Here is a 57671-nt window from a genome sequence, read left to right on the forward strand (position 1 = left end):
AAATGCTGATGGGAAAAAAGATCTAATTTTAACCGGCGACTGGATGGCGCCTAAAATTCTTCAAAACAACGGAAATTCTTTTAACCCGGCAGATAATAATCTGAACGAATTTTCCGGAGCCTGGACAGGTTTATCGGTTTCAGATATAAATGGGGATGAAAATCCAGATTTTATTTTAGGAAATCGCGGTACCAACTCGTTTTATCAAACTTCAGCCGAAAATCCGGTTAAAGTTTATATCAACGATTTTGATAATAATGGTACTATAGAACAAATTTTTACCAGAAATATTGATGGCAGAGATATCCCAATTCATTTAAGAAGAGAACTGGCAGGGCAAATTTCAGCAATAAAAAAGCAGAATCTTAAATTTTCAGAATATGCTACGAAGTCAATTCAGGAACTTTTTTCAGAAAAAATTGTTGAAAATTCTATTGTAAAAGAGATAACCACTTTTAAAAGTTTTCTTGCTTTAAATAATGCTGAAGGTAATTATGAGTTTAAAGAACTTCCTACCGAAGCACAGTTATCAAGTATTCACGCTATTGAACATCTAACTACCAAAAATGGAAATAGTTATTTTTTACTCGCCGGAAACGATTTCAACTTAAAACCCCAATTTGGGCGTTTGGATGCAAGTAAAGGGCTTCTCCTAAAGGTGAGTGGGAATGGTGATATGGAGATTATATCTTCAGAGAAATCAGGATTTTTAGTTGAAGGTGAAGTGAAACACATAAGGAAAATATCAAATAAAAATGCAGAAATTCTTATTCTGGTAGCCATAAATAATCAGGAACCAAAAATTTTTAAGTTTGATGAGAAAGCTCTTTAGCCTGGTATTTTTATTCATCTTTCTCACTTCCTGTGAAAAAGAAAAAACTTCGGAAGATTTTCTTTTTGAAAACCTACCGGCAGAAACCACAGGCCTAAATTTTAGCAACGATCTTACTGAAACAAATGCGCTAAATATTTTAGATTATTTGTATTTCTATAATGGCGGCGGCGTTGCTGTGGGCGATATAAATAAGGATGGTTTACCAGATATTTACCTAACCGGAAATCAGGTAAAAAATAAACTTTTTCTTAATAAAGGAAACTTGCAGTTTGAAGATATTACCGAAAAGGCAGGAGTTTCAGGCACGTCCAATTGGAATACAGGAGTAGTTATGGCCGATGTTAACGGTAATGGGTTGTTAGATATCTATGTTTGCGCAGTATCTGGAATAAACGGTTTAAACGGGAAAAACGAATTATTCATCAATAATGGTAACGGCACATTTTCTGAAAAAGCTGAAGAATTCGGGCTCGATTTTCAGAATTATTCTTCTACTGCTGCTTTTTTTGATTTTGATAATGATGGCGATCTGGATATGTACCTACTTAATCACGCTGTTCACACGGTGAATACTTACGGCCCTGCAGATATTAGAAATAAACGTATTGCTGAAAGCGGTGATAAACTTTTAAGAAATGATAACGGAAAATTTGTGGACGTTAGCGAAGAAGCCGGGATTTATGGTGGCGCAAACGGTTACGGACTCGGAATCGCAACTGCCGATTTTAATAACGATGGTTTCACAGATATCTACGTGAGTAACGATTTTCACGAAGATGATTATTATTATTTGAATAATGGAGACGGTACTTTTACCGAAACGCTAAAATCTAAATTTGGGCATGTGAGTCGGTTTTCTATGGGAAATGACGCCGCTGATGTGAATAATGATGGATTTATAGATATTCTTACCCTGGATATGCTTCCCCAGGATGAAAAGGTTGTAAAAGCCTCTGTAGGAGACGACCCACGCGATTTAGATAAATTAAAGACCGAAGAATTAGGCTATCATTACCAGTACACCCGAAATATGCTGCAAATAAATCAGCAGGGGGATTACTTTCAGGAAACCGGTCTTTTAAGCGGTTTAGCTGCTACAGATTGGAGTTGGGCTCCCCTATTTGCCGATTTTAACCAGGATGGCTTTCAGGATCTTTATATAGCTACAGGGATACCCAAACGTCCCAATGATTTAGATTATATAAAATACGTTTCCAGCAACCAGATACAGAAAAAAATAAATAATACACGTTTAGTAGATAATGAAGCTTTAGAAATGATGCCTTCGGGAAAGGTGCATAATTACGTTTTTAAAGGTTCTAACAGCCTAAATTTTAAAGACCAATCGGGGAAATGGATGGCTCGAGATTCGGTTATTTCTACGGGTCTCGCCTATGCCGATCTGGACAATGACGGGGATTTAGATATTGTAAGCAATAATATTAATGCAAATGCGAGCATTTATGAAAATCGGGCAGACTCAACCTCTACCTATTTAAAATTATCTTTTAAGCTAGATACTCAAAATACCTTTGGCATTGGCACCAAAGCCATTGCCTGGCAGGAAGGAAAAATGCAAACGCGCCAGCTTTATAATTCCAGGGGATTTCAGTCTTCTTCAGAACCCATTATTCATTTTGGTTTTCCGAAGAAAGAAAAGTTAGATTCGTTATTGATTATCTGGCCAGACAATACTTACCAAAAAAAGGAAAAACTGGATTTAAATCAGCATTTGGTAATAAGTCCGAACCAAAAGCGCGATGCTATTGATTATAAAAAACTTTTCCTTGCGCCAAAGCAATGGTTTGAAAAGGTAGATTCTCTACCGGGAATTACTTTTAACCACAGAGAAAACAGGTATACCGATTTTGACAGGCAAAAATTGATTCCTTATCAAATTTCTGACCGTGGGCCCGCGGTGGCCGTTGGCGATTTAAATGGGAACGGGCTGGATGATATCTTCTTCGGAAATTCTAAATTTGAACCTGCAGAAATTTATTTTCAGCAGGAAAACATTTTTAAAAAGCAGGATTTTAAATTGTTGAAAAATGATGAAAAAACCGAAAATACATCAGCCATTATCGCAGATCTCAACCGGGATGATAAGAATGAACTTTTTGTCACTTCAGGTGGTGGAGAATTTTACGGGGAAGCAGATGCCCTTTTAGATAAATTATATTGGTTTGAAAACGGTGAATTAAAAGCTAAAAAATTACCGCAATTTTTTGAAAACACTTCAGTTGCGAAATTAGGCGATATTGACGGCGATGGCCACCTGGATATTTTTGTGGGTGGTGCAGCAGTTTCCAACGATTTTGGCAAGATCCCTTCCTCCTACCTGCTCATTAATGAAAATGGTAATTTCAGAATCCAGGAAAATTCAGAGCTGGAAAAAATAGGAATGGTTACCGATGCGATTTGGACAGATTTTGACCAGGATGGCCAGGAAGATCTAATTGTTATTGGAGAATGGATGTCACCTCAATTCTTCAAAAATAATAATGGAAGTTTAGAAAATATTTCAGGAAAAATACTGGAAGAAAAGCTAAATGGGCTTTGGCAGCGTATTATTCCTTTTGATATAAATAACGACGGAAAAATGGATTATTTACTCGGAAACTGGGGCCTGAATACTAAATTCCCAGCTTCGGCAGAATTTCCGCTAAAAATGTTTTATTCAGATTTTGACAAAAATGGAAGTACAGAAACAATTATAGCTTATGCCAAAAATCAAAAATATTATCCCGCAAACGGGCTCGATGAACTGGTAGGCCAGCTTTCCTATTTACGAAAGAAGTTCCCGCAGTATAAAGATTTTGCCGGGAAAACTATTGAAGAAGTTTTTGAAAAAGAAACCCTTGCAGAAGCTAAATTACTGAAAGTGCATACAATGGCGTCGGGATATTTGCTAAATCAGGAAGGAAAGTATATTTTTAAGCCTTTTGAAAGTGCATTACAGGTAGCGCCTATTTTAGCATTTTTAAAAGCCGATTTTAATAAAGATAATCAGGAAGAAGTACTGGTTGCCGGCAATTATTTTGGAATAACGCCCTACCACGGAAGATTTGATGCGTTAGCGGGAAATTTAATCACGCAAAATGGTGAGGTTTTAGAAGGAGTTGAACTGGGATTAAATCTTACTCAAAAGAGTGTAAGAAGCCTTGATTTAATTAATTTTAAGGGAAAAGATTATCTTATGCTAAGCCTGAACAATGGTAAACCACAATTTTATAAATTGAACAATTAAATGAAAAAATATCTTTATTTTTTTATAAGCACATTAATTTTAACTTCCTGTTCCCAGGAAGAAAAACCTATTGTAGTTACAGCCGAGAATTATCACCAAACGGTAGATAAAATTACCGATATTATGGTGCACGATATTTTTTCACCACCGGTAGCCAGCAGAATTTATGCGTACTCCAACCTGGCTGCTTATCAGATTATGCGGCAGGAAAATAAAGATTTAATAGATCTCACTTCAAAATTTGAAGAGCTGGAACCTATCCCTAGTGTCGATTCTACTGCAAATATCAATTATAAACTCGCCGCGCTTGTGGCAAAAATAGAAATTGGAAAAAAATTAATTTTTTCTGAAGATTTACTTACCACTTACCGTGACAGTCTCTACACAGAATGGGAAAAAACGAATAAAGATGAGTTTAACTCATCAAAAGATTATGGCCTGGCGGTTGCTCAGCATCTTTCCTCCTGGATAGATAAAGATAATTATAAAGAAACCCGCACTATGCCCAAATACTCGGTGTATAGTGACGATCCCAGCCGTTGGCAGCCTACCCCTCCATCTTATATGGATGGTATTGAGCCTCACTGGCCAAAAATTAGACCTTTTACATTAGATTCTGCCTCCCAATTTAAACCTTTACCTCATCCCGAGTTTTCATTAAAAAAAGGAACCGCCTTTTACGATGAGCTCGTTGAAGTCTACGAGATTAAAAACGAAATGGAGAAAAAAGGAGACGAAGCCGAAGAAATGAAAATTGCTCAATTTTGGGATTGCAATCCTTATGTGTCTACCCAACGCGGTCATCTTATGTTTGCGACTAAGAAAATCACTCCTGGCGGGCACTGGATGGGAATTTGCAAAATTGCTTCTAAAAAGGCAGAGTTAGACTTCGCACAAAGTTCATATGCTTATACCACAACTGCTATCGCTTTGGCCGACGGGTTTATAAGCTGTTGGGACGAAAAATACAGAAGTAACCTGGTAAGGCCTGAAACATTAATTAATAAGCATATAGACGAGAATTGGAAACCTGTACTGCAAACTCCGCCCTTTCCTGAATATTCTAGTGGGCATTCTGTAGTTTCGGGGGCGGCTTCTATTGTTCTTACCCGTATTTTTGGTGAAGAATTCAGTTTTGAAGATGATACCGAGGTAAAATATGGTTTACCGGTAAGATCGTTTACTTCTTTTTCCCAGGCTGCCAACGAAGCGGCAATAAGTAGATTATATGGCGGAATTCATTACCGCTCTGCTGTAGAAAATGGCATTGTACAGGGAAGAAATCTTGGCAACCACGTAGTAGAAAACCTCAACATACAACCCCTCACCTACTAATTTAATGTCCAAAAAATTCTGGCTACTGTTTCTTACTGGTTTACCTGTGCTTTTTCTGCTATGGTATTTCGTAATTAAAAATGACGATTATACTATTAAGTTCGAGGCGAAAGCGCTTCCCGGCGAAATAGTTTACAGGGTAGATTCACCTATTTTTGATAAAATGAAGGTGGAAAATTCTGAAATTAAATCTGATTTATCACAGGTAATTCAGGAAACAGAATTGAATTCAGAAAGCTATGAACTCAATTGGATTATCAAACCAAAGAACGATTCCATCACCCAGGTAAAAGTAGAAATTAACAATAAAAATAATTCTTTTGAACACCGTTTCTTATTGCTGACAGGCCAAAATAATTTTCAAAAAGAAATGAAAGCTGAAATTGCCTATTTTAAAAAAGCTCTATCTACCAATAGAGCGTTATATAACGTACAAATTGAAGGAAAAAGTGTTACTCCTCAGAACACCTGTGCCTGTATTACAACCAACAGTAAAGTAGATCAAAAAGCTTTTGAAATGATGAAGACTATAGATATACTTTCTAATTATATCCTAGAGAATGATTTAGAAACCCTGGGCAGACCTAGAATTCTAATTAATTCCTGGAATAAACAGACTAAAAATATCAACTTCAGTTTTTGCTTCCCTATCGCAAAAATGCAAACCTATCCTAAAGATTTATTAATTGATATTCAAAAAATTACTTCAGAAAAAGCTTTAAAAGCGAGTTTTCTCGGGAATTATATGTTTTCGCATAATGCCTGGTTTCATTTACTTGATTATGCCGAAAAGAATAATATTGAGGTTAAAAGTGAAAATATCCTGGAAATCTTTAAAGATAATCCGCAAATGGGTGGAGATGAATCTTTATGGGAAGCTGAAATATATTTACCAATAGTAGAATAGAATACTATCTCTTATCCTCTCAGTGGTTTTAAGATTCTAATAAATAAATAAAGCCTGAAAAATTCTGAAATTTGTCATCCTGAACTTGTTTCAGGATCTAAGATAATTGATAATCAAACCACGTTAGAAGCTAAAACAATCCCAAAGATTCGGGGTAGCTTAACGAAAATAATACTTTTTAGACTTTCTTTTAATACGGTAAAAACCTGAATTAAACTGCGCGGCTGGCAGTTGTGGGAAAACATAGTGTGTCTTCAAAACAAGTCTGGATGCATTTAATACTAAAAAAACCTCACAGGTTTTTAAAACCTGTGAGGTTTGATATTTATTCCATGTACTTCTTAAAACTTAAAGCGACATAGCTTTGCCCCCGCCCAGTTCATCTACGGGACCACAAGCAATATACTCTCCTGGAATTGGATCGTACCACATTACTTCTTCCCCAATTTTTTCACTGGTCTTATAGGCCCAAATTCCCATACTTCTTACTTCTTCCAAATAAGCTAAAGCACCGGCATCTGCATCTAAAGTTATTTTTTGATCTTTATCCTGCGGATCCTGGGTTTCGGTATTTCGTTTAGCTATTTCATCTCTTTCTGCCGGAGTTGCTCTAAGATATTTTGCTACAATTTGCTCATATTCTTCAGCATTACCTTCTCCTGCATCTTTATCAAATTCGTTTTTAAACGCCCTGGAAAAAGCATCAGCAGATTGTTTGAATTTGTCCTGCCTGTCCTGGTGAGCAACCTCTTCCATATAAGAATCTATGAATTCGGCTATATTTAAATCATTAGCACCAGGAGTATCAGTTTTTGGAATAATAACTTCTAAAACCTGTTTTAACGCGAAACCGTTAGCAGCGCTTAAAAAAGTTGGCTCCCAGTTATAAGAAGGATCATTTTTACAGCTTTGCAAAAGGTTTAAAGTAGTGGGACCTACAATAATAGCTCCCGCGCCAAGTCCTATATTTCTTAATGCTTGTCTTCTATTCATAATCCTAATAATTAAGCGTTAGATGATTTTTTAAAGTTTTTAGAAGCGTGATCTGCTGCTCTGGCAGTCATAGCCATATAAGTTAAAGAAGGGTTTTGGCAACCTGCAGAGGTCATAAAAGAACCATCGGTAACATATACATTAGGAACAGCGTGCACCTGGTTGTTTCCGTTTAAAACCGAAGTTTTAGGATCTCTACCCATTCTGGCAGTTCCCATTTCGTGTATTCCAAGTCCCGGTGCGCCAATATCATCGTAGCCCTGCACATCTTTAAATCCGCCTTTTTCCAGCATCTCTACTGCCTGGGCTACCATATCTTCTCTCATTTTGAGTTCATTTTCCTTGAACTCGGCATCAAAAGTTACTGTTGGTAAACCCCATTCATCGGTTTTATCATAATCCAGCGTCATTTTGTTTTCATGGTAAGGTAAGGTTTCCCCAAAGCCCATTAAGCCCATAGTCCAGCCACCTGGTTTAACGATAGCTTCTTTTAATTCTTTTCCATAGGAAGCTTCAGCAATACCTTCACTCCAGTCTCCACGACTCGCACCACCCTGATAACCATAACCACGGGTAAAGCCTAAATTATCGCTTCCGTTAATATTTCTAAAACGAGGTAAATAGATTCCGTTAGGCTTTCTTCCTTTATAATATTGATCTTCAAAACCATCATATTTACCAGATGCTCCAGCTTTAAAATGGTGATCCATTACATTATGTCCCAGTTCTCCACTATCGTTCCCCAAACCATTCTCAAATCTATCAGATTTTGATTGCATTAGGATGCTTGTAGAAGCAATGGCAGAAGCACAAAGGAAGATAACATTAGCTTTAAATTCTATTTCTTCTTTAGTTTCGGTATCTATAACTTTTACCCCTGTAGCAAGTTTAGTTTCAGGATCGTAAATTACTTGATTTACTACAGAATTAGGTCTTAAAGTCATATTGCCAGTTCGTTCTGCCGCCGGTAATGTAGAAGAGTTACTACTAAAGTAAGCGCCGTAAGGACAACCTCTAATACAACGGTTTCTAAATTGGCAACTAGACCTACCTTCAAATTCTTTATCACCAGTAATATGCGCAACCCTACCTGCGGTTAGCACACGGCCGTCACTAAAATTGTCGGCCATACTTTTTTTAAGGTGATCTTCAACGCAGTTTAGCGGCATTTGCGGCAGAAATTTCCCATCGGGTAATTGGCTTAACCCAAGGTTTTCACCACTCACGCCAATATATGATTCAACATAATCATACCAGGGTGCAATATCTTTATAGCGAATTGGCCAGTCTACACCGTGGCCATCTTCTTTATTGGCGGTAAAATCTAAATCACTCAAGCGGTAGCTGTGACGTCCCCACATAATAGATCTTCCTCCCACGTGATACCCACGCATCCAGTCAAATCTTTTTACTTCATTATAAGGGTGTTTAATATCGTCTACAAACCAATGTGCGCTGGCTTTATTAGTAGTATAACCGGTACGTGCTTGTTTTTGCTGACGTTTTTCTTCTTCTCGTGTTAATTGTCCTTTAAACTTATAATCCCAGGGATCATCGTTCATTGTTGGATAATCTTCAATATGTTTTACCATACGTCCACGTTCAAGCACAAGGGTTTTAAATCCTTTTTCACTAAGCTCTTTGGCGGCCCAACCACCGCTAATTCCTGTACCTACGACTATTGCATCATAAGTGTCTTTTTCATAATAATTGCTCACTGTCTTGTAGTTAATTAATAATTTAGTTAATCGAATGCCTTCAAATATATAAATTTATGGTTATAATTTTGCTTCTTTAAAAAAAAGTATACTTTTAAGATTTTAAACTATCAGTAAAATCACATTCTAATAACCCTTAAACCTATTTTATGAACCTAAGACCAACCAAACTTTCTTATTATTTATTATTCCTTTTTATCTCCTTCGGAATTTTTTCCTGTAAAGATCAAAAAGCTGAAAAAGACAACGCAGCAACCGCTGAAGTTAAAACCGAAGAAAATGCTGAACCATTTTTTAAACTTTCTCTTGCTCAATGGTCTCTTAATAAGCCAATTTTTGCCGGGGAATTAGATCCAATAGATTTTGCTGAAAAAGCGAACGAAATGGGATTTGAAGGCATTGAATATGTTAGCAGCTTTTACGGCCAGCGCATTAGTGAAGCCAGTAATCCTGAAGAAGCAATGCAAAAAGTGCTGGATACTTTAAAGGCAAAGAGCGAAGAATTTGATGTAGAGAACGTTCTAATTATGGTAGACGGTGAAGGCGAATTAGCCAGCCCCAACCAGGCAGAACGTGAAAAAGCCGTAGAAAATCATAAAAAATGGGTTGATGCCGCTAATTTTTTAGGCGCCCATTCTATAAGAGTTAATCTTTTTGGTAGTGAAGAACCGGAAGAATGGAAAGCTTCAGCCGCCAAAGGCTTAAAAGCGCTTAGCGAATATGCAGCTGGAAAAAATGTGAATGTTTTAGTAGAAAATCACGGATATCTTTCTTCTAACGCGGCACTTCTTGTTGAAGTTATTGAAGATGTAAATATGGAAAACTGCGGTACCCTTCCAGATTTTGGTAATTTTTGCCTTAAAAGACAGGGTGGTGAACGTTGGGAAGCAAAATGTGTAGAGGAATATCCAAAGTACCAGGGAATAGAAGAAATGATGCCTCATGCAAAAGCTGTGAGCGCAAAATCTTACGATTTTAATGACGAAGGGGAAGAAACGAGCCTTGATTATGAGAGAATCTTAAAAATTGTTCAGGATGCAGGATACACCGGTTTCATTGGGGTAGAATATGAAGGAGGAAATTTATCTCCTGAAGAAGGTATAAAAGCCACTAAAAAACTTTTAATAGAAGTTGGGAGCAAATTAAACAGCAACAATAACTAAGAGAAGCTACAAAAGATAATGAAAAGTTTAACCAGATTCCAGCTATCAACCATGATGTTCCTCGAATTCTTTATTTGGGGAGGGTGGTTTGTAACTTTAGGTACTTTTTTACCACAAAATTTAGAAGCCACAGGTGCACAAACGGCTATGGCTTTTTCTACTCAATCCTGGGGAGCAATTGTAGCTCCCTTTATTATTGGGCTAATTGCCGACCGTTTTTTTAATGCCGAACGCATCCTTGGGGTACTTCATCTTATTGGTGCCTTATTGCTTTATATGATGTTTCAGGCAGAAGATTTTAGCAATTTTTATCCTTATGTTTTAGGGTATATGATTATTTATATGCCTACCCTGGCTTTAGTAAATTCCATTTCTTTTTATCAAATGTCAGATCCTTCTAAACAATTTTCAAGTATTCGAGTATTTGGAACCATAGGATGGATTATTTCAGGATTAATAATAAGTCTAGTTTTTGCATGGGATTCTGCCGAGGGCCGTGCAGAAGGAATGCTTCGATATACCTTTTTAATGGCTGCTATAGCTTCTGCTATGTTAGGTTTATTCAGTTTTAGTCTACCTAAAACTCCACCGAGTAGCAAAGGAGAAAAAGTTTCAATTTCCGATATTTTAGGACTGGAAGCAATTGGCTTACTTAAAGGCAAAAACTTTCTTATTTTCTTTATTTCCTCTATTCTAATTTCTATTCCACTGGCTTTTTATTACCAAAATGCCAACCCTTTTCTTTCTGAAATTGGAATGGAAGATCCTACAGCAAAAATGTCTATAGGCCAGGTTTCAGAAGCTTTGTTTCTTTTACTTATTCCTTATTTCTTCAAAAAATTCGGTTTTAAGATTACCATCCTGGCAGGAATGTTAGCCTGGACGGTTAGATATTTGCTGTTTGCCTATGGAGATACCGGGGAACTTGCTTTTATGTTAATAATAGGAATTGCACTTCACGGAATTTGCTATGACTTTTTCTTTGTTTCGGGACAAATATATACCGACTCCAAAGCGGGGCCAAAAATTAAAAGTGCCGCTCAGGGCTTAATTACTTTAGCCACCTATGGTGTGGGGATGCTTATTGGTTTCTGGGTAGCCGGGCAGGTTAGCGACATGTATTTGAACGCCGATGGCAGCCATAATTGGGAACAAATTTGGATCTTCCCCGCAGCATTTGCTTTTGTAGTTCTTATATTATTTGCTATTTTCTTTAAAGATGAAAAAATAGCCAAAAAAGATATTGAAATATAACCAATCAAAAAATTACTGAAATATGGGTAAAAAAATAAAATTAGGAGTTTTAGGCGGCGGAGGAGATTCCCTTATAGGAGTTTTACACCGGGTAGCTTCTTCTATGTACGATAAATTTGAATTTGTTGGCGGGGTTTTTAATCCAGCATTAAAAGAAAGTCAGGAGTTTGCTAGAGAACTTGGCATTGGTACCGATAGAGTTTATAAAGATCTGGACCATTTAATTGTAGAGGAAGCCAAACTGCCTGAAGAAGAGCGCATAAAGGCTGTTTCTATTCTTACCCCCAACTTTTTACATTTTCCAATGGCAAAACAGCTGCTGGAAAACGGTTTTCATGTGATCTGTGAAAAGCCAATGACCACCACTTACGAAGAAGCAAAAATACTTGAAGAGACACTTACCAAATCTAAAACGGTTTTTGCGGTAACCTATACCTATACCGGTTACCCAATGATTAGGCAAATGAAAGAAATGATTGCTGCCGGAGAGATTGGAGAAGTTCAAAAAATTGACGTGCAATATTATCAGGGTTGGATTAATTCAATTATACACGATAAAGAAGAAAGAAACAGTATTTGGCGACTTGATCCCGAAAAAGGTGGAATAAGTTGTTGTATTGGTGATATTGGAACCCACGCTTTTGATATGATTGAATATGTAACAGGCCTGGAAGTAAAAGAGCTTTTAGCCGACCTGAACTACGTATATTCCGATAATAAGATGGATGTGGACGGCACTGTGCTTCTTCGTTTTTCAGAATTTGTAAAAGGAGTGCTTAGATCAAGCCAGATCGCTACCGGGGAAGAAAATAACTTTGCGGTAAAGATTTATGGAAAAAAAGCCGGTTTAAAATGGGAACAGGAAAACCCAAATTACCTTTACAAATTAGAAGAAGGGCAACCTATGAAGGTTTTAAAACCGGGGCACGAGTACAATTCTGCCCTATCTTTAGACGGCACCAAACTCCCTCCGGGACATCCAGAAGGTATTTTTGATTCTATGGGGAATATTTATAAAGGAGTTGCTCGCGCCATTAATGGCGAAAAATATCACCCTGCTGAATTTCCTACAATGAAAGACGGCATACGTGGAATGAACTTTATAGAAAAAGTAGTAGAGTCTCACGCTAAAGGAAATGTTTGGATAAAAATAGACGCATAAAAAATTAATGAGATGAAAACAGTAAAAGGACCTGCGGTTTATTTAGCCCAATTTATGGATACAGAAAAGCCTTTCAATAGTTTGGATGGTTTATGCGAATGGGCAGCAGATTTAGGATATAAAGGAATACAAATCCCAACTTGGGAATCAGCTTTGATAGATTTAACCAAAGCGGGGAAAAGCAAAGATTATTGCGACGAGATTAAAGGAAAAGTAGAATCTTACGGACTGGAAATCACAGAGCTTTGTACCCATTTACAGGGACAGCTCGTGGCAGTCCATTCTGCGTACGATACTATGTTTGATAATTTTGCTCCAAAAGAAGTTAAAGGCAATCCAAAGGCCAGAACCGAATGGGCCGTAGAACAAATGAAAAGTGCAGCCCGCGCAAGCCGTAATTTTGGTCTTGATGTGCACGGTACATTTAGCGGGTCTTTGCTTTGGCATACCGCTCATCCCTGGCCGCAAAGACCGGAAGGTTTGGTAGAAATGGGATTCAAGGAACTTGCAAAACGCTGGCTACCTATTTTAAATGAATTTGATGAACAAAACGTAGATGTTTGTTATGAAGTTCACCCGGGAGAAGACCTTCACGACGGAGTTACTTTTGAACGCTTTCTTGAAGCAACCAATAATCACAAGCGGGTTAATTTATTGTATGATCCTAGCCATTTTGTGCTGCAGCAATTAGATTATATTTCATACATAGATCATTACCACGAATTTATTAAAATGTTCCACGTAAAAGATGCTGAATTCAACCCTACCGGGAAAAAAGGTTCTTTTGGTGGTTACGGTGATTGGATAGATAGAGCGGGAAGATATAGACATCCCGGAGATGGCCAGGTAGATTTTAAAACTATTTTTTCTAAATTAACCGAATATGGTTGTGATGTTTGGGCAGTTCTTGAATGGGAATGCTGCATTAAATCGCCAGACCAGGGCGCTCGTGAGGGAGCTCCTTTTATTCAAAGTCATATTATTGAAGCTACTCAAAAGAAATTTGATGATTTTGCAGGAAGTGAAATTGACGAGAAGAAATTAAAACGAATCTTAGGAATCAACTAATTATATAAAATGAAAAAAATAAGTTTAATTCTAGTAACGGCTACAATTATGGCCACCGCCTGTAAATCTGATAATAAATCAGACAGAGAAAACCAGGAAGCAAAAGAAGCCTATGAATCTGATGCAGCGAACGATACTACGGCAATGGCTAATAATGAGGAAAATTACACCAACTTGTTCAACGGGCAAAACCTTGAGGGCTGGAAAGCCTTTAACGCCGATTCCATTTCAAACCAGTGGCAGGTAAAAGATGGCGTGCTTGCTTTTACCCCTGCTGAAGGAGAACGTGAAGGTACTGAGAATCTTATTTCAGAAAAAACCTATACTAATTTTGAACTTTCTCTTGAATGGAAAATTTCAGAAGGAGGAAATAGCGGAATTATGTGGGGCGTTCAGGAAAGTGAAGAATTTTCTGAACCATATTTAACAGGTCCCGAAATTCAGTTATTGGATAATAAACTGCATCCAGATGCAAAAAATGGTGAGGTTAGACAAGCCGGTGCCCTTTACGATATGATGCCGCCAAGTGAAGATAAAACCAAAAATGCGGGAGAATGGAACAAAACCGTAATTAGAATTAACCATAAAACCAATAAAGGTTCGGTACGTTTAAATGGAACTTTAATAAACGAGTTCCCGGTACATGGGGAAGAATGGAGCAAATTGGTAGAAAACTCAAAGTTTAAAGACTGGGAAGATTTCGGTAAAAATCGGGAAGGCCACATTGCTTTACAAGATCATAGCGATAAAGTTTGGTTTAGAAATATTAAAATAAGGGAACTGGAATAAGCAGAAACCTTCTTGTTATTAAAAGCTGATTGAAATTCAAAAAATCCATTTTTTTGATAATTCAATCAGCTTTTTTGTTTTAGCCATTGCAAACAATTTGTACCTTGAATAAAAACTTATAGATGAAAACGGAAAAAGTAAACTTTAAGAATAAAAATAGAGACGATTTATCTGGATATTTAGAGCTTCCATTTAACCAGGATCCTCATAATTTTGTGCTCTTCGCCCATTGTTTTACCTGTAATAAGAACTTTTTTGCTGCTAAAAATATCAGTAGAACGTTGGCCCAAAACGGCTATGGAGTATTACGTTTCGATTTTACAGGACTGGGAGAAAGCGAAGGAGAATTTTCAGAAAGTAATTTTTCAGGAAATATTCAGGATCTTCTGGCTGCTGCAACTTATTTAGAGGAAGAATTTACAGCACCCAGCCTTTTAATTGGACATTCGTTAGGTGGTGCAGCAGTTTTATTCGCTGCAAAAGAATTAAAATCGGTTAAAGCGGTAACCACTATAGCAGCGCCTTCAACTACTGCTCATGTTCAGCATTTAATACAAAATAATGTTGAGGAAATTGAGAAAAACGGTGAGGCACAGGTAAATATTGGCGGTAGACCTTTTAAAATAAAGAAGCAATTTCTTGAAGATATTGATAAACACGAATTAAAATCTTACCTGGGTGAGCTTAAAAAGTCACTGTTAATAATGCACTCGCCACAGGACAAAATTGTAAGTATTAAAAATGCCGAAGAACTTTATATTGCTGCCCGGCATCCTAAAAGTTTTATTTCCCTGGACGGTTCGCAACATTTGCTTGCCAATAAAGAAGATGCCTCTTATGCCGGAAATGTTATTGCTTCCTGGGCTTCAAGATATTTAGACATTCCTAAGAAAGAAGTACCAGAATCGGAAGCTGATGTGGTAGCAGGCTTAGAAGCAGAAGATGGGTTTACCACCCAAATGAAGGCCGGGAACCATACTTTCCTGGCAGACGAACCTATAAAAGCCGGCGGTAAAGATTACGGCCCTACTCCATATCAGTTCTTATCTTCTGGCCTGGCTTCCTGTACTTCTATGACGCTTCAAATGTATGCTAAACGAAAAGACTGGCCTTTAGAAGACGTTGAAACCCACGTTCATTATTCCCGCGAACATAGTACAGATTGCAAAAACTGCGAAGAGAAAACTTCAAAAATAGATACTTTTAGAAGGGAAATTAAGCTCGTTGGGGATTTAGATGAAAAGCAAAAACAAAGACTTTTGGAAATTGCCGATCGTTGTCCGGTACACAGAAGTTTAACTTCTGAAACAAATATTACTACCAAACTAATTTAGAATGCTGAAAAACTGAGTTTGTTAACCTATCCTTAAATCTTTGGTCAGGCCTTGGGATAGGCTTAATTTAGTAATGTTTAATCTAAAAACCAATCAATAGATTATGAAAAGAATAAGTTTATCATTAGTATTTTGCGCCTCTTTATTTATAATTGGCTGTAAAAACGACAAAAAAGACAATGACGCTGAAAACGCTGCCGAAACAGAAATGAATTCTGAAATGGAAGCACAGCAAGACGAGGAAGAAGTTAAAGAAATAACTGTACCTCTAGAGCCTAAAAGCGGAAGCAACTTAGGTGGTGAAGTAACTTTTACCCAGGAAAATGGAGAAGTTACTATGGAAGCTACCATCACAGGTTTAGCCGAGGGTCAACACGCGATCCATATTCACCAGAAAGCAGACTGCTCTGCTGAAGATGGAACTTCTGCCGGGGGCCACTGGAACCCAACCAACGAAAAACATGGTAAGTGGGGTGATGCTGAAGGCTACCACAAAGGCGATATAGGCAACTTTGAAGTTGATGCCAATGGAGAAGGTACTGTGAGCATGACTACAGATGAATGGTGTATAGATTGTGACGATGAAAACAAGAATATTGTTGGAAAAGCAATAATAGTTCACGACGGAGTTGATGATTTCACCTCTCAACCTTCTGGAGACGCAGGCACCAGAGTTGGATGTGGAGTAATAAAAATGTAAATCTTTTCACATAAGAATTAATAAAAAGCGGCAATTTGCCGCTTTTTATTTTTTTACACGGGAGTTTATCATATTTTTACCCGGCAAGTCATTATATATTTATGCAACAAGACGCTTTAATTTTAGAACTTCAAAAGGGTAACGAACGTGCCTTTGAGCGTATTTACCATTTATATTCTGAAAGTACTTATGGAATTATTTTTACCATAATTAGAGACGAAAAAGTTGCTGAAGAAGTATTGCAGGATGTGTTTTTAAAAATCTGGGACAAAGCACCCAGTTATAATTCAGATAAAGGTCGTTTTTTCACGTGGATTCTTAATATTGCCCGAAATGCTTCTATAGATAAAATACGATCTAAAGATTTTAAAAACGACCAACAAAACCTTAAGACCGATAACTTTGTAGATATATTAGAGGCTAAAACTAATTTCTCTGAAGCTGTAGATTCTATAGGTCTTAAAAAGTACATAGACGCTTTAAAACCGGTTTGTAAAAAATTGATTGATTACTTATTTTTTAAAGGCTATACTCAAAAAGAAACTTCAGAAGAATTAGATATACCACTGGGAACGGTGAAAACCAGAAACCGTGTTTGTATAGATAAATTAAGAGCAATGGTAATTAAGTAATGGATATCCAAAAGTACATATCGTCTGGAATTCTTGAACTATATGTTTATGGAGCACTTTCTGAAAAAGAAAGTAGTGAGGTTAGTCATGTGCTAAAAGAATATCCTGAAGTTAAAGCCGAAGTTGAAGAAATTGAAAAAGCATTACTTACACTTTCGGCTGCTACGGCTCCAAATAATGCCGAACATTTGATTTCTTCAATAAAAGAGAAGTTAAGCAAATCACCAACGGGAACCGCTCCGGTAGCGACTCCTGTTAGAAGCATAAACTGGATTACTTACTCAGGTTGGGCAGCAAGTTTATTATTGCTTATTGGCCTTTTCGTTTTCTTTAACCGAACCAGCGAATTAAGAGAAGAATTGCAAGCTGCCAATGCCAGAAATGTTCAAATGGAAGAACAAATCGCTAACGCACGTGAGGATGCTGAAAAAGCAGAAGAATTACTTGCGGTTATAAGAGACAGAAACGTACAGCGAATCCCGCTAAAAGGTCAGCAGGTAGCTCCTGAAGCCTTTGCTTCCGTTTATTGGAATACACAAGAAAACACCGCTTATATAGATGCAAAAGAGCTACCTGAACCTCCCAGAGGAAAAGTTTACCAGGTTTGGTCACTTACCATGCAACCTCTTACTCCTACCAGTTTAGGTTTACTGGCAAATTTTGAAGCCGATGATAATAAAGTTTTCAGTCTGGAAAACCCAAACCAGTCTGAAGCTTTTGGAATTACCCTGGAGCCTGAGGGTGGTAGTGAAACTCCAACAATGGATCAGTTATACGTTTTAGGAACTGTAGCTGCACCTTAATTTTAAAACAAAACATTTTAGTTGAATCTCCATCATTAAAAAATGAAGGTTCGCCATATCTTATACAGCAAACCTTCATATAACCAACCAAAAAAATAGAAATAGAAAACCGGAAGAAAACAAAGTTGTTTAAAATCCAGTCTTCATTAATATTTACGAAGAAATAAGTCGTAAGGTTTTAAAATATTCTACTTTAACAGTTTAAGGTTAAGAAATCCAATTTTTAAAGTCTTTAACCCGCTCCCGACTTACAATTAATTGAAACGCTGAAAAAGCATTCAACTTAACTTCTAAACGGCTGTTGGTGTAGCTAATAATATCTTCTATGCAATCAATATTCACAATAGATTTACGATTAATTCTGAAGAATTTTTCAGGATCCAGGTCGTTTTCCAGGTTTTCAAGCGAAATATCTACAGGATAATTTCTACCGGAAGTGGTTGTGAGGTAAGACGCTTTATTTTCAGAATAAAAACAACAAATTTCGCTGGTTGAAATAATTTTTAGATGCTGCCCAACCTGAATGGTAAAACGGGTTTTATAATCTGGTTTGCCACCGGTTTCAAGAATTCTTCTAAAAGCATTAAAATCAATTTGGGAATTATTCTTCTGGTAATTTTCCCTGAACTTGTTCACGGCATTTTCCAATTCTTCTTCATCTATGGGCTTCAGCAAATAATCTACACTATTTAGTTTAAAAGCTTTTAGCGCATATTCATCGTAAGCAGTGGTAAAAATCACAGCACTATTGATTTTTACCTTGTCAAATATTTCAAAGGAGATGCCATCACTAAGTTGAATATCAAGAAAAACGAGATCGGGTTCAGGATTTTTATTAAACCACTCAATTCCTTCTTTTACCGAGTGTAACATAGTATTTACTTCCAAATCCAGCTTTTTCAGCATTCTTTGTAAGCGGCGTGCGGCAGGTTTTTCGTCTTCAACAATTACTATTTCCATTACTCCCAACGTTGTTTTTCTTCCTTCTCCATATATTCCCTAATTTTTCGTTCTTCCCAGCGTTTATCAAACATAGGGTTTAATCTAAAGGCTTTTAGAGCATCGAAGGCTAAACCAATTCCCCAACCGCCTACAACCCATAAAAACCAGGGATATTCCCATTGATTTGTATAGTAATTGATTCCGGCTAAAAATAAATTCACTAAAATATAGGAGAATAAATGATTGTAGAACTCCCGTAATTCTTTAACCCGTTCCCGGGCTTTTAAATATTTATCTTCTGAAGTTTCCATAATTAGTTGATTTTATCTTTTTGCATTAATTCTTTAATTTTTCGCTCTTCCCAATTTTTTCCAAGTAAAAGATTATAATTAAAAACCGATAAGCCGTGAAAAAACACTCCTATGCCCCAACCTATTGCCGGAAAAATAGCCCATATAAATCCGCTGTAGGTGAGGTAATTGAATAATCCCAGTACAGGAATTACAATTAAATAAGATGTTAAATTTGCATAGAATTCGCGCTCTACTTTTACTTGCTTCTTTGCCCGTAAATAAGCGTCCTGCTCGGCAAACACCGGTGGTTTTTCTTCCATTTTTACAATTTTGGTTAACAGCGGTAATTTTACGCTGAAAATGTTATTTGAATTGTCTATTTGCACTTTCCTATCGGTTAGCAAATGATAGCGCTGTTTAATATTTGAAAGTCCTACTCCACTACCCCGCTTGAGAATTGCTTTGGGCTGAAGATTATTTTTCACCACCAGATTTCTATCTTCTTCTACAATGCTAATCTCTAATGGATTTTCAGAATTTACAGTGTTGTGTTTTATAGTATTTTCTAAAAGTAATTGCAGTGAAAGCGGGACAACTTTTGCTTCGGGATTTTTTAAATTTGAAGGAAAATTAAAAACAATAGCATCTTCAAAACGCATTTTAAGTAATTCCATATAGGTTTTGGCGAATTTTAATTCTTCTTCAAGATCAACCAATTCCTTATTTTTTTGCTCAAGAACGTAACGATAAACCTTTGAAAGCGCACTGGTAAACTTTTGTGCCTGCTCGGGGTTTTCATCAATTAAAGCACTTAAAACATTTAAACTATTAAATAAAAAATGCGGATCTAATTGATTTTTAAGCGCATCAAATTTAGCCGAAGCCGTACCGGCGATTATCTTTTGCTCCTTTACCTTCTTTTCTTGTAAAGCTTTGTAGAAATAAATAAGATGGAAAAACAGGGAAATAATAGTAGTGAAAAGCAAAGGAAAAAGATAAAAAGACATTCTTTCGTTGCTCAAAAATTCCTGAAATGGGACTCCATCATAAACTACGTGATGCAATAAGCGACAAAAAAAGAAACCTATTAAGGTTAGAACCACAGAGCCAAAAGAGCCTAAAAGTACTTTTTTTAAGGTTGCATTCTCCCAGCTAATTTTCGCTCCAAACCACCAGAAATAACTCGCATTTATAAAGGTGAGGATAAAACTGTAAGAAAAATATAGCAGCCAGGTTTCTAACTCCAGGAAAATTTCAAGATTAAATTCACTAAAAAGTAATTCAAGAAAAACCACCAGGGCGGTTATCACCAAACTAATCTTTAATATTTTCAGAAAAAATTTCATCAATTTTTATTTACAGGAGCTAAGATGCGAGAAAGTCAATTTCTTTACTAATTAAAATTTCTGAATTGTAGAAAACTTAAGCTGAACCGTAATTATTCTTTAGAACCGATTTAAACTATAAAGAAATTACCTGATTATATTTTCTTTAACTTATAAATCAATAATTTCGATGCAAAACCCATACTAAATTATGAATATTTTTGAAGCATTACGCCAGGAACACGAAATACAACGCGATCTCGTAGCTAAATTGGTAGAAACCCACGGTGATACCGAAGAAAGAAAAAAGATTTTTGAGCAGTTAAAACACGAATTAAAAATTCACGCCGATGCAGAAGAAAGGCATTTTTATATTCCGTTGATAAAGAAAGATCTTACACAGGAAAAAGCCAGGCATAGTGTGGCCGAGCATCACGAAATGGATGAACTAATAGAAGAATTGGAAGATACTGAAATGGACGCTTCTAACTGGCTAAAAATCGCTAAAGAACTAGAACATAAGGTAACTCACCATCTTGATGAAGAAGAACAGGAAGTTTTTCAAATGGCCGGAAAAGCCTTAACCGAAAAACAAAAAACCAGCCTTGCAGAAGATTATAACAAAGAGATAAAGAAAATGAGATAATTGTAATTTTAAAAATGCAGTTAAGCGAAAAACTCTTAACTGCATTTTTAATTTTTATATCTCTTCTTTATCAACTTTCATTTGCTTTTCGTAACCTTTAAATGGCCTGATAATTAGCCTGGCGGCTTTATCATAATTCCAATAGTTATACAGCCAGTTAAAGAAAGTTACCAGCCGGTTCCTAAAGCCAATTAGAAACCAAAGGTGTACAAACATCCAGATAAACCATGCGAAAAATCCGCCGAAAGAGCCCTGTTCTAAATCTACTACCGCACGGTTTCTACCCACAGTGGCCATAGTTCCTTTATCTTTATATTTAAATGCTTCCAGTTGTTTCCCTTCCAGGATATTCATAATATTTCTGGCCAAATGTTTCCCCTGTTGAATAGCCGGTTGAGCAACCATGGGATGCCCTTTTGGATAGGCTTCAGTTTGCATTAGCGCAATATCTCCAATTGCAAAAATATTCTCATAACCTTTAATCTGGTTAAAAGCATTCACTTCATATCTATTGGCTTTTTCTACCATGGCTTCGGCCTTTAAACCTTTAACCGGTGCACCGGTTACTCCCGCGGCCCAGATAAAAGTCTCGGTTTTTAGGGCGAGGTCTGTGTTGGTGGTCACTAAATGCCCATCATATTCCTCTACCATAGTATTTAAATGAACCTTAACACCTAACTCTTCCAAAAAAGCATGAGCTTTTTTAGAAGCTTTTTCGCTCATAGGTGGTAAAACCCTATCTAATCCCTCCAGCAAATGAATATTCATCTCGTTAGGGTTTATATCGGGATAATCGTTGGGTACAATATGATTTTTTAATTCTGCAATGGCGCCACTAAGCTCTACGCCGGTTGGCCCCGCACCTACTAAAACAAAGTTAAGTAGTGCTTTTCGTTTTTCAGGATCATCAGTAATTACGGCCTGTTCTAAATTTTCCAGAATTAAACTTCGAATATTCAATGCCTGCGGAACGGTTTTCATCCACATTCCATTCTTCTCAATACTTTTATTTCCGAAGAAATTAGTCTTAGATCCGGTAGCGATTACCAGGTAATCATAAATTAAATCGCCAATAGAAGTTTCAATATAACTTTTTTCGGTATTTATAGATTTCACCTCAGCCATTCTAAAAAGGCATTTTTTACTATTACGTGTAATTTTACGCATAGGATATGCAATAGAATCTGGCTCTAAACCAGAGGTAGAAACCTGGTATAATAGTGGCTGGAAAGTATGATAGTTATGACGGTCTAAAATAACGGTTTGAACGTCTTCGCCAATTAATTTTCTTACCATTGCCATTCCAGCAAAACCGCCACCAATAATAACGACTCTAGGTAAATTTGTTCTTGGAATATTCATAAAGGTTGGTTTTACTCGATAATCGAGATTTAGATCGCTCCCTTTTTATGGAAGTTATGCACTCAAATTTAAGTTTTCTCCCGCTTTGGCTGAAAAAATAAGCCTGCATTAACTATACTTTATACTTTTTTGTAACATTACAGCCTGTTATACTACATATAAGAGCTAACCAATTATTGTGGATAAAGAATTAGAACATCAGTTTGTAAAAAACCTGGAGAAACACCAGAATATAGCGCATAAAATATGTCGTATTTATACTAATGATCAGGATTCCCACAACGACCTATTTCAGGAAATTACTATTCAGCTGTGGAAAGCTTACCCCAAGTTTAGGGGAGAAGCAAAATTTAGTACATGGATGTACAGGGTTGCCTTAAATACTGCCATCACCTTATACCGAAAGAAAAAAAGAAGTATAAAAACGCAGGATTTTGATACTGTAGATTTTAAAATTAAAGCCGAAGAATATGATGATGAGACCGAGCAACAATTAAAGGTAATGTACTCGGCAATTCAGGAATTAAACGATATTGAAAAAGCACTCGTTTTTTTATATCTCGAAGATAAAAATTATAGAGATATTTCTGAAACCCTGGGTATTACTGAAGTAAATGCAAGAGTGAAGATGAACAGGGTAAAAACTAAGTTAAAAAACATTTTAAATCCGTAGAGAATAATGGATGGACTGGATTTATTAAAAAAAGATTGGAAAAAACGGGAAGGTAATATTCCCCAACTTTCCTACGATGAAATCTATAAGATGCTGTTGAAGCGCTCATCTTCAATTGTAAAATGGATTTTTGTAATTAGTATTCTTGAATTTCTATTCTGGGCACTTATTACTATTTTCTGGGCAGATCACGAATACTGGGCCGAAATGGAACGTATTCATTTAAAAGAATTTACCGTAGTAACGTATGTTATTAATTATGGAATAACCTTTTTCTTTATCTATTGTTTTTACAAGAACTACCGAAGAATATCTTCTACAGATAGTGTAGCGAAATTGATTAAAAATATTCTACGAACAAGAAAAACTGTAAAATACTATATAGGTTATATTTTAATTTCCACTGCGCTAATTACCCTTATTTATACTTACTTTTTTATGAATTATCACGCCACTAATACCGTGGTTGAAGATGTTGAAAAATATAGTTTTACTCCGCTACAATGGCTAATGTTTGCTGGAATAATGTTAGGTGGACTGGCAGTTTTCCTGGGAATTATATGGTTATTCTACCGGGTGATCTACGGAATTCTACTAAGACGTTTGAATAAAAATTACAAAGAATTAAAGAAATTGGAGGTATAGATAATAATTTACAGTTGCAATATTCTTTAAAGCGTACTCCTCATCATAAAAGAGCCTCTCCACAGTTTATTTGGGGGTCTAATCAGCTTAGATTCTGAAACGAGTTCAGAATGACGCCCCTTACCAGAGAAAAGTTAGAATAATAAGCTCTTAGACTTCAAACTATAAAATAAAAAATGGCTGTTTGAAAATTATATCAAACAGCCATTTTTATATAAAATTTAATTCAAAATTATACGTGTAGCGCACGATTATCGGTTGCGGCAAGAGCGGCTTCCTTAACGGCTTCAGCATAAGTTGGATGTGCGTGGCTCATCCTAGCGATATCTTCGGCAGAAGCACGGTATTCCATTGCGGTTACAGCTTCAGCAATAAGATCGGCAGTACGAGCACCAATCATATGCACGCCTAAAACCTCATCGGTTTTTTCATCGGCTAGAATTTTTACAAATCCGTCTGTATCTCCACTAGCTCTGGAACGTCCCAGAGCACGCATTGGGAATTTTCCTTCTTTATACTTTATTCCTTCTTCTTTAAGTTCTTCTTCGGTCTTCCCTACCGCAGCAACTTCTGGCCAGGTATAAACAACACCCGGAATTAGGTTATAATCTATATGCGGTTTTTGTCCGGCGATAGTTTCAGCAACAAAAGTTCCTTCTTCTTCGGCTTTATGAGCCAGCATCGCACCACGAACAACATCTCCAATGGCGTAAATATTATCTACATTGGTTTGTAAATGCTCGTTTACCTCTATCATTCCTTTATCGGTCACTTTAACCCCGGCAGCATCGGCATTTAACCCATCTGTAAAAGGTTTACGACCTACAGAAACTAAGCAGTAGTCTCCTTTAAATTCTACTTCCTTATCTTTCTTATCGTCAGCTTTAATAATGATCTCGTCTCCTTTACGCTCTACCGATTTCACTTTGGTAGAAGTATGGAATTTTACGCCTTGCTTCTTCAGTACCTTTTGAAGTTCTTTAGAAAGTGCGCTATCCATTGTAGGTATAATTCGGTCTAAAAATTCTACCACAGTAACCTCAGCTCCCAGACGGCGATAAACCTGACCTAATTCCAGGCCGATCACTCCGCCGCCAATCACTATCATGTGCTTGGGGATTTCCTTAAGCTTTAAAGCTTCGGTAGAAGTGATAATTCTTTCTTTATCAAGTTCGATAAACGGAAGGTTAGCCGGTTTTGAACCTGTAGCTATAATGGTTTTCGCAGCTTCAATGGTTTCGGTTTCACCATCGGTTTTCTCAATATTGATGTGGGTTTTATCTTTAAAAGAGCCTACACCTTCAAAAACATCAATTTTATTTTTATCCATCAGGAACTTTACTCCGTCGCAAGTTTGACTTACCACCGAAGATTTACGTTCCATCATTTTTTCAAGATTAACTTTTACTTCTCCCGGAATTTCAATTCCGTGTTCTTCAAAATGTTTTACCGCATCGTGATAATGATGTGAAGAATCCAGCAAAGCTTTACTTGGAATACAACCTACATTAAGGCAGGTTCCACCCAAGGTTGAATATTTTTCTATGATAGCAGTTTTCATTCCCAGTTGCGCGCAGCGTATAGCGGCCACATATCCTCCGGGGCCCGAACCTATAACTGCAACATCATATTTAGTCATAATTCTATATTTTATGTTGATTTTTTGACAAAGTAAACACAAAAGTACAACTATTCAGGGCAATGACCAATGCTCATAAAATTATGATTTAGGCTTTAACATAAACTGTTTTCTTATTAACAAACTCCATCATTCCTTCTTTTGCAAGCTCTCTGCCATACCCAGATCTTTTGGTTCCGCCAAAGGGAAGCCTGGGATCAGATTTTACCAGTTCATTTACAAAGTATGCGCCATCACTTACGCTACCAGCCATTTCCATAGCTTTTTCTAAGTTTTTAGTAAAAACCGTTGTCCCCAAACCAAACTTTGATTTTTCTGAAAGTTCAAAAGCTTCTTCTATGCTACTTGCTTTAATAATAGCTGCAAGTGGGCCAAATGTTTCTTCGTCAAAAGCAGCCATTCCCGGCTTTACATTTCCAAGGATAGTTGGTTGGTGAAAACAGTTATCCTGTTCACCGCCAAGTAGCAACTCAGCTCCCTCTTCTAAAGACCTTTTGACCTGGCTTTGAAGTTGATCTGCCAAATCTTTCCTCGCCAGCGTACCAACCTGCGTAGCATCTTCCATAGTGTCTCCGGATTGTAACTCGCTTACTGCAGCCTTAAATTTGGAAACAAATTCATCGTAAATTCCTTCCAGAAGAATAAAACGTTTCGCTGCGATGCAGCTTTGTCCGCAGTTTAACATCCTGGCAGAAACCGCTGTTTTAACAGCGCGTTCAATATCAGCATCTTCCCAAACAATAAAGGAATTATTTCCTCCCAACTCCAGTAAACTTTTTTTAATATATTTTCCCGAAAGCTGTGCTACTGCAGATCCTGCAGCTTCACTACCTGTTAAAGTAACAGCCTGCACAGCCTCGTGGGCAATAATCAATTCGGTTTGATCGTGATGTACAATTAAATTCTGAAAAACACTTTTTGGATAGCCTGCTTTTTCAAAAACTTCTTCGATCTTTATAGCACAGCCAAAAACATTAGGAGCGTGTTTTAAAACCCCGGTATTACCGGCAGTAAGAGTTGGTGCGGCAAACCTAAAAACCTGCCAGAATGGAAAATTCCAGGGCATAATCGCAAAAACACTACCCAAGGGATCGTGCCTTACATAACTATGAGTTGCATCTGTTTTTATTTCTTCCTGCTGAAGAAAATCTGAAGCATTTTCGGCATAATAATCACAAACCCAGGCGCATTTATTAACCTCAGATCTAGATTCAGAAATTGGTTTTCCCATTTCCCGGGTAATCATACGCGCATATTCTTCTACATTATCCCTTAAAACCTGTCCGGCTTTTTTTAAAAGGTCGGTTCGGTAAGAAAGTGATGTTTTCTTCCATTCTTTAAAAGCTTTTCCAGAATTATTTAAAACCTCTATGGTTTCCCCTTCCTTCTGAGCCGTATACTTTCCAACTTGTTCCCCATTGTAGGGGTTTGTGCTATAAAATTCCATTGTATTTTATTTTTTATGGAGTATTAAATTAAAATTACTCCGAAGAATTTTTAACTAAAAAACCTGGTGAAATAAATAGGAGATATCCTTTATTTATAGCACCAGGTCCTTAGGAAAATTATTGAACAGAAATACCTAACTCCTCCAGGATTGGGCGTAACCTGTTCCCATTTTACTCCAGAAACCGGCTACTGCCTGCCAGGATACTTCTCCATTATTAATTATTTTTTCTCTTAATTTTTCAAGATCTCGCTCATTTGTTGATGGGTGAGCCTTAGCCATAGCATTAACCATAATTTCGGTAACAGTTTCCTGCCAATCTACATTTTCGGCGAATTGCTCCTCAAATGGATCTTCTACCGTTTGGGCTACATCTACCGCATCCTGGTTCCACCATTCAGTTGCAACCTGAGCCGGTTCGTAATTTATCAGCTTATAAACTTCCTTAAAGTTTTCAAAACTTTGTTGAACCGACATTTCAGGCCAGCGAAGTTCTACTTTCCCCTCTAAAGGCCTATAAACCGAGGTAAATAAAGTTCCAAAACCTTCCTTAAACTTTGTGTTATAAAGTGGAGTTTTTAGAAAAGCATCAGCCACCTTCGTCGAATTCACGCCTTTCTCTGACAACAATTTATTCAGAAAAGATGACCGCTCCCGGGTTTTATTAAAGGCCGCATTTTCCGGCCAGTCTATTGTTCCCTGGTGGTTTGTGGTAAAAGCCGCATCAGTAACCCGTGGTGTCTTATCTGGTGCCAGTTGTACGGTTTTAAATTTTCCGGTTTTGTCCACTACGGTTACGTTATATGACATATGTGAAGGAATCCTGATTAAAGCTGCAACAGCTTCATCAACATCACTGCAAAATTCTAGAACATAACGCAAAATAAACGGAATACCGAAACCTACTCCTACCTCTTTTCTACCTCCAAAAGTGAGCGAAATGGCCAGGCCGTCTTCATTCATTCCGTCTACAACCCCAATAAGAAAATCGCTGGTAGCAATTACTTTTTTGCCATTCCAGGAGGTTAGCAATTGAGTTCCCTCCATAAGATCTGGATGAAAATCGTAATTTCTAACCAACTGAATATCACTTCCCGTTGTAACCGCCTGTGAGCAGCCACTTATATAAGCAGGAGGCTGAAAGCCTGTTAAAAATCTTGAGGCTACCTTATCGTCTTTCGCTAATTTGCATAAGCGCTGATAAGTAGGCCACATCTCTGGCATATACTTTTTAAGTGCTTCCTGTGAGGTTTTAAGATCTGGATAATTTGTTGTTCCTTTTGATTTAAGCCAACTTTTATAAGCGGACCAGTGAGTATTATATAATTTTTGCCATTTGGAACCCGGTTTTCCGGGTTCTGAAATAGCATTAAAATGTAACTGCATTTAGAATGGTTTTTAAATAATATTGATTTATTACTGTGGCAAAGTAGTTTTATTTCCTTTTACTCTCACAAAATCTCACCTATTATTTAGTTAAAGTTCCTGATAATTTTCGCTTTTTCTTGTCTTCTACCATTTCAGAAGTGTATTGTGCTCTAATAGCTTTAATCCAGTGTTTAGCCCTGTTATTGAGCCTAAAATCATCGGTCATCATACGCCCGCGGCTTACCAGAATTCCCATATCTGCACCTTCATATAAATAATCTCCTTTTCGGGTTATTCGTAAGAAAAACGCTTCATTTTCATTTTCCACTGCCCTACGGTGAGTATCCATCCTGTCAAACTGAATATGGCCGGTATCATACATTCTGTAAATACCAGAGTTTGGTGCATTTGTCACATATTCTATGGTATCTTCGGTATGCTTTATAATAAGCTGGCTCCAGCTATCTATATTTTCCTGGCGGGCCCAACGGTTGTTTATAGCTTCTATATCAAGATCATAATCAATATCCATCCATTCCAGAATATGAAAAACGAATAATGGTGCATCTGCCAGGGCAAATACCGCGTGATTGGTTATAGAACTTGCTCCTGTTACCCGTGGATTTAGTTCTCCTAAATAGATCTCTCCATTATCCTGATCTATTAAGAAATCTAGTTCAAAATAGCCTTTATAACCTTCTTCCCTTAATTGATTTCCGAATAACTGGGTATATTCTATCGCTTTATCTCTTAACTCGGGCGTAAAAGCATTTGGATAAATCTCGTTACCACACCAACCACCTTCATATGGAGTAAGGTCTTTAAAGCCTACTAGTTCTGTCATAAGCGGAGCTACGATTGTTCCATGCCTGGTTACACAAGCTTCTATAGCAGAACCACGGCAACGAATACGCTTCATTACCTTTACTTCTTCTTCTTTTTCAATTTCTTCAGCGTGTTTTTGGTATTCTTCCTCATTAGAAATAAAGAAAGTAGTATGGCCGGAATCTCCAAAAGGGGTCTGGATAACCAACTCGTTTCCAAGGTGCTTAGAAACCTCTCTTAAATGTTCATAATTATCTACTTTTGTCAACACATAAGGCACACAAGCCACTCCGGCTTTTTCTGCAATACGGTTGGTATTTACTTTATTATCTAGGAAAGTTCGCATTTCGGCTTTTGGAAACATAATTTCCAAACCGAGTTTTTCTGCAAGTTCCTCGGTTTTTTCATTAAACATAAGGAACATCGCTTTCCCTGCCCTTCCATCTACAGATCGTGTTTTTAGATAATCCTGAACTTCGGGATGTTGTAATAAATAGTTATTTATGTCCTCTATTCCTTCAAAATCATCGTGAGGAATTTCGGTTTTAGGAGAAAAAACATTAGGATGAAGACCATCAAAACATTCGATATGGCATATAAATTTGAATCCTTTAATCCACTCATCGGCACCTAAAAGATTAAAATTTGTGGCGCTTATAAAATATAAAGGTTCTTCGTTTTTGTGAAAAGATCTTCGAATATCTGAAACTCCCTCCAGCGCATTCTTACTTTTATACTGTCTTGGAGCATTGGTAGCTAATTTTTTACCAGTAGCCTTAGTGCCTCCTACTTCTTTTTTTGTGGTGGTAGTAGTTTTAGGCTTTTTAGCACTCGAAGTTTTAGCAGTTTTTTTCTTTTTTGCAGAAGAAGAACCTGGTGCTTTACCTTGCTGCGCCGTAGAATCTAAAGGCACAGATTTTTTTCCTTTTAATGGTTTTTCTTCGGTAACCTTTAATTTTCGGTCTTTTTTCGCGCTACGTTCCGGGGAAACCGGTTCTTTTTCAGGCGTTGTTTTTTTTGTATTTGTTCCTTCCTTTTTATTGGAAGATTTTGGTTTCTTAGATTCCATAATTTTAATTTTTTAAGTTAGTGATCTTTTTCTTCGAATTGTTCCCCATAGAGCCCATAGAACTCACTGTTTTTTGACGATTTAGCACATTATCCTTAAAAATTCTTAGGCCGAGATCTGCCCGGTAGCCGTGAATTTCAGAAACATCTAGTGCAGTAAGAAATCTTATTATTTCCTTACTTACTACCTGACCGGGAACAAGTACCGGAAATCCCGGCGGATAAGGAATTATAAAAGAGGAAGCTACCAGGATCCGGTTTTCTTCCATTGCCGGTAAGCAATCGGTAAGCGGCATATATTCATAATTCTCTTCGTTGTAAGCGAGAAAAAATGCCTCTCTAATATTACCGCCCGGAACTCCAGGAACGGCCTGAAATGAATGATGGAAATAACTAAAATCTGGTAAGGGTGGGAAATCTTCAGTTAAAGATTTAATTCTATCCCTGCGATTATTCCCCTCTTTCTGGCTAAGGGTTTTGAATTCCTGGTCCAGCTCATCGGCTATTTTCAAAAGTGCATTAGTTAAATAAGTTACACTCCCTCGTGTAGTTCCAATATTCGTCATAAACAAAACCGTATTTCTGGAAGTTTTATTAATCTGAATATTGAATTTATCCATCAAGTATCTATTCTTAAAAGTATCTCCGTCTACACCGGTTCTACCAATGTGTAGGGTAATTTTGGTTGGATCTAAAACAAACTCATCCTGTTCCCAGGCGGTTTCCATCCTATTCCAACCTTCCTTTGAATTATAATATTCCTTTATGCCCGATTTACGGTGTTGTTTCGGAATAAAATTGCCTATTGTTAAAACATCAAAATATTTCTTCAATTTAGGATGATCATTCACCTTGGCCCTTAACACCATAGCCAGCTCTATGCTTTTTTCTACCAGCTCATAACCTTCAAATTGCACCTGTCTTCTTCCAACATCTAATGAAGCGAGCATCTGATAATTAGGAGAAGTTGAAGTGTGTGTCATGTAGGCTTCCATAAAAGTATTCTCGCTTTTTTTACGGAAATCTTCGTCCCAAATATGAATCATAGAACCCTGCCTGAAGCTACTAAGCGTCTTATGTGTACTCTGCGTAGAATAAACCCTGACTCGCACTTCATCTGGATTTGGGAGGCTTGGAATTTCATTCTTTTTAAGATTTTTAATATGCGCATTGTATTCTTCCCTGTAACTATCGCTTTGGTATTTATTAAATAATTTTTGCGCAACAAACATTCCGGTTCTTTGCTTATAATTATAGGTAAAACCAGCAAATGCAAACCAGGCTTCATCCCATAGAAAGATCATATCTGGTTTAATGGCCAGAACTTCCTGCATAACTTTTTCAACATTGTAAACGAGTCCGTCAAAAGTGCAATTGGTTAACAACAGCATTTTCACCAAACTTAACCTTCCTGCTTTTTTTAACTGAAGTAATTTTTCTTTTATCTGTTTTAGCGGTACTGCACCATACATAGAATATTCTTCAATAGGATAAGAATCCAGATAAACAGGATAAGCTCCTGCTAACACTAATCCATAATGATGCGATTTATGGCAATCCCGGTCTATTAAAATCACATCTCCAGGTTTAACCAGGGCCTGCACTACTATTTTATTGGCGGTAGAAGTACCATTGGTTACAAAATATGTATTTCTGGAACCATAGGCATCGCTGGCCTTTTGCTGCGCTTTTTTAAGCGAACCGGTTGGTTGCAATAAAGAATCTAAACCTCCCGTGGTAGAAGAAGTTTCTGCCAGGAACATATTTCGACCGTAAAAATTTCCAAAATCGTTGATCCATCTTGACTTAAAAACCGAATTTCCCCGCGAAATAGGCATTGCGTGAAAAATTCCGGTTGGCTTTTTACTGTAATCTTTTAAAGCTGAAAAAAACGGTGTTTCATAGCGCTCGCTTATTCCTCTAATTACGGTAAGGTGTAATTCCTGTAAATCTTCAGTTCTATAAAAAATCCTTCTGAAGGTTTTTAAAGTGCTATCTTTTAAATTACCTAAAGCCGTATCAGTAACATAATAGGTATCCAGTTCTGGCCTGAATTTTTTTACCATAGTTCCTAAAATCGGACCTAACTCTGTAGGCGGTTTAGAACCATATTTCAATTTTAAAATATTCTGTATAAAAGGTTTAATTACCGGAGTAATCTTTTTAGAATGGTAGGGAGGCGCATAACGAATTACAACCGCCTGAATATTAAAATTAAACTGAAGCGCAATTAAAGCATCTTCAAAAGAACGCTGTACTACAATCCCATATGCAAACTGCTCGTTAGAAAGTCGCATTTCTTTAAGATCATGCCTCAGTTTATTTTCTTCTGCTTGAGAAATATCTTCAACAAACATGACTTCAAAATAATTTTTCCTAGCAACTTCGGTATATTCTCCTTTATCTGTAAGGTCTGCTCCTGGATCTTCATCTTCCAAAAAATCTGGATTACTTCTATACCGGTCACTTACCAGGTTCTTTGTGATTTCAGCAATTTTATGGGAAGCCGCGGTATGTTCCTGTCTATCTAACATTTCGCGCAGAGTATCTATACAGGATAAACCCGGAAATGCGAAAAAGCATTCTACACCCTCCAATTCCTTGAGTAGTTGCCGAAGATTTTTCTTATGTTTTTTTTCATCTTCTGATCCTCGAGGGGAAGAATGAAGTTTAGTCGACTCACTTTTTAAGGTGTTCCAGGATTCTACTCTACATTGAGCGATATTATAATAATGTGCACTATCTAATTTTTTCTCTGGCATAATTATTCTTTTGAATGTAAAGCGAGTTTATTCCCTTCAGAATCTATAAAAATGGCGAAATAACCCGATTCAGGATTAATCAGGGTTTTGGTCATCACAATTCTTCCTCCGGCTCCTTCAACTCTATTTAAAATACGGTTTAGATCTTTGCCGGCATTGAGATAAAGCAAGGGCCCTATTATTCCCGGAATAGAATTTGGACCTGTAACAATGGCCCCTCCAATTCCCTTTTCTGCCGGGAAAAATGCCATCGCATAATTTCCGTCAAATTGAGTTTCCATATCCATATTAAAAATACGGTTATAAAAATCTACCGCTTGCTGGAAATTAATTGCAGGAATTTCAAACCAACTAATAAAATCTTTAAGCGTTTCTTCCTGTTTTTCCTTTTTCTTCTTTTGTGATGTTCCTCCCATAGTTCCTGTTTTTTAATTATGCTCCAAAACCTTTATATCCTGTAGGATTTTCAGGTGGTTCATATTCGTGTTCTTTCATTTTTAACTTGGCAAGATTATCTAATCTCGTAGGTTTAATAAGTGGCCCCAGCGAATTGAGATAAGGCAATTGAGTTCCTTTTTGATAAATATTGAAATCACCTATATGATCTCTAAAGCTTTTTAATGGTTGTCCCAAACGTAAAACTCCGAGTTCCCGACTTCTTCTTACCCTGTTAATATTAAGCTCTAACGGAAAAATTTCCTCATTGCCTTCGGCCTGATAAATAACACGTCCATCTGGTCCACAAACCAATGATCTTCCATTACCACCAGACTCCAGCCCGTTTACGTCAAAAAAATAACACTGATTCACCGCGGCCATAGCCCTTACAATTGATAATTCTATATCCCTGTCTATAGTACCGGTCATGGTGGGGTGTAAAATTACTTCGGCTCCCATTACTGCGAGGGTACGCACAGTTTCAGGAAACCACATATCGTAACAAATAGATATCCCAAATTTTGCCACTCCCGGGACGTCAAAAACGCAGAAACCAGAACCGGGAGTTACTCCTACTTCGTAAGGGTAAAAAGGAAACATTTTTCGGTAACGTGTAACAATTTCTCCCTGAGGGTTTATTACTGTTGCGGTATTATAAATTTTACCTTCACTTTTTTCGAATATTGAACCCGGTAATAACCAAACCCCGTGCTTTTTAGCTGCGGCCTGCATCTCCTTTTCAAAATCTCCCGGTATTTCCTGTGCATTATGAGTTAAAGGGCCGTAGCCACATAATTCACTAAAAACTACCATATCTACCCAGGGGTAAAGGCTCATGGTAATATCAAGTTTCAACTTCATCATCTCAACATTTGAGGCGACTGCCGAAACTTTCATCTGTATTCCTGCTATTGCAAATGGATTCATATATTTTTATTTCTTATTACCCGTAGAAAATATTTTCACGGGTTTTATGTATTTAGTTTATTATCAAACAACTACTAATTAATTTAATTCAAAAAATGAGCACAACAGTGTCACTGTATCTTCTTTTTAGAAAATTCAGTTTGAAAAAATTAGGTATGCTTTTTTATTTGATTTTCAAGAATATCCAGAGCACTATTTAATTGTTCATCGGTGATTACGAGAGGGCATAATATTCTTATTACATTTTTAAAGGTACCTGCACTTATAAGTATTAAACCCTCTTCTGCGCATCCTTTTACGATTTTAGCACAAAGTTCTGTATGGGGTTTTCCAGGGTCGTTATCCTGAATAAATTCTATTCCAATCATAGCACCTAAACCTCGTACATCGCCAATTTCAGGACATTCTTTCCTGAAATTTTCCATTCTTTCAGTAATGAGCTTACCTATATAGAGTGCTCGCTCGTTTAGGTTTTCATCTTTCATCAATTGAATAGTGGCAAGGGCGGCTGCACAACAAACGGGGCTCCCAATATAAGTGCCACCAATGGTTCCCGGTTCAGCAGCATCCATAATTTCAGCCCTTCCAAGAACAGCGGCAATAGGAAGCCCGGAGCCCATAGATTTTGCATAAGTGCTAATATCTGGTTGTACGCCGTAATGCTGCCAGCTGGCCCAATGGCCTGTACGGCAAAAACCACTTTGAATTTCATCAAAAATTAATAAAACTCCATGTTCATCACAAAAGAAACGCAAGCCTTCCAGGTATTTCTGCGGAATTGGATTAAACCCACCTTCTCCCTGAATTGGCTCAACAATAATAGCAGCAACGCTATTTATATCTACCATACTATGGGCGCTTTCCTTAAGTCTCTTTAACTCTGTCTCTACAAACTCCTCCATACTTTGGGTACCGTGATATTTGTAAAAATTGGGAAAGGGAATTCGGTAAACTTCCGGAGCAAATGGCCCCGAAGAAAATTTGTAGTTCACTTTACTGGTTAGACTCATTCCCATAAGCGTACGTCCGTGGTATGCCTCGGTAAAACAAATTACCGCGGGTCTTTTTGTGGCCTGCCGGGCAATTTTAATGGCATTTTCTACGGCTTCTGCGCCCGTGCTAATAAGCATAGCTTTGGTTTTCTCTCCATGCGGAAGAATTTCAGCCAGTTCTTCACAGAGTTGAATATAAGGCTCATAGGTCACCACGTTAAAACTGGTATGTAAGTACTTTTCAGCCTGTTCCTGTATAGCTTTCACAACAGGTTCGGGACAATGGCCTGCGTTTACCACACCAATCCCCCCGGCAAAATCTATATGTTCTTTTCCGTCTACATCGGTAATTATTGCACCTTTTGCCTTTTTAACTGTGGCTGTATTGAAAACACCAACTCCGTTGGCGACAATGTTTTTTCTCCTGTCAAGGAGCTGCTGAGATTTAGTTTGCTCTTCAGTCATAAAATATTTGGTTGTTTAGTTGAATGGTTAATCTAAAACATACAAAAAGCGAGAAGGAATAAATAAAAGCCCCACTTTTTTTCGATGCTTGTTAATATACAATATTATTTTCTTATTTCATATGGCTTTCTTACTGAAAACCAATTAGAAAGAGCTTCTAACACTGATATTTGGAGAGAAAAACTGAAGAATTATTAAATGAAAACAGAAGCTAAAAAAATCTTATATTTTACTAATATTCAATAATTTATAGATTTCAAGAATGTACTTCTTAAAGTAAAAATAAAGACTATTCAATTAAAATTTACTTCCTGTAAACTATTTTAAATATTTTGTGATCTTATTGTTATTTTTAATAACACTTTAACTTAAATACTATAAAGGTATAGCTGTAGTGCTTTTCACCGGACTTATTATAAAAGTACTTTGAGTACTACCAATGTGATCTAAATTAGTGAGTTTGGTAACCATAAATTCACGGTAAGCTTCCATATCTTTTACAATAACTTTCAAGATATAATCATATTCGCCACTTACGTGATAGCATTCCAAAACCTCAGTAAGTTTTGTGACCTCACTTTCAAATTTTGTTAAATAAGACCGGGAATGCTGAATAAGTTTTATCTGGCAAAAAACCATAAAATTCTTTTCCACTTTATCTGGCGAAACAAGTGCCACATATTTAGAAATCACCCCTTCCCGTTCCAGGCGTTTAATTCTTTCAAAAACCGCAGTAACCGAAAGTTTCAACTTGTTAGAAATCTCTTTATTAGTCATTTTACTATCCTGCTGAAGATGTTTTAAGATTTGGAGATCTTTTTGATCTAATTTCATAAAGAAAATTTTTCTACGCTTAATTACTAAAATAAGTATTTACTGATTATAAATCTAATAAATATCCCATATATAGTTTTATTTACTGAATTAAATCGCACCTATTGATTTTAATTCTATTAGTCTGTAATTTTGAGAGAACTATAAATTTGATAAAGATGAAATATAAACCTGCAGATAATATCCAGGACCTTCAGTATTTTGGCGAATTTGGAGGAGTAAATCCTTCAATTTCCGATTCTTCTACTTACACTTTTCTTTCGGCAAAAACCATGTTCGATACGTTTGAAGGAAACTCAGAGGGTTGCTACCTTTATTCCAGGCATTCTTCCCCTTCAAATTTATATTTGGGTGAAGCCCTTGCCGCAATGGAAGGTACCGAAACCGCAAATGTAGCCGCCAGTGGGATGGGCGCTATCACTTCTACCCTGCTTCAACTGTGCCAGGCCGGCGATCATATTGTTTCCAGCCGAACGGTTTACGGAGGAACTTATGCGTTTATGAAGAATTTTATTCCGAAATTTAATATCAAAACCTCTTTTGCAGATATTACAAATCTTAAAAGCATTGAAGCTGCCATCACCAAAAATACTAAAGTGCTTTACTGCGAATCGGTAAGTAATCCGCTTTTAGAAGTTGCAGATCTTGAAGCTTTAGCAAAAATCGCAAAAAAGCATCAGCTCACCTTTGTGGTAGATAATACGTTTTCACCACTTTCTATTAGTCCGAAAGAATTGGGAGCCGATGTGGTAATCCATAGCCTAACTAAATTCATTAATGGCAGCAGCGATACGGTTGGTGGCGTTATCTGCGGAAGTCAGGATTTTATTAACGCGCTTCGCAGTGTTAACGATGGTGCTAATATGTTACTTGGCCCAACAATGGATAGCATGCGAGCGGCTTCGGTTTTAAAGAACCTAAGAACACTGCATATTAGGATAAAGCAACACAGTCATAATGCCATGTTTTTGGCTAAAAAATTCCAGGAAGACGGCTTAAGAACGGTTTACCCCGGATTAAAAACGCATCCCGGCCACGAAACTTTTAGAAAGATGATGAATGAAGATTACGGTTTTGGTGGTTTATTAACCGTAGATGTAGGTAGCCTGGATAAAGCCAACGCGTTAATGGAACTAATGCAGGAAAAAAACCTGGGTTACCTTGCCGTAAGTTTAGGTTTTTACAAAACCCTGTTTAGCGCACCCGGAAGCTCTACATCTTCTGAAATCCCAATCGAAGAGCAGGAAGAAATGGGCCTAAGCAACGGACTTATTCGTTTTTCTATTGGTTTGGATAATGATATAGAACGAACTTATAAAATAATGAAATCCTGTATGGCTGAAGTGGGCATAATGGATGAGGAGATAGTTTAATAAAGAAGAAAGTCCGAAAATAAAATCGTTAAAGGGTGATAATATTTTCGGACTTTCTCTTTTTTGTATATTCACAAAAAATAAAACTTTGAAAAAACTACTACTCTCCCTATTCCTCCTATTTTTTAGCCTCAGTGCGTTTGCACAAACTCAAAATGAAGTTCGGCTTTATTTCGGGTTTACCAACAGCGATTTATTAAGAAGTGAAGAAATTACCGGAGGCGGAAGCGCTGACATTGAAAACTCATATGAATTCGGCTTCAGATATTTACTTTCTGTAACCGATAACCTTTCCCTGGAAACCGGACTAAATTACTGGCGGGGAGATGTATTGATAACATCAGCCCCAATGCCGGAACAAACTACGCGCTCTGAGGAATTGCAAACCACTTCTATTCCTATTTTTGCTAATTATAATTTCCTGGATTATTTCTTTGTAAATGGAGGCCCTGTAATGGATTTTCAAGGCTCAGAAAGTGAATCTGTAGATCCACAGGCGGGAATTGGTGTTGGTTTTGGATTAGGCGCCCAATATGCGTTTAATAATTTCAATTTTTATGTGAATCCTAATTTTAGAAGGTATGCGGTAATTCCTTTTGAAGAAAAAAATTTCCACCAAAAACTTACCACCTTTGGAATTCAACTTGGAGTTGGATATAAATTTTAATCAATTTTATAGTTTTATAGAAAACTTGCTCATTTTCCTGTAAAATCGTAAAATTACAGGCGAATAGAAAAATCTGATTAAAATAAATTCAACCGAAAACCTTTTTTGATAAGGTTTTCTACATATACTTCAAGCTTTAATGGAAAACCAAGACCCGTCTCAAACCAAACAAATTCCTACCAATAAAGAACTCGGTATTTGGCCTGCATTAATTCCTGTTTTTGCGCTTATCGCAATGCTGGCCTTTAATGTATTTGTTTTTGGGGACGATTCATTAAGCGGTTCCAACCAGTTTGTCTTGTTACTTGGAGGTGCTGTTGCAGCTATTGTTGGGTATTTTAATAATGTGGAATACGATAAAATGATAGATGAGGTTGCCGGTAATATTCAAAGTACGGCCGGGGCAATTCTTATTCTATTAATGGTGGGTGCTTTGGCGGGGACCTGGCTTATTTCAGGAATTATTCCCACCATGATTTACTACGGATTACAAATTTTAAATCCTACGATCTTTCTCGCCGCGTGTGTCATTATTTGTGCTGTGATCTCAGTCGCGACAGGAAGTAGCTGGACAACTTCAGCCACCGTAGGTATCGCCTTAATAGGAATTGCGGAAGCTTTAGGAATTTCGGTAGGGATGACAGCGGGAGCAATTCTTTCCGGGGCTTATTTTGGAGATAAATTGTCACCTTTAAGCGATACTACCAACCTTGCACCGGCAATGGCTGGAACCGATTTGTTTACGCATATTAGATATATGACCCTTACCACCGTTCCCACGGTCACCATAACACTAATTATTTTTGTGATTATTGGATTGAATTTAGATACTTCGGGAACTACAGATACTTCTGCTATTCTTGCATCCATAGAAAATTCTTTTAGAATATCCCCCTGGTTATTTTTAGTACCCATAATTGTAATTGCATTAATAGTAAAAAAGACTTCCCCTTTAATCGCTTTATTACTGGGCACGCTACTTGGTGCTGCCGCTGCCTTATTTTTTCAACCTGAAATTGTAGCGCAAATCGCAGGTACCACAAACCTGGATTTTGTTAGTGGCTACCGGGGCGTTATGCAGGCAATTACTGTAGAAACTGCAGTTGAAACCGATAATGAAAACTTAAACGATTTGTTTTCTGCCGGCGGAATGGCGGGAATGTTAGGTACGATTTGGCTAATTATTTGCGCTATGGTTTTTGGCGGAATTATGGAAGCTATTGGTGCACTGGCCAGAATTAGCAAGGCTCTATTAAATTTATTCCATACCACCTTTGGTTTATTCGCCAGTACGGTATTTAGCTGTCTGGCTTTAAACGCTACTGCTTCAGATCAATATTTAGCGATTGTAGTTCCGGGAAAAATGTTTGCCAAAGCTTACCGCGATAAAGGTCTTGCTCCAGAAAATTTGAGTAGAGCTTTAGAAGACTCGGGAACGGTTACTTCAGTATTAATTCCGTGGAATACATGCGGGGCGTATCACAGTGGTGTTTTGGGTGTACCAACCCTTAGTTATGCGGGCTATGCTTTCTTCAATTATTTGAGTCCGTTTATGACCCTGCTTTTTGCTGCTTTTAGCATAAAAATCAAAGAATTAAGCGAATCTCCTAAAACTCAAACTGCTTAAAACCCCTGTTTTTACTGGTAAAACAATTCCTAAATAAAACCTCTCTATTTATTTTCGCAATAGCAATAAGCAAAATCTATTATTGTATAGTATTTTAAAATTTCAATAACTTTTTTAAGGGGAAACTTTCCTTAAATTTGCAGAAGAATTACAATGTAAGTTAAACCAATAAAAAACAGAATTAATATGTCATTAGTAGGAAAAAAATTTCCAAATTTAAGCGTAAACGCAATGGATGAAATGGGTGATACCTTTCAACTAAATATTTTGGAAGAAGCACAGAAAAACAAGAAAAAAGTATTGTTATTCTGGTACCCTAAAGATTTCACCTTTGTTTGCCCTACAGAATTACACGCTTTCCAGAAAGCTGCTGAAGAATTTGAAAAAAGAAATGTAATGGTAGTTGGAGCTTCTTGTGATACTCCAGAAGTACATTTTGCCTGGTTAAATACTCCAAAAGATAATGGAGGAATTGAAGGCGTTAAATATCCAATCCTTGCAGATTCTAACAGAAACCTAAGTTCACGTCTTGGAATTCTTGATATTACCGGAGAATCTTATGATGAAGAAACCGGGGATGTTACTCTAGAAGGAGACAACGTAACATACCGTGCTACTTACCTTATTGATGAAGAAGGTAAAATCTTCCACGAAGGAGTAAACGATATGCCACTTGGTAGAAATGTAGCAGAATTCTTAAGACTTGTAGATGCTTACACTCACGTACAGGAAAAAGGTGAGGTTTGTCCTGCAAACTGGGAAGAAGGTAAAGACGCAATGAACGCCGATAGAGACGGAGTTGCTTCTTACCTAAGCTTAAACTAAGAAAAAAAGGGAAAGAGATTGTTATGATAAAAGAATTAGAACAGGATAATTTAAACGAAATAGTTTCAGATAACGAAACCGTTGTGGTACAATATATGGCCGGATGGTGCGGTAACTGCCGATTAATGAAGCCTAAATTCAAGAAATTAGCTTCAGAAAATGAGAACGCAACGTTCTTATTGGTAGATGCCGAGAAATATCCGGAATCCAGAAAACTGGCAAATGTAGATAACCTACCAACTTTTGCCACTTTTAAAAACGGAAGTTTCGTAAACCAGGTACAAACTAACAAATTTGAACCTCTAAAAGACCTAGTAAATGAAGTTACCAGTAATTAAACATTTAGCACGTGAGAACGAGGCTCAAAAACTGGAACATACCATAGAAGTCCTTGAAAGCTATTCTGAACATCGTTCGGTAAAAGACGAGGAAATGGATGTGATAGGCGAATTGATCTCGAACTTATGCGGAGCTGTGGAAGTAAAGCATTCTATAGATGGAGGTACTCCAGAAAAAGATGCCTGTAACAACTTTATGCAAAAAGTAGTTGGCTCTATAGACCGTTAGAAATCGCGTTTTGATTATAATTTAAAAAGGGCTGTCTTATATTAAGGCAGCCCTTTGTTTTTATGATAATTTTAGTAAATCCCTAAAACAGATGTTCTAAATTTATCAATCCAATTTAATAGAAAACATCCATGTCGCAAATAACATTAAAAGGTGAAAAAATTAACACCTATGGTAACCTTCCAGAAAAAGGAGAGAGAGCACCCCATTTCGCCCTCATTAAATCAGATCTTAGCACCGCAACCTTAAACGATTTTAAAGGAAAGCGTGTAATTCTTAATATTTTTCCAAGTATAGACACAGGGGTTTGTGCAACTTCAGTTAGAAAATTTAACGAGAGAGCTACAGAACTTGATAATACCGTTGTACTTTGTATTTCCCGCGATTTACCATTCGCTCAAAAGCGTTTTGTGAACGATGAAGGTTTGGAAAACATAATTAACCTATCAGATTTTAGAGATAGAAACTTTGGAAAAGATTACGGTCTTGAAATTATGGATGGCCCTTTTGAAGCTTTACTTTCTCGAGTAGTAATTGTTTTAGATGAAAACGGCAATGTAATCCACAGCCAGCAAGTTCCCGAAATTGGCGAAGAACCAGATTACCTGGCTGCTCTTAAAACCCTGTTATAATGCGGGATAGTTTCCTCGGAAAAAGAATTAGAGGAGGCGGCTATGCCATTAAAGGTGCCTGGTTGCTACTAAAACACGAGCAGAGCATACAAGTGCAATTTGTGCTCGCAATAATTATGTGTATTGCCGGTTATTTCTTTGATATTAGTAAAACCGAATGGATGTTTCAGTTTGTAGCTATAGGCCTGGTGATGACTGCCGAAGGACTAAATTCAGGTCTTGAAGCAATGGCAGACTTTGTGCATCCAGATTTTCATAGTAAAATTGGTCATATCAAAGATATTGCCGCTGGCGCAGTATTTATCGCTGCAGTAACTGCGGTAATTATTGGTGCGTTTATTTACTTTCCTTATATTTTTTAAAATATTCTTCAGTAGCTTTCAGAATCCAAGGCTTTTAGATGCTGAATGATTTTCCGCTATATTTCTCAAAAAATAATTGCTTAGATTTGAACGTTTAAGCATACAAAACAGCACCCCATAAACTGAAAGCAATTTTCTTTATTTTAGACGGGGCTAATTTGTATTTTTGCTCAAAATCCTACAAAACATCTATGGCCAAAAAGAAAACCAGGACTAAAACAAGCACCGGGAAAAAGTCGACTAAATTTTCCTTTAAACTTAACCGGCAACAAAAGGTAGTTTTAGGCAGTTTCTTAATGTTATTTGGCCTCGCTTTAAGTGTTGCATTTATTTCGTTTTTATTCAATTGGCAGGTAGACCAAAGCACGCTTGGCGAATTCTCAAATCGTGAAGTAGAAACCAAAAACTGGTTAAGCAAATTTGGCGCTTCAGTTAGTGACTTTTTTATGTACAAAGGATTTGGCGTTGCCGCTTTTATCTTTTCAATTTTAGTAAGCTACAGCGGATTTCATCTTTTTCTTGGTGTAAAATCTACAAAACTAAGGGAATCCTGGTTTTGGGGTATTTTAATAATGCTTTGGCTGGCTATTTTCTTCGGTTTTTTCGCTGCAGAAAATCCGCTGCTGGGTGGCCGAATTGGCTTTGAAATGAACGATTTCCTTCAGGATTACCTAGGTTTCTTCGGAACAATATTATTGATGTTGTTCTTATTTATAGCTTACCTAACTTTAAGATTAAACCTTACGCCTGAATTAATAGGAAGCTTTCTGAAATCTAAAAAAGATAGCCTTAATAAAGAATTTAAGTCTAATGATGAAGAAATTTCAGCAACAGAAGAAGAAACCGACTGGAAAGAAAAATCAATCCCAAAAACCGATAAACCAGCTGAAAAATCTTCAGCAGAAATAAAACTGGATACCACGCCTCCAACACAAGAAAAAACTGCACCTACTCCAAAACCTAAACCGGTTGAGCCTGAAGAGGTAGAAATGGAAGTAGAAACAGCCCAGGAAGAAGAGTTGGATGAAGATAAAATTAGCAATAAAATTGTAAAAGATTTTGGGGAATTTGACCCCACTTTAGAACTAAGTAATTATAAATTCCCAACCCTGGAGTTGCTTCAGGAATATGGTGGTGGTATTACAGTAGACCAGGAAGAGCTGGAAGAGCATAAAAACCGTATTGTAGATACGCTTAAAAATTACAAAATTGAGATCGCTCAAATTAAGGCTACGGTTGGCCCAACCGTAACTTTATACGAAATTGTCCCGGAAGCCGGAATTAGAATCTCAAAAATTAAAAACCTGGAAGACGATATTGCGCTTTCCCTTTCAGCATTGGGTATTCGTATTATTGCGCCAATTCCCGGGAAAGGGACTATTGGTATTGAAGTTCCTAATAAAAACGCAACCATTGTTTCTATGCGTTCGGTAATTGCTTCGCCAAAATTCCAAAATGCTGAAATGGAATTACCAATGGCCCTGGGCAAAACTATTTCTAACGAGACTTTCGTGGTAGATCTCGCAAAAATGCCGCATATGCTTATGGCCGGGGCAACAGGTCAGGGTAAATCGGTTGGATTAAATGCCATTCTAACTTCTCTACTCTATAGCAAACATCCTGCTGAAGTAAAATTTGTGCTGGTAGATCCTAAAAAAGTAGAACTTACACTTTTCAATAAAATTGAAAGACATTATCTGGCAAAACTCCCAGATTCAGGAGATGCAATTATTACCGATAATACTAAGGTTATAAATACCCTGAATTCTTTATGTATTGAAATGGATAATCGTTACGAATTGCTTAAAGACGCGATGGTTCGTAATATTAAAGAATACAACGTAAAATTTAAAGCCAGAAAATTAAATCCCGAAAACGGCCATAAATTCCTTCCATACATTGTATTGGTAGTAGATGAATTTGCCGATTTAATAATGACCGCCGGGAAAGAAGTAGAAACCCCAATTGCCCGTTTAGCACAGTTGGCCCGTGCCATTGGGATTCATTTAATAATTGCAACTCAAAGACCATCGGTAAACGTAATTACCGGGATTATAAAAGCAAACTTCCCGGCAAGGATTGCTTTTAGGGTAACTTCAAAAATAGATTCCAGGACGATTTTAGATGGCCAGGGCGCAGATCAACTAATTGGGCGTGGAGATATGCTATTTACCCAGGGTAATGAGCTTAAGCGTCTACAATGTGCTTTTGTAGACACCCCTGAAGTGGATAAAATAACCGAATTTATTGGTTCGCAAAAGGCTTATCCCGAAGCGCACCAACTTCCAGCCTACGAAGCTGACGATAGTGGCACAGGTGTTGATATAGATGTAAGCGAAAGAGATAAACTCTTTAGAGAAGCTGCCGAGGTGATCGTTACGGCTCAACAAGGCTCTGCTTCTTTGCTGCAACGTAAACTAAAATTAGGGTACAATCGCGCCGGTAGGATTATAGATCAATTAGAAGCAGCCGGCATTGTAGGACCTTTTGAAGGAAGTAAAGCCCGACAGGTTTTAGTGACAGATCTTGCAGCTTTAGATCAATTATTAAACGAAGAATAATACACCTAATTACTAAGATGAAAAATTTAATTTTAATTACGCTCGCTGTTTTCACCCTGAGCTTAAGCGCCCAGAATTCTCAAAAAGCTGAAAACCTTTTAAAAGAAGTTTCTTCTAAAGTTAAAAGCTATGACAATATGGTGATAGATTTTAAATACACCCTACAAAATAATGCAGCGAATGTTAACCAGGAAACCCGTGGGGATGTAAGTATTGCAGGAGAAAAATATGTACTAAATTTAATGGGAACTACCCAAATGTTTGATGGAGAGAAAATTTATACCATTATTCCTGAAGACGAAGAGATAAATATTTCTACCTACGTTGAAGAGGAAGAAAATAATATCACTCCGTCAAAAATGTTCACTTTTTATGAAGAAGGTTACAATTATGAAATGGACGCCGCTCAAAATTTGAATGGTCGTAAAATTCAGTATGTAAAATTAACTCCAAAAGACAGTGATGCCGAGGTTAAGAATATCCTGTTGGGAATAGACAGTCAAACCAAGCATATTTATAATCTTATTCAAACCCAGGATAATAACACCAAAATAACTATTACCGTAAAAAGCTTTAAAACTGACCAGGAACTGGCACAAAACCTTTTTACCTTTGAAGAAGATCGTTACGAAGATTTTTACATCAATAGATTAGATTAAATTGAAAATATTAGACCGGTACATACTCACCAGTTACCTAAAAACGTTTTTTACAGTTTTTATTATCCTAATGTTCATCTTTGTACTCCAAACCATTTGGCTGTACATAGGTGAACTGGCCGGGAAAGATTTGGATACTGAAATTATTCTTAAATTCCTTCTCTATTTCTCTCCCAAACTGGTGCCACTGGTTTTACCGCTTACTATTCTGCTTACTTCCATAATGACTTTTGGTAATTTTGCCGAAAATTATGAGTTTGCGGCAATGAAATCTTCGGGGATTTCACTTCAAAGAGCTATGCGTAGCTTAACTTTATTCATTCTTTTAGTAAGTGTTACTGCATTCTTTTTTGCTAATAATGTTATTCCCGCCGCAGAATATAAATCTATAAACCTTAGGAAAAATATTGCCAAATTAAAACCCGCAATGGCCATTACCGAAGGGGTTTTTAACGATTTGGGGACCATAAATATTAAAGTAGACGATAAAAGCGGCGATAACGGCCAGTATCTAACCGATGTTATTATCCATAAAAAAACTGCCCGCAGCGGAAACTTTACCGTAATGAAGGCCAAAGAAGGCGAATTAATGGGCAGTACAGATTCCGAGGTACTTTCTCTCATTTTAAAAGACGGTAATTATTACGATGAAATTCAACCTTCAGATTATTCTAAAAGAAGGAATAAACCTTTTGCAAAGAGTTATTTTGAAGAATATACCATAAACCTGGATCTTTCAGATTTTAATAATGTAGACCTGGAAGATGAGAGTTACAGTAACACCCAGGGAATGCTTAATATTTCTGAACTTAAGCAAAGTATAGATTCATTTTCTACCGCTCATAACGAAAAGAAAAGAAATCTTAGCGAAAATATGTACCGGCGAACAGATTTTGATAAAATTGAAGTAAATCTTAATCCTTCAGATTCTATAAAAGAAATAGAAAATACCATTCTGGAAGAGTACGATACCTACCAGGCTATTCAAATTGTTAATCTTTCCCTTGGGTCTATCAATGGCGCACTTTCTCATTTAAATATTAAAAAATCTGAGTTAAAAAATTCTACTAAACAAATCAACAAATTTGAAATAGCCCTACACGAAAAATACGTGCTGGCCGCTGCCTGTATTATCTTATTTTTTGTGGGTGCACCTTTAGGCGCTATAATTAGAAAAGGCGGGATGGGATTACCTATGGTGGTTGCTGTTCTACTTTTTCTTACCTACCACTTTATTGGCATATTTGCTAAAAACAGCGCCGAAGATGGTAGTGTTAGTCCGTTTTTGGCCACCTGGCTTTCTACTTTAATTATGTTACCATTAGGAATTTATCTCACCTACAGGGCGACTACAGATCAGGGCCTTTTTGCTTTTGATAATATTACCGAACCTATACGTAAAGCTCTTAAAAAAGCTGGTATTATTAAGCCGAAAAGAAAAATAGATTAAATATCTTTGCAGCCCAAAATAACACATAACATGGCTCAGGAAACCACTACCCAAACTCCGCTTAAACTTCACAGCATTCAGGAAGCAATAGACGATATTCGTGAAGGCAAGGTTGTTATTGTGGTAGATGATGAAGACAGGGAAAATGAAGGAGATTTTGTTGCCGCCGCAGAAAAAGTGACTCCGGAAATGATCAATTTTATGGCTACTCACGGCCGCGGACTCATTTGTGCACCAATTACCGAAGAACGTTGTAAAAACCTGAAACTGGAAATGATGGTAAGCAACAATACCGATCCTATGGAAACCGGTTTTACCATCTCGGTAGATTTACGCGGTAAGGGTGTTACCACAGGAATTTCAGCTTCAGACAGGGCTAAAACCATTCAGTCTTTAATAGATCCTGAAACCAAACCTATAGACCTTAACCGTCCCGGGCATATTTTTCCGCTTAAAGCTAAAGAAGGTGGCGTATTACGAAGAACCGGACATACCGAAGCTGCTATAGATTTTGCCAGGTTAGCCGGTTTTGAACCTGCAGGAGTTATTGTAGAAATAATGAATGAAGATGGTTCTATGGCCAGGCTCCCTCAATTAATGGAAGTTGCCCAGAAATTCGATCTTAAAATTGTTTCTATTGAAGCCCTTGTTGCTTACAGAATGCAACACGATTCTTTAATTGAAAAGAAAGAAGATTTTGATCTCGATACCCGTTTTGGGAAATTTAGATTACGGGCTTATCGCCAAACTACAAATAATCAGGTTCATTTAGCACTTACCAAAGGTAGCTGGAAAAACGATGAAGAAATTCTGGTTAGGGTAAACTCTACGCTAATTAATAACGATATTCTTGGAACATTAACCAATGATGCCGACAAGAAATTGGATAATATGTTTAGGGCAATAAACGAGGAAGGCCGCGGTGCAATTGTTTTTATAAATCCTGCCCTACAATCTTTAAATTTATTACCACGACTTGCAGAGCTAAAAGAACGCCAGAAAAAAGGCGAAGTTAAAGCTCCGCCTATTAATATGGATAATAAAGATTTTGGAATTGGTGCACAGATTCTACACGATCTGGAAATTCATAAAATCAAGTTGCTTTCTAACTCTCAACAAACCAAACGTGTTGGGATGATTGGCTACGGACTTGAAATTACCCGGTACGTAAATTATTAATTTACTTCAATAATCACATCATCTAAAGGTCTTCGCACCTTTTTAAATTCAGAAAACATATCGTCTTCTGCACGGTAACCTACCGGTAAAACCAGAACCGATCTTAAATTGCGTTCGCCTAAATTTAAGAGCTCATCATATTTATCGGGTTCAAAACCTTCCATTGGGCAAGCATCAATTTCTTCGGTAGCACAAACGGTTAACAGTGTCCCCAAAGTTAAGTAAGCCTGATTTAGTGCCCAGGCGTGCACTTCTTCTTCGGCTTTAGACTCAAAACTATTTACCAAAGATTTTTTAAAAGGATCTAAAATATCATCTGGAGTTTCGCGTATGTGTTTTACCCTTTTAAAGTATTTTTCAATAAAATTCTTATCAACTTTCTTTTCAATACAAATCACTAAAACGTGAGACGCAGTGTTTAACTGTTGTTGCTCCCAGGAAGCAGTTTTTAATTGCTCCTGCAATTCTTTATTGCGCACCACAACCATTTTTAAAGGTTGTAAGCCATAAGAGGTAGCAGTTAAATTAAAGGCTTCTTTAAGAATGTTTATTTTCTCTATAGAGAGAATTTTTTGCGGATCGAACTTTTTAGTGGCATAACGCCATTGTAAAGCTTTTATATTGCTCATGTTTCAAGTATTCTTTTAAGACTTTCAAAGGTAATCAATCACTTTTTATGCATAAAGTTTCCTCAATAAATTAAACAAATAAGTAAACTATAATTCTTTATCTTCGTTTTATAATTGGCGCCGCCTTATGAAGCTGTTTAGAAAACTAATTCTCGCTTTTGCACTGTTTGTTATTATAAGCATCCTTATAATATTTGGATTAGAAGCTTATGTACAAAAAGAAACTTCTGGCCTAATCTATTCTGAAATCACCCAGATTCCTTCAGCAAAAACAGGAATAATTCTTGGCGCTAGTGTACATGCTGATGGAAAATTATCTCCAATTCTTGAAGATCGGGTAGAAACTGCTTACCAACTTTATAAGTTAAATAAGATTGAAAATTTTCTGGTGAGTGGCGATCATAGAACCGATGATTATGATGAAGTAAATGCCATTAAAAATTATTTATTGAAAAAAGGAGTTTCTTCTGAAGATATTATCTTAGATCATTCTGGCTTTGATACTTACGATAGTATGTTCAGGGCAAAATCTGTTTTTGAAATCGAAGACGCCATAGTAATCACGCAAAAATTTCACTTACCCAGAAGTCTTTATATTGCTAAAAACCTGGATGCCGACTATAAAGGTTTTGAAGCCGCTCCCGTTGCATATACCTCTTCTGAAACTATTAAACGCCGCGAACAACTAGCTAATTTTAAAGCTATTTGGGAGATTCTTACCAATCAACAACCTACTACTTTAGAAAAACACCCTAAATAAACTACCGCGCAGCTCCTGATATTTAGCAGGGAAATATCTATTATCGAGTAAAATTGCTTTAAAGTTTTTGGCTAATTTTTTCTATCTTTAAATAACCTAACCAAAAAATATAGAAAGCCATGCTTCAATGGATAGTGCATATTGTTATAGACGCCCTGGTTTTACTCGCCGCGGCTAATATAATGCCCAAAGTAAAATTAGACGGCTTTAAAACAGCTATTATTGTAGCTTTAATTATTGGTGTGCTGAGTTTTTTATTAAGTTGGGTCCTTACTTTATTGCTAAACGTAGCCACTTTCGGGATTTTTTATTTCCTGGGATTAGGATTTATCACCCGTGTTATTGCTTACGCGATTATTATAGAAATTGCCGACCAGTTTAGTAGCGATTTTAAGACCGAAGGTTTTCTCCCTTCACTATGGCTCGCTGTTTTTATAGCAATTGTAGGCGGAATTGTTGATTGGATACTTTTTTAAGCTTTTGGCTTACTTTTTTTATTCCTTCGGCCAAACCAAATCATAAATCCGCTAACGGGAAGAACGGCTACAAATAAGCTTAGAAAAAATGCGATTATTTTTCCGGGTAGATCAAAATACTGGCCCGTGTGTAAACCAAAAGTCATTTCCTGCAATTTCATCCCAGTACTTTTAGCCGAATATTCATGGTTTTTCACTAATTCACCGGTTTCCGGATGAAAATAAAAGTTAGATTGATGATCATAATCCAGGGCTTCAGGATAAGATCCTGTAGTTATTGGTGCGCTTCCTCCCTGTTCCCACACAAAAAACATTTCATCCTCAGGCCGTTGTTTTAAGGTTTCAACTATTGCAATATCCAGGGCGTTTTCAGAATATTCAGCATCTTCAATTTGAATATTTAACCGGTCTTCCGGTTTTTCCTGCCATAGATTTGCCAGGTCGTATAGGCCGTGATTCATCCAATTATAAGAAAAACTAAGTCCCATAATGGCTATAAACAAAGCCAGAAGCGAAATATATAATCCGGTTATACTATGCCAGTCGTAATTTACACGGCGCCATTTGGCATCCCATCTTATTTGAAGACGTTTCTTGAAGTTTTTTCGCTTTTTCGGCCACCAAAGCACAATTCCAGAGATAAGCATGAAAACGAAAATTAATGTAGAAATTCCTACTACCTGTTTTCCTATTTTCTCCGGAAGCCAGAGATGCATATGTAAATCTTCTACAATTAGAAAAAAATCGTCTTCCAGGTTTTCTTTTTGAAGAAATTCGGCAGAATAAGGATTGAAATAAATATGATGCGGCACCTCATCTATAACAGAATAAACAAAAGCCGAGCGATCCCTGCCCTGGTAAACAACCATTCCCGGTTGGGCTTCAGGAAAAAGCGATTTTGTTTTATTCTGAAGTTTTGAAGGCGCTACAAATGTTGAAGTTTGAGAAGTGACCTTGCGATAATCGCGGGTTAGATCCTTAATCTCGTCGTGAAAAACAAAAATGCATCCGGTAACTGCTACTATAAAAACAATAAGACCGGAACCCAGTCCCAGCCACAAATGAAGTTTAGCAATCCACTTCTTTAAACCTTTATTTTTTGTTTTTTTCTGCATATAAATAGGCCACCACCAAAACTCAAAACAATTTTGATGGTGACCATATTAATTTATTTAATTAGAAATTATAAGTTAAACTCGCCGCAAAGTTTCTTGGTCTTTGTGGGTTTATTGTAGACCAACCGGTATAATATTCTTCGTTGGTAAGATTATTCAACTTCAAATTAATTCCAAATTTATCTACATTATAGAATAATGAAGCATTTAAAATCGTGTAAGAAGGAAGGGTAAAAACACCTGCAGTTTGACGGTTAAAGATCATATTTTCACTGGCATAATTTCCACCAAAACCAAGTCCAAAACCTTTAAGATTTCCCTGTACAAAACGATAGCTTGCCCAGAAGTTAGCTAAAGTTTCCGGCCCCGCAGATTCTGGTCTTCTTCCAAGAAAATCAGTTTGATCAGATTTGGTTAATTCGCTATCGTTATGGCTAAATCCTGCAATTAAATTTAAACCTTCAAAAGGGCTGGCGGTAAGACTGGCTTCAAATCCGCGGCTATATTGCTCTCCATCCTGAACAAGATTAAAAGGGTTTTCAGCATCTTGCATTACCATATTAGAAACCTGGATATCATAATAACTTAAGGTAGCAGAAAGGTGATTTTTAAGCAGGTTTAATTTGGTCCCAACTTCAAATTGTTTTGCTCTTTCAGGATCAAAAACTATAGTTCTTGTTTCTCCGGTTTCCAGGTTATCTACCTGTCTTGGACCCACGTTGCTAAAACCATCCATATAATTTGCGAAAAGCGCTACTTTATCTAAAACCGGTTGATAAACCACTCCAAATTTTGGAGATAGTGCGGTCTGGCTATTGGTTTCAGTTTCAAACTGGTCTAGTCTTAAACTGGTCATTACAGCCAGTTGCGGAGTGAAATTGAGAACGTTAGAAATATAGGCGCTATAAATATCTTCTTCAGCGATATTATTATTCCTATTAACGTTTTCTAATAACCCGGCTACACCTTCTTTACTTAGAATTCCGCTATCGTAATTGGTGATATAATTTTCAGGCTCGTAGATATCGTAAACACTTTCGTTTACATTCTGAAGGCTGGCATTACCAATATAAACCTCGCCATTTCCTATATATCCGCTATTGTTATCAATTACTTTTCTATTGAAATAATCTAAACCAACTACGGTGCGGTTACGCATTCCTGCAATTTCGAAATCTCCGATAAAATTCTGCTGAATATCATTACTTATGGTCGTAGAATTTTGATTACTAATGTAGCGGGAAAACACAAGTCCTTCATCTAAATTAGTTGCTTCACCAGGCACCTCTTCTCTACCCTGATTAAACTGAGTAGTTTCATATAAATATGAATAATTCCCCAATGCTTTAGCCGATCCTGTTGAAACCGCGGTTTGTGAAGTCCAGCTATCTGAAAGTTCATAATTCATTTGCGCCTGCAGGCTAAAAGTGGGGTTCTCTACAGTAAGATCGTTACTGGTGTAAGAAAGTTCGTTGTTATAACCTAATTCTTCTATATTGGTAGCTCTAAGCGGTGCACCTCTATCTACGAACAACATTAAAGGATTTGTACTTTCAGAATCGTAAAATTCAGTATTTATAAAAAATGAAAGTTTATCATTTACTTTATAGCTTAACGAAGGCGCAACAAATAAAGATTTATTAAACCCGGCATCCTGAAAGCTGTTTTCGGTATGGTAGGCAGTGTTTACTCTTAAAGCAACATCACCGGTTTCATCAAGCGGAGTATTAACATCGGCAGTTACACGGTTAAGTCCGAAGCTTCCTAAAGTATAAGAAACATTTCCGCCAAAATAATTATAAGGTTTCTTTGTCGTGATATTAATCAATCCGCCGTAAGAGACAAGGCTACTTCCGTAAAGCGTTCCAGACGGGCCTTTTATTACTTCAATATTTTCCATATTGGCAGGATCTGGGCTCCCGTTAGTTAGTGCCGGCAAACCGTTTACTAAAGTTGGTTGCACAGGAAAACCTCTAAGCGAAAAATACCCTGCTCCGTCGTTTCCGCGACCGGTAGATTCCCAAAGTTTTGTAAGACCTGAAGCATTTTTAATCGCATCGTCAAAATTTGTAATTACCTGTTCCTGTAAAAGCTCAGCGGTAATATTATTATAAACCTGCGGATTTTCGATCTTTTTAAGTGGCATCTTTGCTACACTCACGCTGGTATTTCGGGTAAACTTATTGCCGTTTCCATTTCCCCTTAAAACCACGGTTCCCAACTGCTCTTCCTTTCCTAACAAAACAATAGAAGGAATATTGGTAGTTGCGCCAGGCTGTACGCTAACTTTTAAATTCTGGGTCTCATACCCTACATAAGAAATTTGTAATGTATAGTTTCCTTCCGGAATATTTCTCAACGTAAATTCTCCCCTATTATTGGTTTCATCACCAATTTGAAGGCCTTTAACTTCAACATTAACATTAGACAGAGAGTTTGCTGCATTATTTACTACATTTCCTTTAATTGCACCGTTATTTTGTGCAAAGCTAATTTGAATAGCTAAAAAAAATAACATAACCAGGCTATTTGAAAGCTTCATTAGTCAGTGTTTTTATTTAGATTGGATTTAAATACGCGGCAAATGTAAAAACGAAATCCCTTTTTCAAAAGCTTATTTATAATTATTTTAAATAAAAATAACAAATAACACTTCAGCCTTTTGGGAATCAAAGACATACATCAAGAAATTCTATTTAGATAGTAGGACATTTGATGTTTTCTTAACTTATACCCAATTCTAATCTTTTATATTTGCAGCTTAATTTTGCGCTATGATAAAACTGATTGTGACCGATATGGATGGGACTTTGTTGAACGACGAGCACGAGATACATCCAGATTTTTGGGAGATAGAAGAATTACTTAATAATAAAGGAATAATGTTCGCTGTGGCAAGTGGCCGGCAGTTTTACAATCTGGAGAGCAAATTTGAAAGAATTAAAGACCGAATGATGTTTTTTGCCGAAAATGGTACTCACGTAGTGCATAAAGGAAGAGATCTGTATGTAAACCCTTTAGACAAAACAGCCGCGATGGATTTTGTAAAAAAAGGCAGGGAACTTTCTAATACACACTTAGTACTTTGCGGGAAAAATTCGGCGTATATAGAAAGTAAAGACGATAGCTTTTTTAACGAAATCAATAAATTTTATAAAAAGATTAAAAAAGTTGACGATCTCACTCAGGTAGACGATACATTTTTAAAAGTAACTTTTTGTAATTTTAATGGGGTTGAAGAAAATACCTACCCGCATTTAGAAGAATATGCAAATTATTATAAAGTAGCAATTGCCGCCCATGTATTTATAGATATCACTTCTATTACTGCAAATAAAGGAAATGCAATTAGCGGTATTCAGGAAGAATTAAATATTTCTTCTGCAGAAACTCTGGTTTTTGGAGATTACCTCAATGACCTGGAAATGATGCAAAACGCGAAATACAGCTACGCAATGAAAAACGCGCATCCCGAAATTATTAAAGCAAGTAAGTATTTAACCAATTTTGATAACAACGAAAACGGTGTTCTAAAAACTATTGAAGAACTTGGCTTGCTTAAAAAGGAATATGCGGTAAAAAGTTAAACCTTACTGTCGTTCACCTCTATCCAGTACCCATCGGGATCCTGAAAATAAATTTGTTTAACCCCGTCAGGACGGTTGGTAATTGTATTTTTTTCACCTTTCCCGTTTTCAAAAGGAATATTCTTATCCTTAAGAAATTTCATAAATTCCGATAGGTTTTCGGTATTAAAAGCAGAGTGAAAACCTTTATTTTTCTCTATTTCCGTATCGCTTTCCACCAAATGCAGCTGTACATTATTACCCAGCTTAAACCATTTAATATGGTCTCCAAGGCCGCCATTATCTATTTGTTCTAACCCAAAAATATCTTTGTAAAATTTTACGGAAGTCTTTAGATCTTTTACCCTAATTGTATCGTGATCTTTTCTAAAGTTAAACTCTTTTGAAGCTGTAGTAGCTGCAAATAATATAATTGAAGTTAGATTCTTATTTTTCATACTTAGATTTTTTTTCTTTAAAATAATGATATACCCCACTTTTTGCAAAAAATAGGTTATCTAAACCAGTTCAGCGAAAATTACGTAAATTTAGTTTATTTAATTTACTGATTATCAAACCACATAACCAACCAAAACTTCTAATTATGAAATATTTTGTTTACTTAATGGCTTTTCTTAGCCTTCCCGTATTTGCGCAACAAAACCATGAACCCGAAGATTATACCATTGAACAGTTTTATGAAAATACCAGAATAGGCGGAGGTTATTTTTCTCCTGACGAAGATAAACTACTGGTAAGTTCTGACAAAAGTGGAATTTTTAATTTGTTTGAAATTGATATTTCTTCCGAAGAAATGCAACAAATAACTTCTTCAGAAGAAGATTCCTATTTTGCTATAGATTATGTTCCAAATTCTGAGAGTATCCTTTACTCGGCAGATAAAGGAGGAAATGAAATTAACCATATTTACCTGCTTGAGCCAAATGAAAACCCTACAGATCTAACTCCCGGAGAAAATGAAAAAGCACAATTTGCCGGATGGAACAATGAGAAAACCGGTTTCTATTATCTTTCAAATAAAAGGAATCCGCAGTTTTTTGATTTATACGAAATGGAGATGCAGAGCAGGGAAAGTGAGTTAATTTATAAAAATGAAGAAAATCTCTCTTTTGAAGATATTTCTCACAACGGGAAATTAATTGCCCTTACCAAATCTATTACCACCAGTGAAAATAAGCTGTATCTATACAATTTAGAAACCGAAGAAATGACAGAACTTTCGGAAGAATCAGCTCAATATTCAGCTTCCGGTTTTGATAAAAATGATGAACATTTCTATTACATTACCAATGCCGGTAGGGAATTTAAAAGTTTAATAGCATATAATCTTGAAACTAACCAAAGCAGCAATTTGTTTGAGACCAACTGGGACGTAATGTATAGTTATCTTAGTGAAAATGATAAATACAGGGTGACAGGTATTAATGAAGACGGGAAAAACAGCTTAATTATTGAAAACACCAAAACCGGTGAGGAAGTTGATCTTCCCGATATGGAAAATGAAGATATTGTAGCAGTAAATATTTCTGATAGTGAAGAACTAATGCGGCTTACCATTGGCACAGCAAAAGCTCCTAATAATCTATATGTTTATAATTTTTCATCGGGAGAATTAAAGAAATTAACCAATACTTTAAACCCTGAAATAAACCCCGAAGATCTGGTTTCAGCGGAAGTTGTACGGTACGAATCTTTTGACGGACTGGAAATTCCCGCTATTTATTACAAACCTCATCAAGCTACAAAAGATAATAAAGTTCCCGCCCTGGTATGGGTTCACGGCGGACCCGGAGGGCAATCCCGGGTAGGTTATTCAGCTTTAATCCAGTATTTGGTGAATCAGGGTTATGCAATTTTAGCTGTAAATAATCGCGGTAGTAGCGGTTATGGAAAGACTTTCTTTAAAATGGACGATAAAAAACACGGAGAGGAAGATCTAAAAGACTGTATTTGGGGTAAAAAATGGCTGCAGGAACAGGAATACATAGATTCAGAAAAAATAGGAATTCTTGGAGGCAGCTATGGTGGTTATATGACGATGGCGGCCATGACCTTTACTCCAGATGAGTTTGAAGCAGGTGTAAATATATTTGGGGTAACTAACTGGTTGCGTACCTTAAAATCTATCCCGCCTTACTGGGAAGCATTCCGCGAAGCGCTTTACGAAGAAATGGGAGATCCTGTAAAAGATTCGGTAGCGCTTTATAATAAATCACCGCTTTTTCACGCTGAACAGGTTAAAAATCCCGTTATGGTTTTACAGGGCGCTAACGACCCTCGAGTGCTTCAGGTTGAATCAGATGAAATTGTTGCAGCTCTAAAAGAAAATAATGTACCAGTAGAATATGTGGTTTTTGAAGATGAAGGTCATGGATTTATAAAAAAGGAAAATGAAATTGAAGGTTACAGGCAAATAAGACAATTTTTAGATAAATATTTAAAAGAGGAAGAGTAAGCTTATATTATTCTTAGGGGAGAACTCAAAAACTCAGGTTAAACTTTTAGTGCCGATTTCAAAAAGCCTTATCTTGGCGCTTGCAATCGCAATAGAAAACTATGCTGTATATTTTACATCATCCTGATGATAGGGAAACTGTGGAAAATGATATTT

The 57671-nt window shown here is 36.9% G+C and carries 52 protein-coding genes (2 of these 52 cut by a window edge); 33 read left to right on the forward strand and 19 right to left on the reverse strand.

What is annotated here, in order from left to right; genetic code table 11:
• The 4 genes in view from BM084_RS11515 to BM084_RS11530 are tightly spaced (at most 4 nt apart) and all read left to right on the forward strand, a layout consistent with a single transcriptional unit that may run on beyond the window.
• Positions 1 to 832: the end of a VCBS repeat-containing protein gene (locus tag BM084_RS11515; protein ID WP_093304860.1), read on the forward strand. The gene continues 2540 nt to the left of window position 1, outside the view; 832 of the gene's 3372 nt are visible here — the last part of the coding sequence; the start codon falls outside the window, past its left edge; the stop codon is at positions 830 to 832.
• The gene (locus BM084_RS11520; RefSeq protein WP_093304863.1) at positions 816 to 4082 is read left to right on the forward strand and encodes a VCBS repeat-containing protein; all 3267 of its coding nucleotides are present in this window, start codon (positions 816 to 818) and stop codon (positions 4080 to 4082) included. The genes BM084_RS11515 and BM084_RS11520 overlap by 17 nt, the downstream gene beginning before the upstream one ends.
• Positions 4083 to 5417, forward strand: a complete 1335-nt coding sequence (locus BM084_RS11525; protein ID WP_093304865.1) for a vanadium-dependent haloperoxidase — start codon at positions 4083 to 4085, stop codon at positions 5415 to 5417.
• 4 nt (positions 5418 to 5421) lie between these two features.
• Complete coding sequence (locus BM084_RS11530; protein WP_093304867.1) at positions 5422 to 6324, forward strand: GyrI-like domain-containing protein; 903 nt, start codon at positions 5422 to 5424, stop codon at positions 6322 to 6324.
• Positions 6325 to 6672: 348 nt separating this feature from the next.
• On the opposite strand, the gene BM084_RS11535 is transcribed toward BM084_RS11530, so the two are convergent.
• Both BM084_RS11535 and BM084_RS11540 read right to left on the reverse strand, forming a co-directional pair.
• Positions 6673 to 7317, reverse strand: a complete 645-nt coding sequence (locus tag BM084_RS11535; protein WP_093304868.1) for a gluconate 2-dehydrogenase subunit 3 family protein — start codon at positions 7315 to 7317, stop codon at positions 6673 to 6675.
• 11 nt (positions 7318 to 7328) lie between these two features.
• Positions 7329 to 9035 carry a GMC oxidoreductase gene (locus BM084_RS11540; protein ID WP_093304870.1) on the reverse strand — a complete coding sequence of 569 codons (1707 nt, stop codon included), beginning with the start codon at positions 9033 to 9035 and terminating at the stop codon, positions 7329 to 7331.
• Positions 9036 to 9184: 149 nt separating this feature from the next.
• Here BM084_RS11540 and BM084_RS11545 point away from each other — a divergent pair, with 149 nt between their 5' ends.
• The 9 genes from BM084_RS11545 to BM084_RS11585 all read left to right on the forward strand — a co-directional run bounded on the left by BM084_RS11545 (position 9185) and on the right by BM084_RS11585 (position 17940).
• A complete protein-coding gene (locus tag BM084_RS11545) occupies positions 9185 to 10198 on the forward strand; it encodes a sugar phosphate isomerase/epimerase family protein (protein WP_093304872.1) in 1014 nt (337 codons plus the stop codon).
• Positions 10199 to 10216: 18 nt separating this feature from the next.
• Entirely contained in the window at positions 10217 to 11452 is a 1236-nt protein-coding gene (locus BM084_RS11550; protein ID WP_075327278.1) for a nucleoside permease, read from the forward strand.
• Positions 11453 to 11474: 22 nt separating this feature from the next.
• Positions 11475 to 12614 carry a Gfo/Idh/MocA family protein gene (locus tag BM084_RS11555; protein ID WP_093304874.1) on the forward strand — a complete coding sequence of 380 codons (1140 nt, stop codon included), beginning with the start codon at positions 11475 to 11477 and terminating at the stop codon, positions 12612 to 12614.
• Between the two features lie 12 nt (positions 12615 to 12626).
• Positions 12627 to 13682, forward strand: a complete 1056-nt coding sequence (locus BM084_RS11560) for a sugar phosphate isomerase/epimerase family protein (RefSeq protein WP_093304876.1) — start codon at positions 12627 to 12629, stop codon at positions 13680 to 13682.
• Between the two features lie 9 nt (positions 13683 to 13691).
• A complete protein-coding gene (locus BM084_RS11565; RefSeq protein WP_093304879.1) occupies positions 13692 to 14471 on the forward strand; it encodes a 3-keto-disaccharide hydrolase in 780 nt (259 codons plus the stop codon).
• Between the two features lie 122 nt (positions 14472 to 14593).
• The gene (locus BM084_RS11570; protein WP_093304881.1) at positions 14594 to 15805 is read left to right on the forward strand and encodes a bifunctional alpha/beta hydrolase/OsmC family protein; all 1212 of its coding nucleotides are present in this window, start codon (positions 14594 to 14596) and stop codon (positions 15803 to 15805) included.
• 103 nt (positions 15806 to 15908) lie between these two features.
• Positions 15909 to 16505 (forward strand): superoxide dismutase family protein, encoded by a 597-nt coding sequence (locus BM084_RS11575; protein ID WP_093304883.1) that lies wholly within the window; start codon positions 15909 to 15911, stop codon positions 16503 to 16505.
• 101 nt (positions 16506 to 16606) lie between these two features.
• On the forward strand, positions 16607 to 17137 hold the full coding sequence (locus BM084_RS11580; protein ID WP_093304885.1) for an RNA polymerase sigma factor: 531 nt from the start codon (positions 16607 to 16609) through the stop codon (positions 17135 to 17137).
• Entirely contained in the window at positions 17137 to 17940 is an 804-nt protein-coding gene (locus BM084_RS11585; RefSeq protein ID WP_093304887.1) for an anti-sigma factor, read from the forward strand. Before BM084_RS11580 ends, BM084_RS11585 begins: the two co-directional genes overlap by 1 nt.
• A 207-nt stretch (positions 17941 to 18147) precedes the next feature.
• Here the strand turns inward: BM084_RS11585 and BM084_RS11590 are convergent, their stop codons facing one another.
• The 3 genes from BM084_RS11590 to BM084_RS11600 are packed head-to-tail and all read right to left on the reverse strand — an operon-like array spanning position 18148 to position 20521.
• The gene (locus tag BM084_RS11590) at positions 18148 to 18900 is read right to left on the reverse strand and encodes a LytR/AlgR family response regulator transcription factor (protein WP_093304889.1); all 753 of its coding nucleotides are present in this window, start codon (positions 18898 to 18900) and stop codon (positions 18148 to 18150) included.
• Positions 18900 to 19193 carry a 2TM domain-containing protein gene (locus BM084_RS11595; RefSeq protein WP_075327287.1) on the reverse strand — a complete coding sequence of 98 codons (294 nt, stop codon included), beginning with the start codon at positions 19191 to 19193 and terminating at the stop codon, positions 18900 to 18902. Before BM084_RS11595 ends, BM084_RS11590 begins: the two co-directional genes overlap by 1 nt.
• Before the next feature lie 2 nt (positions 19194 to 19195).
• On the reverse strand, positions 19196 to 20521 hold the full coding sequence (locus BM084_RS11600; RefSeq protein WP_093304891.1) for a histidine kinase: 1326 nt from the start codon (positions 20519 to 20521) through the stop codon (positions 19196 to 19198).
• Positions 20522 to 20711: 190 nt separating this feature from the next.
• On the opposite strand from BM084_RS11600, the gene BM084_RS11605 reads away from it, so the two are divergent.
• Positions 20712 to 21146, forward strand: a complete 435-nt coding sequence (locus BM084_RS11605; protein WP_075327289.1) for a hemerythrin domain-containing protein — start codon at positions 20712 to 20714, stop codon at positions 21144 to 21146.
• Between the two features lie 54 nt (positions 21147 to 21200).
• Here the strand turns inward: BM084_RS11605 and BM084_RS11610 are convergent, their stop codons facing one another.
• Positions 21201 to 22508, reverse strand: coding sequence for an NAD(P)/FAD-dependent oxidoreductase (locus BM084_RS11610; protein ID WP_093304893.1), 1308 nt, complete (start codon positions 22506 to 22508; stop codon positions 21201 to 21203).
• A 178-nt stretch (positions 22509 to 22686) separates the two neighbouring features.
• Here BM084_RS11610 and BM084_RS11615 point away from each other — a divergent pair, with 178 nt between their 5' ends.
• Entirely contained in the window at positions 22687 to 23181 is a 495-nt protein-coding gene (locus BM084_RS11615) for an RNA polymerase sigma factor (protein WP_075327291.1), read from the forward strand.
• A gap of 6 nt (positions 23182 to 23187) precedes the next feature.
• Positions 23188 to 23826: a hypothetical protein gene (locus BM084_RS11620; RefSeq protein WP_093304895.1), complete on the forward strand. Its 639-nt coding sequence runs from the start codon at positions 23188 to 23190 to the stop codon at positions 23824 to 23826.
• Positions 23827 to 24058: 232 nt separating this feature from the next.
• Here BM084_RS11620 and lpdA read toward each other — a convergent pair whose 3' ends face one another.
• From lpdA to BM084_RS11665, 9 genes are all read right to left on the reverse strand, one after another.
• A complete protein-coding gene (gene lpdA, locus BM084_RS11625) occupies positions 24059 to 25465 on the reverse strand; it encodes a dihydrolipoyl dehydrogenase (RefSeq protein ID WP_093304897.1) in 1407 nt (468 codons plus the stop codon).
• 88 nt (positions 25466 to 25553) lie between these two features.
• Entirely contained in the window at positions 25554 to 26912 is a 1359-nt protein-coding gene (locus tag BM084_RS11630) for an NAD-dependent succinate-semialdehyde dehydrogenase (protein ID WP_093304899.1), read from the reverse strand.
• A gap of 135 nt (positions 26913 to 27047) precedes the next feature.
• Entirely contained in the window at positions 27048 to 28298 is a 1251-nt protein-coding gene (locus BM084_RS11635) for a C45 family autoproteolytic acyltransferase/hydrolase (protein WP_093304900.1), read from the reverse strand.
• Between the two features lie 82 nt (positions 28299 to 28380).
• Entirely contained in the window at positions 28381 to 30174 is a 1794-nt protein-coding gene (locus tag BM084_RS11640) for a biotin carboxylase (protein ID WP_093304902.1), read from the reverse strand.
• A gap of 4 nt (positions 30175 to 30178) precedes the next feature.
• The gene (locus BM084_RS11645) at positions 30179 to 32935 is read right to left on the reverse strand and encodes an aminotransferase class I/II-fold pyridoxal phosphate-dependent enzyme (RefSeq protein ID WP_093304904.1); all 2757 of its coding nucleotides are present in this window, start codon (positions 32933 to 32935) and stop codon (positions 30179 to 30181) included.
• A 2-nt stretch (positions 32936 to 32937) separates the two neighbouring features.
• On the reverse strand, positions 32938 to 33351 hold the full coding sequence (locus tag BM084_RS11650) for a VOC family protein (protein WP_093304906.1): 414 nt from the start codon (positions 33349 to 33351) through the stop codon (positions 32938 to 32940).
• Between the two features lie 16 nt (positions 33352 to 33367).
• Positions 33368 to 34300 (reverse strand): carbon-nitrogen hydrolase family protein, encoded by a 933-nt coding sequence (locus tag BM084_RS11655; protein WP_093304909.1) that lies wholly within the window; start codon positions 34298 to 34300, stop codon positions 33368 to 33370.
• Between the two features lie 149 nt (positions 34301 to 34449).
• Complete coding sequence (locus BM084_RS11660; RefSeq protein ID WP_093304911.1) at positions 34450 to 35757, reverse strand: aspartate aminotransferase family protein; 1308 nt, start codon at positions 35755 to 35757, stop codon at positions 34450 to 34452.
• 375 nt (positions 35758 to 36132) lie between these two features.
• Positions 36133 to 36591: an Lrp/AsnC family transcriptional regulator gene (locus BM084_RS11665; RefSeq protein ID WP_093304914.1), complete on the reverse strand. Its 459-nt coding sequence runs from the start codon at positions 36589 to 36591 to the stop codon at positions 36133 to 36135.
• A gap of 158 nt (positions 36592 to 36749) precedes the next feature.
• Here BM084_RS11665 and BM084_RS11670 point away from each other — a divergent pair, with 158 nt between their 5' ends.
• From BM084_RS11670 to ribB, 12 genes are all read left to right on the forward strand, one after another.
• Positions 36750 to 37964: an aminotransferase class I/II-fold pyridoxal phosphate-dependent enzyme gene (locus tag BM084_RS11670; RefSeq protein ID WP_093304917.1), complete on the forward strand. Its 1215-nt coding sequence runs from the start codon at positions 36750 to 36752 to the stop codon at positions 37962 to 37964.
• Positions 37965 to 38052: 88 nt separating this feature from the next.
• Complete coding sequence (locus BM084_RS11675; RefSeq protein WP_177195694.1) at positions 38053 to 38631, forward strand: outer membrane beta-barrel protein; 579 nt, start codon at positions 38053 to 38055, stop codon at positions 38629 to 38631.
• Between the two features lie 139 nt (positions 38632 to 38770).
• The gene (gene nhaC / locus BM084_RS11680) at positions 38771 to 40258 is read left to right on the forward strand and encodes a Na+/H+ antiporter NhaC (RefSeq protein ID WP_093304922.1); all 1488 of its coding nucleotides are present in this window, start codon (positions 38771 to 38773) and stop codon (positions 40256 to 40258) included.
• 186 nt (positions 40259 to 40444) lie between these two features.
• Positions 40445 to 41083 carry a peroxiredoxin gene (locus tag BM084_RS11685; protein ID WP_057480715.1) on the forward strand — a complete coding sequence of 213 codons (639 nt, stop codon included), beginning with the start codon at positions 40445 to 40447 and terminating at the stop codon, positions 41081 to 41083.
• A gap of 23 nt (positions 41084 to 41106) precedes the next feature.
• Positions 41107 to 41421 carry a thioredoxin family protein gene (locus tag BM084_RS11690; protein WP_075327297.1) on the forward strand — a complete coding sequence of 105 codons (315 nt, stop codon included), beginning with the start codon at positions 41107 to 41109 and terminating at the stop codon, positions 41419 to 41421.
• Positions 41402 to 41650: a DUF6952 family protein gene (locus tag BM084_RS11695; protein ID WP_075327298.1), complete on the forward strand. Its 249-nt coding sequence runs from the start codon at positions 41402 to 41404 to the stop codon at positions 41648 to 41650. The genes BM084_RS11690 and BM084_RS11695 overlap by 20 nt, the downstream gene beginning before the upstream one ends.
• Positions 41651 to 41781: 131 nt before the next feature.
• On the forward strand, positions 41782 to 42282 hold the full coding sequence (gene tpx / locus BM084_RS11700; RefSeq protein WP_093304924.1) for a thiol peroxidase: 501 nt from the start codon (positions 41782 to 41784) through the stop codon (positions 42280 to 42282).
• Positions 42282 to 42644 (forward strand): diacylglycerol kinase, encoded by a 363-nt coding sequence (locus tag BM084_RS11705; RefSeq protein WP_093304927.1) that lies wholly within the window; start codon positions 42282 to 42284, stop codon positions 42642 to 42644. Before tpx ends, BM084_RS11705 begins: the two co-directional genes overlap by 1 nt.
• 191 nt (positions 42645 to 42835) lie before the next feature.
• Positions 42836 to 45205, forward strand: coding sequence for a DNA translocase FtsK (locus BM084_RS11710; RefSeq protein WP_075327301.1), 2370 nt, complete (start codon positions 42836 to 42838; stop codon positions 45203 to 45205).
• Between the two features lie 17 nt (positions 45206 to 45222).
• Positions 45223 to 45864, forward strand: a complete 642-nt coding sequence (locus BM084_RS11715; RefSeq protein ID WP_075327302.1) for an outer membrane lipoprotein periplasmic chaperone LolA1 — start codon at positions 45223 to 45225, stop codon at positions 45862 to 45864.
• 70 nt (positions 45865 to 45934) lie between these two features.
• Complete coding sequence (locus tag BM084_RS11720) at positions 45935 to 47314, forward strand: LptF/LptG family permease (protein ID WP_232228843.1); 1380 nt, start codon at positions 45935 to 45937, stop codon at positions 47312 to 47314.
• 30 nt (positions 47315 to 47344) lie between these two features.
• Positions 47345 to 48493: a 3,4-dihydroxy-2-butanone-4-phosphate synthase gene (ribB, locus tag BM084_RS11725; RefSeq protein ID WP_093304929.1), complete on the forward strand. Its 1149-nt coding sequence runs from the start codon at positions 47345 to 47347 to the stop codon at positions 48491 to 48493.
• Here the strand turns inward: ribB and BM084_RS11730 are convergent.
• On the reverse strand, positions 48490 to 49122 hold the full coding sequence (locus BM084_RS11730) for an NAD(P)H-dependent oxidoreductase (protein WP_075327305.1): 633 nt from the start codon (positions 49120 to 49122) through the stop codon (positions 48490 to 48492). The genes ribB and BM084_RS11730 overlap by 4 nt on opposite strands.
• A 127-nt stretch (positions 49123 to 49249) precedes the next feature.
• Between BM084_RS11730 and BM084_RS11735 the strand changes: the two genes are divergently transcribed.
• Both BM084_RS11735 and BM084_RS11740 read left to right on the forward strand, forming a co-directional pair.
• Positions 49250 to 49882: a SanA/YdcF family protein gene (locus BM084_RS11735; protein ID WP_093304931.1), complete on the forward strand. Its 633-nt coding sequence runs from the start codon at positions 49250 to 49252 to the stop codon at positions 49880 to 49882.
• A gap of 119 nt (positions 49883 to 50001) precedes the next feature.
• A complete protein-coding gene (locus BM084_RS11740; protein ID WP_075327307.1) occupies positions 50002 to 50358 on the forward strand; it encodes a phage holin family protein in 357 nt (118 codons plus the stop codon).
• On the opposite strand, the gene BM084_RS11745 is transcribed toward BM084_RS11740, so the two are convergent.
• Together BM084_RS11745 and BM084_RS11750 are read right to left on the reverse strand one after the other, a co-directional pair.
• Complete coding sequence (locus tag BM084_RS11745; RefSeq protein WP_093304933.1) at positions 50355 to 51473, reverse strand: PepSY-associated TM helix domain-containing protein; 1119 nt, start codon at positions 51471 to 51473, stop codon at positions 50355 to 50357. The two genes, BM084_RS11740 and BM084_RS11745, sit on opposite strands and share 4 nt — an antisense overlap.
• Before the next feature lie 61 nt (positions 51474 to 51534).
• Entirely contained in the window at positions 51535 to 54015 is a 2481-nt protein-coding gene (locus BM084_RS11750; RefSeq protein WP_245764367.1) for a TonB-dependent receptor, read from the reverse strand.
• A gap of 232 nt (positions 54016 to 54247) precedes the next feature.
• Between BM084_RS11750 and BM084_RS11755 the strand changes: the two genes are divergently transcribed.
• Positions 54248 to 55060, forward strand: coding sequence for an HAD family hydrolase (locus BM084_RS11755; RefSeq protein ID WP_093304935.1), 813 nt, complete (start codon positions 54248 to 54250; stop codon positions 55058 to 55060).
• On the opposite strand, the gene BM084_RS11760 is transcribed toward BM084_RS11755, so the two are convergent.
• The gene (locus BM084_RS11760; RefSeq protein WP_093304937.1) at positions 55057 to 55497 is read right to left on the reverse strand and encodes a VOC family protein; all 441 of its coding nucleotides are present in this window, start codon (positions 55495 to 55497) and stop codon (positions 55057 to 55059) included. The genes BM084_RS11755 and BM084_RS11760 overlap by 4 nt on opposite strands.
• A 146-nt stretch (positions 55498 to 55643) precedes the next feature.
• Here BM084_RS11760 and BM084_RS11765 point away from each other — a divergent pair, with 146 nt between their 5' ends.
• Both BM084_RS11765 and BM084_RS11770 read left to right on the forward strand, forming a co-directional pair.
• The gene (locus tag BM084_RS11765) at positions 55644 to 57515 is read left to right on the forward strand and encodes a S9 family peptidase (protein WP_093304939.1); all 1872 of its coding nucleotides are present in this window, start codon (positions 55644 to 55646) and stop codon (positions 57513 to 57515) included.
• 101 nt (positions 57516 to 57616) lie between these two features.
• Positions 57617 to 57671: the beginning of a DUF389 domain-containing protein gene (locus BM084_RS11770; protein ID WP_093304942.1), read on the forward strand. The gene runs 1811 nt beyond the window's last position; only the first 55 of its 1866 coding nucleotides appear in the window; it begins with the start codon at positions 57617 to 57619; its stop codon lies off the right edge, out of view.

It is taken from the genome of Salegentibacter agarivorans, assembly GCF_900113135.1.
In the GTDB taxonomy this organism is placed as follows: domain Bacteria; phylum Bacteroidota; class Bacteroidia; order Flavobacteriales; family Flavobacteriaceae; genus Salegentibacter; species Salegentibacter agarivorans.

Bases quoted from the DNA above. Each gene is read 5' to 3' on its own strand.
- BM084_RS11740 (WP_075327307.1), top strand. From the start codon at position 50,002: ATGCTTCAATGGATAGTGCATATTGTTATAGACGCCCTGGTTTTACTC.
- BM084_RS11755 (WP_093304935.1), top strand. From the start codon at position 54,248: ATGATAAAACTGATTGTGACCGATATGGATGGGACTTTGTTGAACGAC.
- BM084_RS11530 (WP_093304867.1), top strand. From the start codon at position 5,422: ATGTCCAAAAAATTCTGGCTACTGTTTCTTACTGGTTTACCTGTGCTT.
- BM084_RS11650 (WP_093304906.1), bottom strand. From the start codon at position 33,351: ATGGGAGGAACATCACAAAAGAAGAAAAAGGAAAAACAGGAAGAAACG.
- BM084_RS11600 (WP_093304891.1), bottom strand. From the start codon at position 20,521: ATGAAATTTTTTCTGAAAATATTAAAGATTAGTTTGGTGATAACCGCC.
- BM084_RS11555 (WP_093304874.1), top strand. From the start codon at position 11,475: ATGGGTAAAAAAATAAAATTAGGAGTTTTAGGCGGCGGAGGAGATTCC.
- BM084_RS11690 (WP_075327297.1), top strand. From the start codon at position 41,107: ATGATAAAAGAATTAGAACAGGATAATTTAAACGAAATAGTTTCAGAT.
- BM084_RS11745 (WP_093304933.1), bottom strand. From the start codon at position 51,473: ATGCAGAAAAAAACAAAAAATAAAGGTTTAAAGAAGTGGATTGCTAAA.
- BM084_RS11715 (WP_075327302.1), top strand. From the start codon at position 45,223: ATGAAAAATTTAATTTTAATTACGCTCGCTGTTTTCACCCTGAGCTTA.
- BM084_RS11630 (WP_093304899.1), bottom strand. From the start codon at position 26,912: ATGGAATTTTATAGCACAAACCCCTACAATGGGGAACAAGTTGGAAAG.
- BM084_RS11760 (WP_093304937.1), bottom strand. From the start codon at position 55,497: ATGAAAAATAAGAATCTAACTTCAATTATATTATTTGCAGCTACTACA.
- BM084_RS11710 (WP_075327301.1), top strand. From the start codon at position 42,836: ATGGCCAAAAAGAAAACCAGGACTAAAACAAGCACCGGGAAAAAGTCG.
- BM084_RS11525 (WP_093304865.1), top strand. From the start codon at position 4,083: ATGAAAAAATATCTTTATTTTTTTATAAGCACATTAATTTTAACTTCC.
- BM084_RS11560 (WP_093304876.1), top strand. From the start codon at position 12,627: ATGAAAACAGTAAAAGGACCTGCGGTTTATTTAGCCCAATTTATGGAT.
- BM084_RS11670 (WP_093304917.1), top strand. From the start codon at position 36,750: ATGAAATATAAACCTGCAGATAATATCCAGGACCTTCAGTATTTTGGC.
- BM084_RS11730 (WP_075327305.1), bottom strand. From the start codon at position 49,122: ATGAGCAATATAAAAGCTTTACAATGGCGTTATGCCACTAAAAAGTTC.
- BM084_RS11570 (WP_093304881.1), top strand. From the start codon at position 14,594: ATGAAAACGGAAAAAGTAAACTTTAAGAATAAAAATAGAGACGATTTA.
- BM084_RS11735 (WP_093304931.1), top strand. From the start codon at position 49,250: ATGAAGCTGTTTAGAAAACTAATTCTCGCTTTTGCACTGTTTGTTATT.
- tpx (WP_093304924.1), top strand. From the start codon at position 41,782: ATGTCGCAAATAACATTAAAAGGTGAAAAAATTAACACCTATGGTAAC.
- BM084_RS11655 (WP_093304909.1), bottom strand. From the start codon at position 34,300: ATGAATCCATTTGCAATAGCAGGAATACAGATGAAAGTTTCGGCAGTC.
- BM084_RS11640 (WP_093304902.1), bottom strand. From the start codon at position 30,174: ATGGAATCTAAGAAACCAAAATCTTCCAATAAAAAGGAAGGAACAAAT.
- BM084_RS11575 (WP_093304883.1), top strand. From the start codon at position 15,909: ATGAAAAGAATAAGTTTATCATTAGTATTTTGCGCCTCTTTATTTATA.
- BM084_RS11620 (WP_093304895.1), top strand. From the start codon at position 23,188: ATGGATGGACTGGATTTATTAAAAAAAGATTGGAAAAAACGGGAAGGT.
- BM084_RS11565 (WP_093304879.1), top strand. From the start codon at position 13,692: ATGAAAAAAATAAGTTTAATTCTAGTAACGGCTACAATTATGGCCACC.
- BM084_RS11610 (WP_093304893.1), bottom strand. From the start codon at position 22,508: ATGAATATTCCAAGAACAAATTTACCTAGAGTCGTTATTATTGGTGGC.
- BM084_RS11520 (WP_093304863.1), top strand. From the start codon at position 816: ATGAGAAAGCTCTTTAGCCTGGTATTTTTATTCATCTTTCTCACTTCC.
- BM084_RS11765 (WP_093304939.1), top strand. From the start codon at position 55,644: ATGAAATATTTTGTTTACTTAATGGCTTTTCTTAGCCTTCCCGTATTT.
- lpdA (WP_093304897.1), bottom strand. From the start codon at position 25,465: ATGACTAAATATGATGTTGCAGTTATAGGTTCGGGCCCCGGAGGATAT.
- ribB (WP_093304929.1), top strand. From the start codon at position 47,345: ATGGCTCAGGAAACCACTACCCAAACTCCGCTTAAACTTCACAGCATT.
- BM084_RS11750 (WP_245764367.1), bottom strand. From the start codon at position 54,015: ATGAAGCTTTCAAATAGCCTGGTTATGTTATTTTTTTTAGCTATTCAA.
- BM084_RS11695 (WP_075327298.1), top strand. From the start codon at position 41,402: ATGAAGTTACCAGTAATTAAACATTTAGCACGTGAGAACGAGGCTCAA.
- BM084_RS11635 (WP_093304900.1), bottom strand. From the start codon at position 28,298: ATGCAGTTACATTTTAATGCTATTTCAGAACCCGGAAAACCGGGTTCC.
- BM084_RS11685 (WP_057480715.1), top strand. From the start codon at position 40,445: ATGTCATTAGTAGGAAAAAAATTTCCAAATTTAAGCGTAAACGCAATG.
- nhaC (WP_093304922.1), top strand. From the start codon at position 38,771: ATGGAAAACCAAGACCCGTCTCAAACCAAACAAATTCCTACCAATAAA.
- BM084_RS11720 (WP_232228843.1), top strand. From the start codon at position 45,935: ATGTTCATCTTTGTACTCCAAACCATTTGGCTGTACATAGGTGAACTG.
- BM084_RS11665 (WP_093304914.1), bottom strand. From the start codon at position 36,591: ATGAAATTAGATCAAAAAGATCTCCAAATCTTAAAACATCTTCAGCAG.
- BM084_RS11550 (WP_075327278.1), top strand. From the start codon at position 10,217: ATGAAAAGTTTAACCAGATTCCAGCTATCAACCATGATGTTCCTCGAA.
- BM084_RS11595 (WP_075327287.1), bottom strand. From the start codon at position 19,193: ATGGAAACTTCAGAAGATAAATATTTAAAAGCCCGGGAACGGGTTAAA.
- BM084_RS11605 (WP_075327289.1), top strand. From the start codon at position 20,712: ATGAATATTTTTGAAGCATTACGCCAGGAACACGAAATACAACGCGAT.
- BM084_RS11705 (WP_093304927.1), top strand. From the start codon at position 42,282: ATGCGGGATAGTTTCCTCGGAAAAAGAATTAGAGGAGGCGGCTATGCC.
- BM084_RS11590 (WP_093304889.1), bottom strand. From the start codon at position 18,900: ATGGAAATAGTAATTGTTGAAGACGAAAAACCTGCCGCACGCCGCTTA.
- BM084_RS11585 (WP_093304887.1), top strand. From the start codon at position 17,137: ATGGATATCCAAAAGTACATATCGTCTGGAATTCTTGAACTATATGTT.
- BM084_RS11580 (WP_093304885.1), top strand. From the start codon at position 16,607: ATGCAACAAGACGCTTTAATTTTAGAACTTCAAAAGGGTAACGAACGT.
- BM084_RS11535 (WP_093304868.1), bottom strand. From the start codon at position 7,317: ATGAATAGAAGACAAGCATTAAGAAATATAGGACTTGGCGCGGGAGCT.
- BM084_RS11645 (WP_093304904.1), bottom strand. From the start codon at position 32,935: ATGCCAGAGAAAAAATTAGATAGTGCACATTATTATAATATCGCTCAA.
- BM084_RS11660 (WP_093304911.1), bottom strand. From the start codon at position 35,757: ATGACTGAAGAGCAAACTAAATCTCAGCAGCTCCTTGACAGGAGAAAA.
- BM084_RS11545 (WP_093304872.1), top strand. From the start codon at position 9,185: ATGAACCTAAGACCAACCAAACTTTCTTATTATTTATTATTCCTTTTT.